The sequence below is a fragment of the Halomonas sp. KX33721 genome, assembly GCF_001596805.1.
Lineage (GTDB): Bacteria > Pseudomonadota > Gammaproteobacteria > Pseudomonadales > Halomonadaceae > Vreelandella > Vreelandella aquamarina.
The window spans coordinates 53,192-110,862 of sequence record NZ_LVIA01000014.1 but is presented as its reverse complement, the minus strand read 5'-3'; the positions used below and the strand labels follow the sequence as shown (position 1 = coordinate 110,862).

Annotated in this window: 46 protein-coding genes and 4 tRNA genes (1 of these 50 cut by a window edge); 35 read left to right on the top strand and 15 right to left on the bottom strand. The window is 56.4% G+C overall.

Features of this window, described 5'->3' with window-relative positions; translation table 11 throughout:
* Window positions 1-265: the beginning of a bile acid:sodium symporter family protein gene (locus A3220_RS05960; protein ID WP_062373757.1), read on the bottom strand. It extends 656 nt beyond the left edge of the window; only the first 265 of its 921 coding nucleotides appear in the window; it begins with the start codon at window positions 263-265; its stop codon lies off the left edge, out of view.
* A 204-nt stretch (window positions 266-469) separates the two neighbouring features.
* Here A3220_RS05960 and A3220_RS05955 point away from each other — a divergent pair, with 204 nt between their 5' ends.
* The 4 genes from A3220_RS05955 to A3220_RS05940 all read left to right on the top strand — a co-directional run bounded on the left by A3220_RS05955 (window position 470) and on the right by A3220_RS05940 (window position 4,059).
* Complete coding sequence (locus tag A3220_RS05955) at window positions 470-1,384, top strand: cation diffusion facilitator family transporter (protein ID WP_035556048.1); 915 nt, start codon at window positions 470-472, stop codon at window positions 1,382-1,384.
* Window positions 1,385-1,497: 113 nt separating this feature from the next.
* Complete coding sequence (locus A3220_RS05950; RefSeq protein WP_022521292.1) at window positions 1,498-2,175, top strand: thioredoxin domain-containing protein; 678 nt, start codon at window positions 1,498-1,500, stop codon at window positions 2,173-2,175.
* On the top strand, window positions 2,175-3,164 hold the full coding sequence (locus A3220_RS05945; RefSeq protein ID WP_022521291.1) for a M23 family metallopeptidase: 990 nt from the start codon (window positions 2,175-2,177) through the stop codon (window positions 3,162-3,164). Before A3220_RS05950 ends, A3220_RS05945 begins: the two co-directional genes overlap by 1 nt.
* A gap of 112 nt (window positions 3,165-3,276) precedes the next feature.
* Entirely contained in the window at window positions 3,277-4,059 is a 783-nt protein-coding gene (locus A3220_RS05940; protein ID WP_016916429.1) for a ZIP family metal transporter, read from the top strand.
* A gap of 28 nt (window positions 4,060-4,087) precedes the next feature.
* Here the strand turns inward: A3220_RS05940 and A3220_RS05935 are convergent, their stop codons facing one another.
* Entirely contained in the window at window positions 4,088-4,546 is a 459-nt protein-coding gene (locus tag A3220_RS05935) for a helix-turn-helix domain-containing protein (protein ID WP_022521290.1), read from the bottom strand.
* 86 nt (window positions 4,547-4,632) lie between these two features.
* On the opposite strand from A3220_RS05935, the gene A3220_RS05930 reads away from it, so the two are divergent.
* The 4 genes from A3220_RS05930 (at window position 4,633) to A3220_RS05915 (ending at window position 9,953) form a co-directional block, all read left to right on the top strand.
* Window positions 4,633-6,819 (top strand): heavy metal translocating P-type ATPase, encoded by a 2,187-nt coding sequence (locus A3220_RS05930; protein ID WP_054644987.1) that lies wholly within the window; start codon window positions 4,633-4,635, stop codon window positions 6,817-6,819.
* Window positions 6,816-7,319: a signal peptidase II gene (gene lspA / locus A3220_RS05925; RefSeq protein WP_022521288.1), complete on the top strand. Its 504-nt coding sequence runs from the start codon at window positions 6,816-6,818 to the stop codon at window positions 7,317-7,319. The genes A3220_RS05930 and lspA overlap by 4 nt, the downstream gene beginning before the upstream one ends.
* Before the next feature lie 4 nt (window positions 7,320-7,323).
* On the top strand, window positions 7,324-8,856 hold the full coding sequence (gene lnt / locus A3220_RS05920; protein WP_022521287.1) for an apolipoprotein N-acyltransferase: 1,533 nt from the start codon (window positions 7,324-7,326) through the stop codon (window positions 8,854-8,856).
* 113 nt (window positions 8,857-8,969) lie between these two features.
* The gene (locus A3220_RS05915; RefSeq protein ID WP_227408090.1) at window positions 8,970-9,953 is read left to right on the top strand and encodes a L,D-transpeptidase family protein; all 984 of its coding nucleotides are present in this window, start codon (window positions 8,970-8,972) and stop codon (window positions 9,951-9,953) included.
* A gap of 126 nt (window positions 9,954-10,079) precedes the next feature.
* Here A3220_RS05915 and A3220_RS05910 read toward each other — a convergent pair whose 3' ends face one another.
* From A3220_RS05910 to uvrA, 6 genes are all read right to left on the bottom strand, one after another.
* Complete coding sequence (locus A3220_RS05910; RefSeq protein ID WP_016916423.1) at window positions 10,080-10,985, bottom strand: hypothetical protein; 906 nt, start codon at window positions 10,983-10,985, stop codon at window positions 10,080-10,082.
* Window positions 10,986-11,503: 518 nt separating this feature from the next.
* A complete protein-coding gene (locus A3220_RS18270) occupies window positions 11,504-12,592 on the bottom strand; it encodes a TniQ family protein (protein ID WP_074211192.1) in 1,089 nt (362 codons plus the stop codon).
* Window positions 12,592-13,476: a TniB family NTP-binding protein gene (locus tag A3220_RS05905; protein WP_044630314.1), complete on the bottom strand. Its 885-nt coding sequence runs from the start codon at window positions 13,474-13,476 to the stop codon at window positions 12,592-12,594. Before A3220_RS05905 ends, A3220_RS18270 begins: the two co-directional genes overlap by 1 nt.
* Window positions 13,473-15,401, bottom strand: a complete 1,929-nt coding sequence (locus A3220_RS05900; protein WP_016916422.1) for a Mu transposase C-terminal domain-containing protein — start codon at window positions 15,399-15,401, stop codon at window positions 13,473-13,475. Before A3220_RS05900 ends, A3220_RS05905 begins: the two co-directional genes overlap by 4 nt.
* Window positions 15,394-16,074, bottom strand: a complete 681-nt coding sequence (locus A3220_RS05895) for a heteromeric transposase endonuclease subunit TnsA (protein WP_044630316.1) — start codon at window positions 16,072-16,074, stop codon at window positions 15,394-15,396. The genes A3220_RS05900 and A3220_RS05895 overlap by 8 nt, the downstream gene beginning before the upstream one ends.
* 242 nt (window positions 16,075-16,316) lie before the next feature.
* Complete coding sequence (gene uvrA / locus A3220_RS05890) at window positions 16,317-19,166, bottom strand: excinuclease ABC subunit UvrA (protein ID WP_062373754.1); 2,850 nt, start codon at window positions 19,164-19,166, stop codon at window positions 16,317-16,319.
* Window positions 19,167-19,337: 171 nt separating this feature from the next.
* Here uvrA and A3220_RS05885 point away from each other — a divergent pair, with 171 nt between their 5' ends.
* From A3220_RS05885 to A3220_RS05870, 4 genes are all read left to right on the top strand, one after another.
* Window positions 19,338-20,717: an MFS transporter gene (locus A3220_RS05885; RefSeq protein WP_062373751.1), complete on the top strand. Its 1,380-nt coding sequence runs from the start codon at window positions 19,338-19,340 to the stop codon at window positions 20,715-20,717.
* 79 nt (window positions 20,718-20,796) lie between these two features.
* Window positions 20,797-21,387, top strand: coding sequence for a single-stranded DNA-binding protein (gene ssb / locus A3220_RS05880; protein WP_062360470.1), 591 nt, complete (start codon window positions 20,797-20,799; stop codon window positions 21,385-21,387).
* 75 nt (window positions 21,388-21,462) lie between these two features.
* Complete coding sequence (locus A3220_RS05875; RefSeq protein ID WP_062360473.1) at window positions 21,463-22,356, top strand: sugar nucleotide-binding protein; 894 nt, start codon at window positions 21,463-21,465, stop codon at window positions 22,354-22,356.
* Entirely contained in the window at window positions 22,353-23,087 is a 735-nt protein-coding gene (locus tag A3220_RS05870; protein WP_062360475.1) for a lysophospholipid acyltransferase family protein, read from the top strand. Before A3220_RS05875 ends, A3220_RS05870 begins: the two co-directional genes overlap by 4 nt.
* 61 nt (window positions 23,088-23,148) lie before the next feature.
* Here the strand turns inward: A3220_RS05870 and fabB are convergent, their stop codons facing one another.
* Together fabB and fabA are read right to left on the bottom strand one after the other, a co-directional pair.
* Window positions 23,149-24,366 (bottom strand): beta-ketoacyl-ACP synthase I, encoded by a 1,218-nt coding sequence (fabB, locus tag A3220_RS05865; protein WP_044630322.1) that lies wholly within the window; start codon window positions 24,364-24,366, stop codon window positions 23,149-23,151.
* Window positions 24,367-24,378: 12 nt separating this feature from the next.
* Window positions 24,379-24,894 (bottom strand): 3-hydroxyacyl-[acyl-carrier-protein] dehydratase FabA, encoded by a 516-nt coding sequence (fabA, locus tag A3220_RS05860; protein WP_062373747.1) that lies wholly within the window; start codon window positions 24,892-24,894, stop codon window positions 24,379-24,381.
* Between the two features lie 270 nt (window positions 24,895-25,164).
* Between fabA and A3220_RS05855 the strand changes: the two genes are divergently transcribed.
* Window positions 25,165-27,003, top strand: a complete 1,839-nt coding sequence (locus A3220_RS05855; protein WP_062373745.1) for a GGDEF domain-containing phosphodiesterase — start codon at window positions 25,165-25,167, stop codon at window positions 27,001-27,003.
* 169 nt (window positions 27,004-27,172) lie between these two features.
* On the opposite strand, the gene phrB is transcribed toward A3220_RS05855, so the two are convergent.
* Window positions 27,173-28,585: a deoxyribodipyrimidine photo-lyase gene (gene phrB / locus A3220_RS05850; RefSeq protein WP_062373742.1), complete on the bottom strand. Its 1,413-nt coding sequence runs from the start codon at window positions 28,583-28,585 to the stop codon at window positions 27,173-27,175.
* Window positions 28,586-28,618: 33 nt separating this feature from the next.
* Window positions 28,619-29,539 carry a MerR family transcriptional regulator gene (locus A3220_RS05845; RefSeq protein ID WP_174524460.1) on the bottom strand — a complete coding sequence of 307 codons (921 nt, stop codon included), beginning with the start codon at window positions 29,537-29,539 and terminating at the stop codon, window positions 28,619-28,621.
* Window positions 29,540-30,229: 690 nt separating this feature from the next.
* On the opposite strand from A3220_RS05845, the gene A3220_RS05840 reads away from it, so the two are divergent.
* The gene (locus tag A3220_RS05840; protein ID WP_062373737.1) at window positions 30,230-31,132 is read left to right on the top strand and encodes a TIGR01777 family oxidoreductase; all 903 of its coding nucleotides are present in this window, start codon (window positions 30,230-30,232) and stop codon (window positions 31,130-31,132) included.
* A gap of 25 nt (window positions 31,133-31,157) precedes the next feature.
* Here A3220_RS05840 and rapA read toward each other — a convergent pair whose 3' ends face one another.
* Together rapA and A3220_RS05830 are read right to left on the bottom strand one after the other, a co-directional pair.
* Window positions 31,158-34,103 (bottom strand): RNA polymerase-associated protein RapA, encoded by a 2,946-nt coding sequence (gene rapA / locus A3220_RS05835; protein ID WP_044630328.1) that lies wholly within the window; start codon window positions 34,101-34,103, stop codon window positions 31,158-31,160.
* Window positions 34,104-34,216: 113 nt separating this feature from the next.
* On the bottom strand, window positions 34,217-35,020 hold the full coding sequence (locus A3220_RS05830; RefSeq protein WP_062373735.1) for a TlpA disulfide reductase family protein: 804 nt from the start codon (window positions 35,018-35,020) through the stop codon (window positions 34,217-34,219).
* Between the two features lie 66 nt (window positions 35,021-35,086).
* On the opposite strand from A3220_RS05830, the gene A3220_RS05825 reads away from it, so the two are divergent.
* A complete protein-coding gene (locus A3220_RS05825) occupies window positions 35,087-35,335 on the top strand; it encodes a hypothetical protein (RefSeq protein WP_044630330.1) in 249 nt (82 codons plus the stop codon).
* 147 nt (window positions 35,336-35,482) lie between these two features.
* Entirely contained in the window at window positions 35,483-35,743 is a 261-nt protein-coding gene (locus A3220_RS05820) for a hypothetical protein (protein WP_062373733.1), read from the top strand.
* A 16-nt stretch (window positions 35,744-35,759) separates the two neighbouring features.
* Here A3220_RS05820 and typA read toward each other — a convergent pair whose 3' ends face one another.
* Window positions 35,760-37,586 (bottom strand): translational GTPase TypA, encoded by a 1,827-nt coding sequence (gene typA / locus A3220_RS05815; protein ID WP_062362766.1) that lies wholly within the window; start codon window positions 37,584-37,586, stop codon window positions 35,760-35,762.
* A gap of 163 nt (window positions 37,587-37,749) precedes the next feature.
* On the opposite strand from typA, the gene A3220_RS05810 reads away from it, so the two are divergent.
* The 19 genes from A3220_RS05810 to rpsJ all read left to right on the top strand — a co-directional run bounded on the left by A3220_RS05810 (window position 37,750) and on the right by rpsJ (window position 57,646).
* Window positions 37,750-38,733: a biotin--[acetyl-CoA-carboxylase] ligase gene (locus A3220_RS05810; RefSeq protein ID WP_044628849.1), complete on the top strand. Its 984-nt coding sequence runs from the start codon at window positions 37,750-37,752 to the stop codon at window positions 38,731-38,733.
* A complete protein-coding gene (locus A3220_RS05805) occupies window positions 38,730-39,569 on the top strand; it encodes a type III pantothenate kinase (RefSeq protein WP_054644986.1) in 840 nt (279 codons plus the stop codon). The genes A3220_RS05810 and A3220_RS05805 overlap by 4 nt, the downstream gene beginning before the upstream one ends.
* Before the next feature lie 126 nt (window positions 39,570-39,695).
* A tRNA-Tyr gene (locus A3220_RS05800) sits at window positions 39,696-39,779 on the top strand.
* Between the two features lie 106 nt (window positions 39,780-39,885).
* Window positions 39,886-39,959 (top strand) — tRNA-Gly (locus A3220_RS05795).
* Between the two features lie 15 nt (window positions 39,960-39,974).
* A tRNA-Thr gene (locus tag A3220_RS05790) sits at window positions 39,975-40,049 on the top strand.
* A gap of 150 nt (window positions 40,050-40,199) precedes the next feature.
* Window positions 40,200-40,275: transfer RNA gene (locus A3220_RS05785), tRNA-Trp, on the top strand.
* A 72-nt stretch (window positions 40,276-40,347) separates the two neighbouring features.
* Complete coding sequence (gene secE, locus A3220_RS05780; protein ID WP_044628847.1) at window positions 40,348-40,731, top strand: preprotein translocase subunit SecE; 384 nt, start codon at window positions 40,348-40,350, stop codon at window positions 40,729-40,731.
* 8 nt (window positions 40,732-40,739) lie between these two features.
* Window positions 40,740-41,273 (top strand): transcription termination/antitermination protein NusG, encoded by a 534-nt coding sequence (gene nusG, locus A3220_RS05775; RefSeq protein WP_054640893.1) that lies wholly within the window; start codon window positions 40,740-40,742, stop codon window positions 41,271-41,273.
* A gap of 122 nt (window positions 41,274-41,395) precedes the next feature.
* Window positions 41,396-41,827 carry a 50S ribosomal protein L11 gene (gene rplK / locus A3220_RS05770; protein WP_044628845.1) on the top strand — a complete coding sequence of 144 codons (432 nt, stop codon included), beginning with the start codon at window positions 41,396-41,398 and terminating at the stop codon, window positions 41,825-41,827.
* A gap of 2 nt (window positions 41,828-41,829) precedes the next feature.
* The gene (rplA, locus tag A3220_RS05765) at window positions 41,830-42,522 is read left to right on the top strand and encodes a 50S ribosomal protein L1 (RefSeq protein WP_062373730.1); all 693 of its coding nucleotides are present in this window, start codon (window positions 41,830-41,832) and stop codon (window positions 42,520-42,522) included.
* Window positions 42,523-42,822: 300 nt separating this feature from the next.
* Window positions 42,823-43,329, top strand: a complete 507-nt coding sequence (gene rplJ / locus A3220_RS05760) for a 50S ribosomal protein L10 (RefSeq protein ID WP_062373728.1) — start codon at window positions 42,823-42,825, stop codon at window positions 43,327-43,329.
* A 112-nt stretch (window positions 43,330-43,441) separates the two neighbouring features.
* Window positions 43,442-43,813, top strand: a complete 372-nt coding sequence (gene rplL / locus A3220_RS05755) for a 50S ribosomal protein L7/L12 (protein WP_054640897.1) — start codon at window positions 43,442-43,444, stop codon at window positions 43,811-43,813.
* 361 nt (window positions 43,814-44,174) lie between these two features.
* Window positions 44,175-48,251, top strand: a complete 4,077-nt coding sequence (rpoB, locus tag A3220_RS05750) for a DNA-directed RNA polymerase subunit beta (RefSeq protein ID WP_062373725.1) — start codon at window positions 44,175-44,177, stop codon at window positions 48,249-48,251.
* Between the two features lie 10 nt (window positions 48,252-48,261).
* Window positions 48,262-52,476, top strand: a complete 4,215-nt coding sequence (gene rpoC, locus A3220_RS05745) for a DNA-directed RNA polymerase subunit beta' (protein ID WP_062373722.1) — start codon at window positions 48,262-48,264, stop codon at window positions 52,474-52,476.
* Window positions 52,477-52,673: 197 nt separating this feature from the next.
* A complete protein-coding gene (gene rpsL / locus A3220_RS05740) occupies window positions 52,674-53,048 on the top strand; it encodes a 30S ribosomal protein S12 (protein WP_009098973.1) in 375 nt (124 codons plus the stop codon).
* Between the two features lie 141 nt (window positions 53,049-53,189).
* Window positions 53,190-53,660 (top strand): 30S ribosomal protein S7, encoded by a 471-nt coding sequence (gene rpsG / locus A3220_RS05735; RefSeq protein WP_016915771.1) that lies wholly within the window; start codon window positions 53,190-53,192, stop codon window positions 53,658-53,660.
* A gap of 167 nt (window positions 53,661-53,827) precedes the next feature.
* Window positions 53,828-55,951, top strand: a complete 2,124-nt coding sequence (gene fusA / locus A3220_RS05730; protein ID WP_062362755.1) for an elongation factor G — start codon at window positions 53,828-53,830, stop codon at window positions 55,949-55,951.
* Window positions 55,952-55,980: 29 nt separating this feature from the next.
* Window positions 55,981-57,174, top strand: coding sequence for an elongation factor Tu (gene tuf / locus A3220_RS05725; protein ID WP_044628837.1), 1,194 nt, complete (start codon window positions 55,981-55,983; stop codon window positions 57,172-57,174).
* 160 nt (window positions 57,175-57,334) lie between these two features.
* Complete coding sequence (gene rpsJ, locus A3220_RS05720; RefSeq protein ID WP_009098983.1) at window positions 57,335-57,646, top strand: 30S ribosomal protein S10; 312 nt, start codon at window positions 57,335-57,337, stop codon at window positions 57,644-57,646.
* Window positions 57,647-57,671: the final 25 nt, after the last annotated feature.

Sequence of the window (57,671 nt, the reverse complement as noted above, 5' to 3'; positions counted from 1 at the left end):
ATAGACGGCCCGTTAGCCACCCGGCAATCGACATAGGCCCATAGACCAGCCCCAATGCCAACAACTGCCGTGACGGCTTACGGAACACGATGCGCACTGCATGCGCATCGAATGTGAGGCTGATAATCAACATCAGTAATGCCAGTAATGGCCCAATCGCGAACTCAAGTATTATTCCGGTGGCCGGAAAGAGTAAGCCTACCCCCGCGACGAACATCACAAACCAGACAAGGTGCGCCTCGACAAAATAAATGAATCTACTCATGGTGGATTGGACGTTACCGGTTGAAGTGGATTGAGCTCCGTACCTAAAACATGATCACTTCGGCCCAGCACGCCATGACTTGCTTGGGAGCAAGGGACGCTCTTCCCAATCCAGGGGTGCAAATAGACAATGCTCAAGGGTTGAAGCTTTAGTTGCTAGAGGTTTTATAGTACCAAGAACAGATAATTCGAGAGAGGGTAACAGATGGGACATCATCATGATCATCCCCACATTGATCCTGCCTCTGGCGACCGGCGCGTCAGCATCTCCATTTGGGCCAATGGGCTCTTAACCATCGCTCAAATCGTCGGTGGCATTATGGCGGGGAGCCTATCGCTGATCGCTGATGCGTTACATAACTTTTCTGACTTGGCAGCATTAGTCATTGCCTTTGCTGCTCGTAAAATCGCCAGACGGCCTGCCGATGTGCATATGACCTTTGGCTATGGCCGCATCGAGATAGTGGCAGCACTCATCAATTACACCACCCTCATTATTGTCGGTGTCTACCTGATTTACGAAGGCGCTATGCGGATGGTCGATCCCCCTGAGATAGAGGGATGGACGATCGTGATTATTGGTGGCGTCGCGCTCGTCGTCGATGCCCTTACCGCCATGCTCACGTGGTCAATGCAAAAAGAGAGTGTCAATATCCGCGCCCTTTTTCTGCATAACTTATCGGATGCGTTTGCCTCCATCGCCGTGATTATCGGTGGTTCGCTTATTTTACTGTACGACATGCGCTGGGTAGACCCCGCGATCACGATAGGGATTGCGCTATATATTCTTTACCTAGCCTTCTCTGAAATTGGCGGCCCTATCCGTACGCTAATGCTGGGATCTCCCCCGGACATTGACGGGCAGGCAGTCGTTGAGACCGTACGAGATATCGAGGGAGTCCAGGATATTCACCATGTGCATCTATGGCAGATGCAGGAAAACATGGCAGCCCTTGACTGCCACGTGGTTCTGACAGAAACCGGCTGGCAGCAGCTTGAATCCGTCAAAGCAGAGATCAAGGAGCAGCTTAAAATGCGCTTCAGTATTGCTCATTCCAGCCTAGAGTTTGAGCATAGTGACCACGCGCATCAAAATGCCAATCTATATGGGCATGAGTGACAGACCGAGGCCGGCTCCCAGCTCAGGTAGATAGCGAGCAGCTTACTCCCATAGCGATTGGCTTATTTTTCAACCCTACTTTTCCACCCCATCGTTGAGACAGAGAGAGAAACATGTTCAAAAAAGCGTCTTTTATATTGGCCGGTACGTTAATGCTGACCGCTGCGATCGTCGCCGTATCGAAGCCTGCCCTCTTAGACATGCAAGCTCAGGCAGCAAAAGAGAGCGGTGTCCAGGCCGAGGACTCCTTGGTGCGTTCACACTCCCCCATCTTGGGACGAGAAGACGCGCCGGTGACGATTGTGGAATTCTTCGATCCGGCTTGCGAAGCCTGCCGTGCTTTCTATCCCCTGACAAAAAGTATTCTGGAAACCTACCCAGAAAAAGTGCGGCTCATCGTGCGCTACACTCCTTTCCACGGCGACGTATCGGACAAGGCCATTCGGGTATTAGAAGTTGCTCGTCGTCAGGGCGTCTTTGAACCGGTACTGGAGAGGCTGCTGGCTCGCCAGGATCAATGGGCTTCACATGGCAGTTTTGATGAATCCGCTATCCTCGATATCGCGAGCCAAGGAGGCCTTGATTTAGCGGCTGCCGAAGAGCAACTGACTTCTGCTGAGGTGCAGGCGGTGATTGACCAAGACATGGCGGATGTCAGAGCCAATCAGATTCGCCAAACACCTACCTTTTTTGTCAATGGCGAGCCTTTAGACCCCTTTGGTATGCAAGAGCTGATTGATGCCGTCGAGAGTGAAGTAGCGGAGATCTCTGGGGAAGAGGATGGCCAGTGATGCAGCGCTGGTGGTTACTAGGCTTGGTGGGCTTTTACCCCTTGCTAGCCGAAGCCAATTGGCAAACGCATCTGTCATTGCCTCCGTCTGAACTTAGCCCTGTCAAGTTACAGGCGGCTAGCGAGCAAGAAGGCACATTACCGCTCGATAGCGTTGATACCCTAACCTTTGGGCGTGATGTCGTCATTGATACCACCCTCTACGAGGCCTTGGCAGCAGAAGGTGTCCCAACGCGTTTCGCCACTAAACTGGAAACACTGCTCAGCGAGTTTATCGCAGCGCCGCTGGAGTTTTCTGGCAGTGAACGTATTCAATTAGTGTGGGAGGAAGATCGACGCCAGGACGGCGCCCGTGTTGGGCCACCACGCCTCAGTTATGCCGCTCTGCCTGATCAGGCAGAGCCCTTGGAGGTCATATGGCCGGTCACCCAAAAGGGGGACGTAGCTCTTTTCAAAAGCGACACCCTGCTAGGCACGTTGCGGTTGCCCGTGCTTAGTGCCCGCTTAACGTCTCGCTTTGGGAATCGGCGACATCCTGTGTATGGAGGGATGCGTCCTCATAATGGAATTGACTTGGCTGCGCCGACAGGAACGCCGGTCATTGCCACCGCACCTGGGCGCGTATTCTTTATGGGTCGCCAAGGGGGATATGGGCAGGTGATCGAGGTGGAGCACGACACAGGGGCCATTAGTCGCTACACACACCTTAGCCGATTCTCCCCACAGCTAGTGGTTGGGGATTTAGTCAATGCGGGAGAGTCGCTCGGAGAGGTAGGTTCCTCCGGGGTCGCCACGGGCCCCAACCTGCATTACGAAGTGAGAGTCAATAACCAGCCTGTTGATCCCCTTGGTCAAGGTCAACGCATCATGTTGGGTGAGCAGCCGACTCAAGGTGAATATCAAGCGTCACTTTACGAGGCAAGAGATCGCTTGGAACAAGCTATCGGCACGGCGTCCATTTATGACTTGATCTCGTTTAACGAGCCGTAACCACCCGTGCTTAGCAACGTTGCATGGATTGTTAGTAACGTGAACGTGTGCTTGCCTCGTTATGGAACCCTAGCGCTGTGATCACTCATCTACCACAAGACAGGTAATCGGTATGGAAGAGGTTTCTCTCGTCACAATGGGGGTATTGGGAAGCCTTGCCGCGGGCTTGATGACGGCTGTCGGGGCGCTTCCTATCTTGTTTACCAAAAGACCGAATCGTGGTGTTCGCGATTTAGCGTTGGGGTTCGCCGCTGGCGTCATGCTAGCGGCCTCTTTCTTCTCACTGATCATACCCTCCTTAGAAGCCTCGGAGCTGCGTTACGGAGGTAGCGTGGTACCTGCTGCCATTGCCTGTGCGGCCATCTTGCTAGGGATTGGAATGGTCGCACTACTGAACGAACTCTTACCTCATGAGCACTTCGAACAGGGGCGAGAAGGGCCAGAGGCTGCCTCACTACGTCGTATCTGGTTGTTTATTATTGCCATTACGATACACAACCTGCCAGAGGGGCTGGCCGTTGGCGTGGCCTTCGGCGCAGGGGGAAGCGAAGGAGGCATTCCACTAGCGATTGGCATTGGACTTCAGAATGCCCCAGAAGGACTGGCCGTAGCAGTATCACTGCTAGGCGTGGGCTATTCACGTTGGCGGTCATGGACGATTGCCGCCCTTACGGGGCTTGTTGAGCCGTTAGGTGGCTTATTAGGCGCTGGAGTCATCAGCATGTCACAAGCGCTACTGCCCTGGGGGTTGGCCTTTGCAGCGGGGGCGATGTTGTATGTGATCAGTCATGAGATTATTCCCGAAACTCATCGAAGCGGGCACCAAAAAAAGGCCACGCTGGGCCTCTCCATCGGATTGGTACTCATGCTGTTTTTGGATGTTTCGCTGGGCTAACCATTGGGCGTGGGGCGTAGCGTTAGTGCTAACCCAAGTCGTGAGCCCCTCCGTGCGATTTTTCAGTGATACAGAGCTGATGATCACTGATGACCTCAATGATTCGGCAGCTTTCCACTTTACCACCGGCACACTGTGTGACCATCCGTTGAAGCTCCTCACGCAGTATGGACAGTCGTTGAAGGCGGGACTCCACTTTCTTTAGGTGATGCGTGGCGATGGCATCGACTTCTTGGCAAGGCATATCAGGTTGATCTGACATGGCCAAAAGCTCTCGCACTGACTCCACCGAAAAGCCAAAGTCACGGGCATGACGAATAAAGGTCAAGCGCCGCACAGCGTCGTCTCCATAGCGGCGCTGCCCCCCACCGGTTCGTGTCGCATCGCGCAACAGCCCAATACGCTCGTAATAGCGAACCGTTTCAGGTTTGCAATCGGCTCGTCGTGCTAACTCACCAATGCTGATACTTTGGCCGATCATCGACATGGTAAAACTCCTTACGCAGGGCTTGAAGCTGTAGTTGCCACAAGGTTTACACTTAAAAACCATAGCCCATTGGCAGGAGAGGCACCATGAAAACATCAACGCCGACAACAGCGCCTACCACCTTGACGCTGCGTGTTGAAGGCATGGACTGCGGCGGTTGTGAGCGCAAGGTTGTGTCGGCGCTAGAGCGACTGGAAGGCATTGAGGAAGTCACGGCAAGCTCGGTCACGGGATCAGTGAAGATTCACCACCACGATCACGGGGCCCCCTCGCGAAAGACCATTGAGGGCATCCTGAACGAACTAGGCTATCAAGTGGCTTCCCATGATGGCCAAACACGCGCATCTGGTGCTTCATCCTCTTGGTGGCAAACCGCTAAAGGGCGCTTGGTCATTATCACAGGAAATCTGCTGATAGTGGCCTTCGCGCTTCGTTTAGCATGGCCTGCGCTGGGTAATATGCCTTTCATTTTGGCCACGCTAGTCGGCTTAATACCCATTGCGCAGAGTGCCTGGGGCGCCCTCAAAATGCGCAATCCCTTTACCATAGAGATGCTGATGTGCATCGCTGCGCTTGGCGCATTGGCCATCAATGCTGCCGCTGAAGCTGCGATGGTCGTGTTCTTGTTCGCCGTAGGTGAGCTACTCGAAGGGGTAGCTGCTTCACGAGCGCGCCGCAGTATCTCAGCCTTGGCAAATTTAACACCCTCAACGGCGAGGCTGATGGACAACGGCCATCTGCGTGACGTCTCGGCGGAGTCACTTAAACCCGGGCAGCGTGTGCTGGTGCGGCCCGGTGATCGCGTACCCTGCGATGGACGCATCCTGGTGGGCACCTCCGACATTGACGAGTCGCCGGTAAACGGCGAGTCCATACCCCGTTCGCGAGCGCCTGGTGATGACATTTTTGCTGGCACAGTGAATCTTGATGCCGCCCTGGAGGTGGAGGTAACACGAGGCGCTGATGACAATACGATCGCACGCGTTATTCGTCTGGTTGAAGAAGCACAGGCCGCCAAGGCACCGATAGCACGCTTTATTGATCGTTTTGCGTATTACTATATGCCCGCCGTCGTCTTACTCGCCCTACTGATGGCGATAGTGCCACCGCTGGTATCGACCATGGCATGGTCGGAGTCGATTTACCGTGCGTTAGCATTGCTGTTAATCGCATGCCCCTGCGCGTTAGTCATTTCCACCCCAGCCGCCATCGCCGCCGGTCTCTCGGCGGGAGCTCGGCGCGGACTACTGATCAAAGGGGGAGCCGTTCTTGAACAGTTAGGTAAGCTTCGCTTGGTGGCATTAGATAAAACGGGCACCCTCACTGCGGGTACCCCAAGAGTCACAGATGTGGAGTCTTGGATTGCTGAGGAAGACGATAACAGCGTATTGCGGCTCGCCGCCGCAATAGAGCGGGATTCCAGTCACCCTATCGCCACGGCTATCGTTGAGCATGCCCGACAGTCGGGCATCAACCTCCCCACCGTCACCGGCGGCCGCGCTCTGGCGGGGCGCGGTGTTTCCGGCCAGGTGGAGGGTCGCGAGCTGAGCTTAATGACGCCTCGTCACCTTCACGAGAAAGTCATCCTTGAGGAAAGTCTCAGTGCTCGGATTGTCGCGTTAGAAGAAGCCGGTAAGAGCCTCGCTCTCCTCGTCGAAGGCGAGCGTTTACTGGGCTTGATCGCGGTTCGCGATGAGCCACGCGAAGATGCCATTGAAGGCCTAGCGGCGCTATCCCGTTTAGGCGTACAGGCGGTCATGCTCAGCGGTGATAATGCCCGCACCGTCGCTGCCACGGGGGGTCGCTTAGGCATTGAAGCGTACGGCGAACTAATGCCTGAAGACAAGGCAGCGTATGTTCGAGACTGGCAAGCGGCTGGCCGTGGCCCCATCGGTAAAGTAGGCGATGGCATCAACGATGCACCGGCACTCGCGGCAGCCGATGTGGGTATCGCGATGGGGGGCGGCACGGATGTGGCGTTGGAAACCGCCGATGCAGCCTTGCTCAAGAACCGCGTTACCGGCATCGCTGAGCTGATAGACCTCTCTCGTGCCACGCTGCGCAATGTGAAAACCAACGTTGTTCTCGCCCTTGGCTTAAAAGCCATTTTCCTAGTTACAACGGCGCTGGGTATTACCGGCATGTGGATTGCGGTGATGGCCGATACCGGTGCTACCGTCCTGGTGACGTTGAACGCCATGCGACTGCTGGGTTACCGCTTTTCGCCCAGTACCGCAATGACAGGCCTGTCACAAGGAAAAGTAACCTCATGAGAACAGTGCAACACGATAGCCCTTCACGTCGCTGGCCATGGTTCACATTAGCTTGCGTGATGGCTCTAGCCGATCAACTGGTCAAGGAAATTGTGCATGCTCAGATGTCGTTTGGCCAAGTCATTCCGCTAACGCCGTTTTTTAACTGGGTTTATACCGGGAACACAGGAGCCGCTTTCAGCTTTCTCGCAGAAGCAGGGGGTTGGCAGCGCTACCTCTTTCTTGGTTTAGCGTTGGTGGTGGTCGTCGTATTGGTTGTGCAGCTATGCAAACCCCTGTCGCGCTTGGAGGCCTGTGCGTACAGCCTGATTCTTGGCGGCGCGCTCGGTAATACTGTTGATCGCTTAGCGCGAGGGTACGTCGTCGACTATCTGGACATTTACTGGGGCGAATGGCATTGGCCCGCCTTTAACATGGCCGATATCGCGCTATTTGCCGGTGTATTGATGTTCGCGGTGGCGTTATGGCGTGAAAGTCCTGCTTTTAAGCGCTCTGAGTAACGCTATGGATGTGGTCGATAAAGATAAAGAATATACGCTTTTTGCTGGGCGCTCCTCACCAATAGTCGATTGCGTTGTAGCGCTCGCCGCTGGGGTGCTGACCACCTTGAGTGCCGCCCCCTTTTCCCTATGGTGGCTTGGCCCAGTGGCCGTGGCACTGGTCTATTGGAAGATACAGTTGCTAACGCCCGCCATGGCCACCCTGCGTGGGTGGTGCTATGGGGTAGGCCTGTTCGGTTCAGGCACGTCGTGGGTCTTCGTTGCTATTCACGATTTCAGTGGCACCGGGGCCTTGGTGGCGATGTTCCTCACCACTCTTTTTGTCAGCGTCCTGGCGCTCTTCTTTGCAGTCCCCTTTGGGCTCTATCGACGCATCACGGGGCCACGGTTCGCCTTTCTTAGCTTTGCCGGTATGTGGGTGGTGAGCGAATGGCTACGCACTTGGATGCTCACCGGCTTTCCCTGGTTATTGCTGGGCACCTCTCAGATTGATTCTCCACTAGCCCCATGGGCGCCCGTTGGTGGTGTGTACTTGCTGTCACTCATGACCGCGCTGACAGGTACGTTAGGGGTAGAGGTACTGCGTCGCCGCTGGAGTTTCCTTGTCCCAATGGCCGCCTTGTGGATCGTTCCATTCCTATTGCCCGCCCAATGGACAACCCCGGCTGGCAAGCCCATCCGGGTGGCATTGCTGCAAGGGAATCTTGACCAGCGCATTAAGTGGACTGCCCAAGGGCAGCGCGAGGCGATCAGTATCTACACGGCGATGACACGGGAGCAAGCAAGGGATATCGATCTCATCGTTTGGCCCGAGGCAGCCCTTCCCATGCTTGAGCAGGAAGCACAGCAAATACTTGAGCAAGTAGCGTCCGACCTGGGGCCTGACACCGCCTTGTTGACCGGCATTTTGCAACGCGACAGTGAAGGGCGCTCTTATAACAGCGTCATAGGGCTAAATGATGTGCAGGGCGAATACCAGAAGGCGCACTTGGTGCCCTTTGGCGAGTATTTGCCATTCCAAAGTCTCCTCGCTGGCACCCTTGCTTTTTTCGACTTGCCAGTACCTCGCCTGACCCCAGGGTCAGGCGAACAGGCTCCGTTACACGTGGCTGGAGCCACCATTGGCAATGCCATTTGTTACGAAATCATTTTTGCCGACCATGTCGCCCAGCAGGCGCGTAATGCCGAGCTGCTATTAACGGTTTCCAACGATACGTGGTTTGGGCGTTCCATTGGCCCACACCAACATCTTCAAATGGCGCGTCTACGTGCCTTAGAAAATGGTCGTCACCTACTTCGAGCTACCAGTAATGGCGTGACGGCCATCATCGATTCACAAGGTCACGTCACAGCCCGTGCCCCACAGTTTGAACAGGCCAGTTTAACGGGCGAGGTGACCCCGATGCAGGGCCTAACTCCTTTCACACGCACCGGTAGTGGCCCCGCTTGGATACTCGCTGCGGTGCTGACACTGCTCGGGTTACAACTGAACTTATCTCGATCAAAAAACGACGCATTAGATGAAAAAGGAACCTAGCGATGCTCTTGGCAAAGAACGCAGCAATACTTAAGAGATTCCTCCCATGGCCAATGCAGATCGGCTTCATCGTGAGTGTGATGGTTTCGTTTCTGGCATGGCTCCCTGTCGCCATGGCGGCACAACCTTCCACTGCCCAGGAGACGGAATGGCCCAAGGGGCATTACCCGCTACCTGAGGAAGGCAATATTATCGGAGAGGCTGACACCTTCATCGTGAAGAATTACGAGGATACTCTGATTGATATTGCCAGACGTCACAACCTTGGCTACCAGGAGATTGTACGTGCTAACCCAGAGGTCAGTATTTGGGTGCCCGGAGTGGGTACTGAAGTAACCATTCCAGGACGCTTCATCCTGCCGAATGTCGAGCGTACTGGGGTCGTCATCAATATCGCCGAGCTGCGGCTTTACTACTACCCAGATGTCAAAACCGGTGAGACACCGCGCGTTGAGACCTATCCTATCGGCATCGGTCGCGAAGGGTTTGATACACCCCTTGGTGTGACCGAGACCACCATGAACATTAAAAACCCCGCATGGTACCCGCCTGAGTCGGTAAAACGTGAAGCGGAAGCACGCGGCGAAACCGCACCAAGCGTTGTACCGCCCGGCCCCGATAACCCGCTAGGAGACCATGCCATCATCCTAGGCTTCGATGGCTATTTGATTCACGGCACCAACCAGCCCGATGGCATTGGCATGCGCGCAAGCCGAGGTTGTATCCGCATGTTACCCAAAGACATCGAATCTATATTTGACCGCATTCCACCCGGCACCCAAGTCAACATCATCAATCAGCCGATCAAGATAGGTTGGGAAGGCGGTCAGCCGCTGATTCAAGCCTTTCCGCCGCTTGGAGAAGAAGAGCACAGTATGACCGCACTCACAGAGACCATGACACGCCTTAACCAATACAATGTCGATAACGTAAACCTCGATTACGAGCAGCTCAGCGATGTCCTGTCACTCTCTAACGGGCTTATAACCCCACTACATCCAAAGCAGGAACAGGAGCCACAGCGCCACAGCCCAGAAGAGAAGGCTATCAAGGGCATTTATGAAGACCTGGTTTTGACGTCATCTCAACGGTCATGACACGCCTTTTGGCACCCCGTTGAGCCCTGGCATATAGGTAGAGAGCCATAGCCCCGTCCAAACGGCGGGGCGACATTCGCCTACAGAGTCGCGGGGCCCTCCAAGTGACTGCGCGCTATCAGTGTCTTAGCACTCAATATCCAGAGGCAGCCAGTAGGTAACGCCACCCACTACCACCTGTATCCCGTCTGTCGTCCGCTCTACGGTCTGTTGTCGAAGCATTTTCTGCGTTAATTTTGTGTCATGGAAATACTCCATGGCAGCAACGATCCATGCCTCCCTCCAGGCCTCTCCTTGATCAGCACACCGGGCCATCGTCATCAGGGTGCGGGCTAGTGTTTCTTTTCGCCGCTTTCTTGCCCGTTTTACATCCACCCGAGGAGCCAACGTGGTGGCATGTTGGCGATTTAAGAAATTAGTAAACCCCGTGACCGAGGCTGCTTGTCCGGGCACCGCATGCAAATAGTTGTCCACATCGCCCTGTTGAGGCAGTCGCTGCCCCTCCCGGTCAGTAGCGAGTAGCAATGCGGCTGCCGCTCTTAGTGCAAGTCGTGCGGAGGTGTGGGACGTTTTGCCCGCCTCTATACGGGTTTCCAATTGCAGCCAATAGGCTTGCAGCACTTGGTCTGATAGCGAAGCGAACGGCATAGAACTGAGACACGCTTGAATACGTCTTTTCTCTGAGTCGATCCGCTTTGCTTGGTGATCCGGCTCTACCCCTTGCTCTTCATGCAACCATCGCATGGGAAGCCTCACACGCCGCAAGCCCTCCGCCCCGAAGTGATGAAGTAGCTCCGAATAGCTCGGTATCCGTGACCATGCCTGGTCGAGCTCAAGGAAGAACGAGAAGAAATGATTGATCTTGAGGGCAGCCTTATGCGGCCCAGTGATACGAATCAGCCATTCACCAAATTCCCCAAAGGCCTCACTTAACGCTTTGGTAGTGATACCGGCTTGGCCAATGGTGATGCGTTTACGGCATGTTCGCGTCCAATAGCAGGGCTCACAGGCATCACCTCGACCCGCTGGCATGGGATTACCACACGATGGGCAGGCAATTTCCCCTTGCTCATTACAGGCTTTGCACAACGCATCCCCGTTGGGTGCCACCACCAATAAACGATGTCGACGACATGCAGAACAGGTACCGTGGTCTGCTGTCGAACAGCGTGGACATAAGCGATGATCATGCCCCATACGCGCCACTCGGGTAAGACGTTGAGATGCTTTCCCACACGCCTCGCAGGGCTCTGGTTCTTTGAAATAGGGAGCGCAGGCGATACAGACAGGGCCGTAGGGAGTGACCTTGCCGATGTTGTAGTCTGAACTGGCTTTTCCACATCGTGCACACGGTTTGTCAACGTTGCACTGACGACAGACGGCGTCTGGGTCATTCTTAGGCAGACGGGCTAACTCACCACATCGTGGGCACATCCGCCGCTTAAACACACGAGCATAGCAAGTTGAACAGTAGCCGTGCCCTTTATGGCGTCGCCACAATTTGGAGACTTCTCGGCCACACTCATCGCAGTCGACCGTTTGGTGTTGATTCAAGAGGTTGGCTCCGCTTTCATTCTGCGTTTTAAACGCGCCCATGAGGCTCTAACAGCGCGTTCCGACATGGGGCGACAAGCCGGGGGAACACGGCGGCGATGCGGCCCATGAGGGTGGTGAGATAACCGTGATAGCAGCGGCAACAACACAACGGGGGGCGACCTTCGGGGATCATGAAGCGCGCTCGTTTTGACATTGCACGCGACCAGAACGCTGAACGTTTCTTCAAGGCCCATACTGAGCAAGCGTTCCAACGCTACCAATAAGGCACAACGCTCGCTGACAGCCAGCAGCTCAAACGCCAGGCCAGACACAGGCATTCGGCAATCCGTAACCGAAATGCCCAATGAAAGAAGCGCATCGGCCAGGGGTGACACAGGCCGCCGACTTGCACGCCGTATAACGCCAATAAAAAAGGCCACCATAGAAAACCAATCGGCGGGTGCGATAGAGGCCTGCCTAAACGTCACCTTATCCTGTTCTAACACACGATCAGCCATCACTTGAACACTGAACGCTTCAGGTAAAGGCGACGTGCATACCGCCTTTCTAAAATCGTTATGACACCGGCTGCATTGAGCTAAATGTTGATCTTCCGCTGTCAGGCGATGGGGCTCTATAGGGGCCTTGCATGCTGGGCACTCATCTACCAGCTGCACCCCATGAAAGCGGCACCCAGTGTGCCAAGCGAATCGCCAGTGCCGGCGCAAGTAGGGGGTTGAGTCCTCTGCCAAGCACAACGTGCATACCTGTTGTCCTCCATGGCGGGTTCGATTTCGGCTGCCGAGTGCCAACAACCAGGGCCAAGTCCGGGTTTCCGGTAACGAGTAACCGACCACTTTCTCACAATCGTCCCGCATCCCCGCTTTCTGAAACTTAGCGGAAGATATCCCCGAGGCATTCACTAATGGGCGCATTCTTGCGAGGGGTATTTCCCTATCAATGTCCCTCGTCCATATACGCCATGTTGGCCAAATAGCCCCGGTGAGCGACAAAGGATCACACCCCTGTCGCAACGCCGCCCGAACGAGCCATGATGAAAGGGACTCCTCAGGCAGCAGGGGCACACTCAGCGCCCAGGTCATTACAGCATCACTTCCCTAATGCCACGGGTGGGCCGCACCCATGATTTACTCTGAATAATTTTCTCATCGATGCACTCAGCTCCAGACAAAATAGCGGCATTTGCACACTCAATCAGCAGCCGGTGCAGGTCACCCAAATTACCGCCAGAAATCGCGTGGAGCTGGGTCGCCAATTGGGGCTCATGCAGTTGGGAAGGATGTTTGAGAGGTAATATCTTCTCAAAGCCAGCGAGCAGCTTCTGAAACTCCTGATTGAGCTCCCACTTTGGTAACGCGACCACATCAAAGCGACTCGCATGCTGTGGGTCTGAATGCAGCACACGCACAGCATCTTGCGTCCCCACACCAACGATGGGAATCATTAGCTCATTGCATAAAAGCTTAATGGCATTCATCGTTTCGCGCTGCTTAACAGCACCACCGGTTAACAGAGAGTGAAACTCATCGATGATCAGTAAGCGCGTATGGCAAGCACGCAGTTGATGAATCACCTGGTAGCGCAGCTTGGGAACAGGATCTGTAGGCTGGTAGGGAGCCCAGAAACTCTCTAGCACTGCGATATACAGACTTTTCTCATCGGCACTCGGGGGAGCCTGAGTGACAACAACAGGCTTCACGGGCTCTACGTCTTCATTCACGTAGCCTTCACCGTACTGCTTACGAAACCGTTGAACGATGGTTGTCTTTCCGTTGTTGGAGTCACCCACGAGCAAGAGGTTAGGCATACGAGGACGACTGGGCTTCTCCATCAACCCACGCATGACCTCAATGACACGATTGGCCAATGGATAGCCCAACCAGCGCGGTTGATCCATAAACTCCATTCGCTCTTTAGCGGACAGCCCCAAGACGTGACGAAGATCAGGATGAAGGTGTGTGCTCATGCTATGTCCCAGTTCACATCGATATCACCCGTTAAAAGACCGTCCCCTTGAGCGGGTGTCTCTTTAGGGGCCGCAGTTGAGGGCGCATGTAAAAGGGGATCTGCAGGCGTCACCTTCTTCTCATGCTCTTTACGTCGTTGTGCCTGACGGCGACTTCGCTTAGTACGTGCTTGCGACTCCTCCACATGGGTTCGCAGCTCACTAATAGCGCGTAGAATTTCAGTCTCATTGACCGAGTTTCTTCCTTCCTGCCGAAGGCGCGCTTTAGCTTGGGCATACTCCCAAACACTCATCGAGGGGAGGGCAAGATTGGCAAAGGGCACGCGAAAATAGTGCCCGAGCTCCGGGTCTTTGAACCAAATGACACTAATGTCGCGAGGGTCGCGCCGGAAAACAAAGGTGCGTTTCTTGTCTGGCATGTCTGGATCTTTGGCATTGATCCAAGGTCTTAGCGCTTCATCGTAATAGTTTATGCCATCGATGGTCACACCAAAGGTCTGGATCGTACGCTGAAAGCTGGGCAAAAAATCGAGCAATACAGAGAGCCTGTCAGCAGGCCTCGGCGCTAATCCCACTCCCTGCACATCCGCATTGCCAAACACACCAATTTCCCACTTTTTCATCGGCGACATACCAATCCCAGAATGAAGGCGCTGGTGGTAAACCTTGCAAATCAACGTCACCAGCCACTCTTCAAACTCGCTTTTCGTCATGGCCGCGTGCTTCTCTGGATCGTATCCCTCTTTCTCTTTAATGGAGGAGAAGGTCGTCCCAGGCAGGTTATGGATTTCCTTTAGAAGAGAGCCCAGTACCCGCTCAATGTGGCCACCATAACGAGGCTGCTTAACAGGCCGAAACTCAAGGTTGACCCCATAGGCTAGGCATGAGCGCCGAAACGTCTCAGAGCGAAAATCTGGGCCGTTATCGACATGAATCGTGGCGGGTGTGCCCCATACCGGCCACTCAGCCTCCACATTATGCAGTAGCAACCACTCATCTTTAGGAAGCATGGAGTGCGCCACACACATGCCGACAGATGTTTCAGAGGGCGGGTCAAACGACAAGTAATACCCCGTGACCATGCGAGTAAACACGTCCATGGCCAACGTAATCCATGGGCGACCAATCGGCTTGCGATACACGTCATCGACCAAAATAATATCGGCAGGCGTGTGGTCAATCTGCATAACGGCTAACGGATAGTCCGCATTGGGAAATTTTCCGGCAGCCGGCTGGAACTTGTTAATGGCTTTGTCTCTAAAACCATGGCCACGCAACCGGTCACGCTCTGGGATATCACGCAGACGAGCACGAACGGTACCAGGGCTCGGCGGGTCGATGCGCCGTTCATGGCAGCGCCGCATGACTTCCTGTACCGCTTTTTGTGCGGACGGACGCTGCAGCGTCAAATACACCTCTTTGATGACTTCCTGAATCACTGCCTCGGCATGCGCGGGAATACGCGACTTTCCCTTCTTCCACCCTGGCTTTTGAGGAATCAATGCGAGCACCGAGCCCGTCGCTTTATACCGCTTCAACCAACGGTAGATCGTAGCCGTATCAACCCCCGTTTGTTTCGCACGCTCCTCCGCTGCATCCCGCCCCACCGTATGGCGATCCACCAAGGGCTTAATGATGGAAAAGCGATGCTCGGCCTCCCGCCAATCGGCATCCCCAATCTCGGACATATCCTGCTCAGGGGATACGGACCCGCTATTGAGAGGCGCTAGTTCTTTGATGCGAAGCGGGCAACTACGCCCGGACTCAACGGCAATGCCAATGACTGTCTCAAAATCGAGCACCTGGGAAATTCGGTAAACGGTGCCATCTTTCTGAACCTGCTCACCCACCATAATCTGCAAGTGTTGGCGTGTTTGGGCGACGCCGTTATTGGGTTCAGTTGCGCTGCCACGATGGTTATTCATAATCGGGTACCCATACCTCCGATAGAGGACTGAAGGATTGGGCCATATCGCAATCTAACTGCCGAGTCGCCAGTAGATGCCATAAATGCGCAATCCCCTCTGCCCGGTAAATATCGCCCATAAAGTGCCGAGAAAGCAGGTAATCCAAGGTCGCCACCCCCATTTCCCTCACCGTGTTGAGGACTGCCTGGCTTTCGACAGAGGGAAACACCATCCGCTTGTAGCGCGCTAGGAAGGTAATGTTGTCCAAGGTCTTATCACGAATGCGGCTTTCATCATGAATGCGAAACGCCCAGCCCTCATTGTTGGCATGCCGTATCGCCGCCTTCCATTTAGGCGACCATTCACGCCAATGTGCTTGCCACTTTTCCCGTGGTTTGACTTCCACCAGGAGAGGTTTCGGGTAGTCCTTGTAATGACGGTTACCGAGACGGTAATAAACTAAATAATCCGGCGTGTAGGTGTAACGCCTACCGGTCACTGGATGATGAAACGAGATCTCGCACGGCTGGGATATCACACCAAGGACGCTCACATCAAAGTCAGCCTTTATGAGGAAATCACGTTCGAGCGTCGACTCGAACGCAATAGACTCCTCCCCGCGAAAGGCATAGTAGCCAGACACACTTCGTCGGGTAGGGCCGATTTTACGAACAGATGTAGGCAGTGGCATGAGCAGTCGCACCAAATGTTGAATAAAACGTGGCCTGTCGCAGCAATTGCTATTAATTCTGTCGCATTCAATCCTGCATAGACTACCATAATAGCCCGATATTACGCCCTGAGGGTCGCACTAATTGCTGAAAATGACAACTGGACTTAAGCCTAGAATGTCCGCCAGCTGCTCCTGGGAGAGCGGCAGGCGGAATTGGCCACTAATATCGTGATTGGCTTCGGGCACCGGGTAGCTAAGCGCTAGGAAGTGGATGATGCGCGTTTGGCCCGCTCCAGTAGTGGCGCCAGGAAGCGCCCGGTATGCGAAACGCTCTGCTTGGCAATCTGCTCGGGCGTGCCCTCAGCAATAATTTGCCCGCCGCCAGAGCCACCTTCCGGTCCAAGATCAATGAGCCAGTCGGCGGTTTTGATCACATCCAAGTTGTGCTCAATCACGACAATCGTATTGCCGTGATCGCGCAGTCGGTGGAGTACGGTCAGCAGCTGGCGAATATCTTCAAAATGTAGGCCTGTGGTAGGTTCATCCAAAATGTAGAGCGTTTTGCCGGTGTCGCGCTTAGCTAGCTCTCGGGCCAGTTTGACACGCTGTGCTTCACCGCCGGATAACGTGGTGGCGCTTTGCCCTAAGCGAATATACGAGAGCCCTACGTCCATTAGCGTTTGCAGGCGGCGGGCAATGGCGGGCACCGGGCTGAAGAATGCCAGCGCGTCTTCCACGGTCATTTCCAGCACTTCGTGGATGGTCTTGCCTTTATAGTGAATATCCAGCGTTTCGCGGTTGTAACGCTTACCTTTACATACATCGCAGGGTACGTAGATATCCGGCAGGAAGTGCATCTCTACCTTGATCATGCCCTCGCCCTGACACGCTTCACAGCGCCCGCCCTTAACGTTAAAGCTGAAGCGGCCCGGCTTATAGCCCCGTGAGCGCGCCTCTTGGGTACCCGCAAATAGCTCGCGAATGGGCGTGAAAATACCGGTGTACGTCGCAGGGTTAGAGCGCGGCGTACGGCCAATGGGGCTCTGGTCGATATCGATCACTTTATCGAGCTGATCAAGCCCTTCAACCTTCTCATAGGGCGCTGGGGTCAAGGTGGTGGCGCGGTTAAGCTCACGGGCGGCAATGGGCATCAGCGTGTCGTTAATCAGCGTTGATTTACCCGAGCCAGAAACCCCCGTCACGGCAATAAACAGCCCCAAAGGCAGGCTCAGCGTGACGTTTTGCAGGTTATTGCCTGTCGCGCCGCGCACGACCAACTGCTTTTCCGGATTGCTGGGAATACGGTAGGGCGGCACGGCGATTTCACGAGTGCCGGAAAGATACTGACCGGTGAGCGAGTTGGGGTTATCCATCACTTGCTGGGGCGTGCCTTGGGCGACGATTTCACCGCCATGAACACCGGCGCCGGGGCCGATATCCAGCACATGGTCCGCCGCGCGAATGGCGTCTTCGTCGTGTTCGACCACAATCACGGTATTGCCCAGGTCGCGCAGTCGCTCCAGGGTTTTCAACAGGCGGTCATTGTCCCGCTGATGCAGGCCGATAGAGGGCTCGTCCAGAATGTACATGACGCCCACCAGCCCCGCGCCGATTTGGCTAGCCAGACGGATACGCTGGGCTTCGCCGCCGGAGAGGGTGTCGGCGCTGCGCTCTAGGTTCAGGTAGTCCAGGCCCACGTTGACCAGGAACTCTAGGCGCGCGTGAATCTCGTTGACGATCTTGTCGGCAATTTCGCCTTTACGCCCCGGCAGGGCCAGCTCGGCAAAGTAGCGCCACGCGTCGCCAATCGGCAGGTGAACGATATCCGCAATGTTGTGGTCATCCACATACACATGGCGCGACTCTTTGCGCAGCCGCGAGCCGCCGCAGGTGGTACACGGCTGCACGGCGATATACTTGGCGAGATCATCACGCACCATGTTGGATTCGGTTTCCCGATAGCGGCGCTGCATGTTGGGCAGCACGCCTTCAAAGGCATGCTCCCGGGTGACTTTGCGGCCGCGATCCCCCACGTACACGAACGGAATTTGCTCATTGCCGCTACCGTTGAGGATGATCTCACGCTCGTGGCGAGCCAGCTCCTGCCAGGGGGTTTCCAGCTCGAAGCGGTAGTGCTTGGCGAGTGCCTGCAACTGGGTGAAATAGTAAATGTTGCGCCGATCCCAGCCTTTAATGACGCCTTCTGCGAGGGAAAGCTCTGGATGGCTAATCAGCTTATCTGGGTCAAAGTACTGCTGAACGCCGAGGCCATCACAGGTAGGGCAGGCGCCCGCAGGGTTGTTAAAAGAGAACATGCGCGGCTCAAGCTCTGAGAGCGAGTAGCCACATACCGGGCAGGCAAAGCGCGAGGAGAAGGCGAGGTCTTCCTGCTCGCCATCCATAAAGTGAATCATCGCCGTGCCGTCGGCCAGGTTTAGCGCGGTCTCAAACGATTCCGCTAAGCGCTGGGCGATATCGTCGCGCACTTTAAAGCGGTCCACTACCACGCTGATATCGTGTTTTTTACGCTTATCCAATGGTGCGATGTCGTCGAGTTCGAGCACTTGACCGTCGATCTGCACCCGCACGAACCCCTGGGCACGCAGCTCGCTGAGCAATTGTAAATGCTCGCCTTTGCGGCCCTTCACCATAGGGGCCAGCAGCATTAGCTTGGTGCCCTCGGCGAGGTTCATCACTTGATCGACCATCTGCGAAATGGTCTGGGCTTCTAAGTCTTCACCGTGCTCTGGGCAACGGGGCGTGCCTGCGCGGGCAAACAGCAGACGCAGGTAGTCGTAGATTTCGGTGATAGTGCCCACGGTTGAGCGCGGGTTGTGGGAGGTGGATTTCTGCTCAATAGAGATCGCAGGAGAGAGACCTTCGATGTGGTCCACATCGGGCTTCTCCATCATCGAGAGGAATTGGCGTGCATAGGTAGAGAGCGACTCCACGTAGCGACGCTGCCCCTCGGCATAGAGCGTGTCAAACGCCAGCGATGACTTACCGGAACCGGAAAGCCCGGTAATGACGATAAGCTTGTCGCGAGGCAGCTCCACATCGATCTGCTTGAGGTTGTGGGTGCGGGCACCCCTGACCAGAATGCTGTCCATCAACACCTCGAATCGCGTGGCAAAAGCGTAATTATACGATTGCTGTCCCCTTCCCGGCAAAACTGTCTCTGCCTGCGTCACCGCGCTTGGCGTTTCCAGCGTGATGACAAAGCGCTAGAATGGGGGGTTACCTCAGGCCGTTCTGGCCCATCCACCATACACAAGGGCACTATGCGCAAGGTTTCCGCACTGCTGCTGGCCGCTGAACGCCGTGCAATCAGCGGCTTGGCCGGCCTTTATGCGTCTCGTATGCTGGGACTGTTCATGGTTCTGCCGGTGCTCGCGCTCTATGCCGATACGCTGGCAGGCGCTACGCCGCTACTGGTTGGCGTGGCGTTAGGCATTTATGGCTTAACCCAGGCGACGCTGCAAATCCCGTTTGGTTTGCTCTCTGACCGCATTGGTCGTAAGCGTGTCATTGCGATGGGGCTGCTGATTTTTGCTTTTGGCAGCGTGGTAGCGGCCATGGCAGATAGCATTGGCGGGGTAATTTTAGGTCGCGCCCTTCAGGGGGGCGGTGCCGTGGCGGCCGCCATAATGGCTCTATTGGCAGATCAAACCCGCGAGCAGGTACGCACGGCGGCCATGGCCACCATTGGCCTTTCGATCGGCGTATCGTTTGCCATTGCCATGGTGCTTGGTCCTTGGTTAGCCTCCTGGGCGGGGCTCTCTGGGGTGTTTTGGTTTACCGCACTCCTAACATTGGTGGGACTGTTAGTCCTTTGGCGCTGGGTGCCGCCTGCGCCGCGCCGGTTACGCCACCGTGACGTAGGGCTGGACCGGAAGCAGTTTAAAAGTGTGATTACCCGGCCGGATTTGTGGCGGCTTGATCTATCGATTTTTGCGCTGCATCTTGTCCTCATGGCAATCTTTGTGGCTATCCCCTTCCGCTTACTCAATGCGGGGGTAGCAGTGGAGTACCATGGATTAGCCTACCTAGGCATTATGGCACTCTCTTTTGTGGCGATGGTGCCGCTGGTGATCATAGCGGAAAAGCGCCAGCGTATGAGGCTGATGTGCCTATTGGCGATTGGAGCCATCGCTGCCAGCCTAGCCAGCCTAGGGTTGTCGCTTTCCCAGGGGCATTGGCTGTTTGTTTGGCTATTTGTTTTCTTTACCGGCTTTAATTTGCTGGAGGCAACGCTGCCTTCCATGCTTAGCAAGTTGGCCCCAGCGGGTGCTAAGGGCACCGCAATGGGGGTGTATTCCACCAGCCAGTTTCTCGGCGCTTTTTTAGGTGGCACGTTGGGCGGCTTGCTGGCGAATACCTGGGGGCTTAACGCGGTATTTATTGGTTGCGCGGTGCTAGCGCTGGCGTGGTGGGTAGCCATGTGGCGGATGCCTTCTCCTCCGCCGCTCTCCAGCGAGGTGGTGGCGTTACACGATACGCAGCCTGATGCGATCAACTTATTGATGGAGCATCTTGCCGACGTGGTTGGTGTGGAAGATGTGATGGTCGTGCCGGAGGAGCGCCTCATGTATTTGAAGGTAAACCGCAAAGAACTCGATCAAGCGGCGCTGGCAAAACTGATTCCACCGCCGCGACCCTAAAGAATGAGCGCTCACCTGCTAAAAACAGCAGGTAGCGACCTACTCAGTTATTTGTCCGATTACGTAAAGGAGCGACCTCATGGCGCGCGGTATTAACAAAGTTATTTTGATTGGCAACCTGGGCCAAGATCCTGAAGTGCGATTCACCCCTTCTGGCACAGCGGTAGCAAACTTAAACCTAGCCACTTCCGATACCTGGATGGATCGCCAAAGTGGCCAGCGCCAGGAGCGCACCGAGTGGCATCGCGTGGTGCTATTCAACAAAACCGCTGAAATCGCCCAGCAGTACCTTAAAAAAGGCTCAAAAGTGTATATTGAGGGCCGCCTGCAAACGCGCAAATGGCAGGACCAGAACGGTCAAGATCGTTACAGCACGGAGATCGTGGCTAACGATATGCAAATGCTGGATAGCCGTGGCGGCGACTTCCAGGGCGGTGGTGCCCCGCAGGGTGGCTACGCTCAGCAGGCCCCGGCTCAGCAAGCGCCTCCTCAACAGAACTATGGCCAAAACCTGCCCCAGCAGGGCGGCTACCCGCCTCAGGGTGGGGCCCCTCAGCGAGGTGGACAGCCAGCGCCGCAGCAGCAGCCGGCACCGAATAACCAAAACAACAGCTATGGCGCCCCCGATCCGGGTAATTTTGATGATTTCGACGACGAAATTCCGTTCTAGAAAGTACCTTACACACGTTCGTCGATGCGTGGCGCAGTTGCCGCCACGGTTTTGGGTTGAGGGGGAGAGGCTGTCTTGAAGCTGCTGATACTAGATGCCGGGCACTGCTTAAGTTTAGCGCTAGCCCGTGAAGCGAGCCGGCGCGCGGATACCGAGCTAGTCATTGAGCAAGGCCTTGCTGTTTCGCCGAGTCAGCTACAGGCGATAGCGCCCGATGCGGTGCTCATTCCCCCGCTGGCGCACCCGCTGAGCATGACGCCCGCCGAGGTGAAAGCCCATGCGGATGCCGTTGATCGCTGTGTGGATGCCTGCCAAGCCCAAGACGTGGCGCTGGTGTGGTGTGTCTCGGATCAGCTCTATGAAGAGGGATTTGATATCCCGATTGATGAGCATGTCGTGCCTGCCCCACGTGATGAGTGTTTGCGTCGATTGGTGCAAACAGGCGATCGTATCCGTGCCGAATACCATCGCCATCTGATTGTGCGCTTAGGGCCGCTGTTTGCGTTGGAAGGTAGCCACGCCTGGCTAAGTGAAATTATCGACAGCTTTATCACGGGGCAGACGGTGCGCGCAGCAGAGGACGTAGTGTTTTGCCCCACCTCTGCCGACGCGGTCGCCATGGCGTTGATTGGCATGCTACAGCAGCAGGCCTGCGGCGCTGACGCCTGGGGAGCCTATCATTTGGCGGGCACTGAGCCGGTCAGTGCGTTCACTTTTACATCAATGGTGCGTACTCAGCTGGCCACTCACCTAGAAGGGCGTGGCGAACATATTGATTTAGGGGAGATACAGGCCCTTAATCATCATCACGACGCCAAGCTGCGTCGGGTATTAAACTGCCGTCGAGTGTTGGATGTTTTTGGTGTGCATCAAAAACCTTGGCGGCTGGAAGTGGGACGCATGCTAGATGCGTGGTGCTTAACCCGTGACCAGCAGCGTGATGACGTTGGGACAGGAGAGTCAGTTTGATCAATGTGGGTCGCAGCCTGCTGTTTTATTTAGGTTATTTCACTGCCATGCTGCTCATTGGGGTGCTTTTTTTACCCATCGCACCGTTTCTGCCACTGGCGGCTCGCTATCGGCTGTTGAATCTCTACAACTACTTCTTGATGGTGTGGTTCCGCATTGCCTGCGGTGTGCGCTATGAGATTCAGGGGCGGGAAAATATCCCGTCAGGGCCCTGCGTCATTCAAGCCAATCACCAGTGTGAGTGGGAGACGCTCTTTCTGCAGGTGATGAAGCCGCCGGTGTGCACCGTGCTCAAGCGCGAGCTGCTGCGCATTCCCGTTTTTGGGTGGGGGCTGCGCTTGCTACGCCCGATCAGTTTGGATCGCTCCAAGCCCGCGCGAGCCATGAAACAGGTGCTGACGCAGGGCGTCGAACGCCTGGGCACTGGCCTGTCTGTCCTGATTTTCCCAGAGGGCACGCGGGTAGATCCTGGCGTGCGCAAGCGCTATAACAAAAGCGGTAGTGTCGTTGCTTGCCGAGCCGGTGTGCCGGTGCTTCCCGTCGCTCACAATGCCGGTGAGCGCTGGCCTGGTCGTCACTGGGTCAAGCGCCCGGGTGTACTGCGGGTGCGCATTGGAGAGCCCATTGAGACCTCCGGGCGTACGCCCGATGAAGTCTTGGAAGATGTAGAGGCTTGGATAGAGGGTCAGCTACAGGAAATTTCAGAGGTGCCACGGCCAGCGTCTCGCTAATCGTTTTATAACGCAAAACGGCGCCTCGAAAGGCGCCGTTTTTATGCTGCTTAAGTGCTGATCAACCGTTATAGCGCTGGAAGACTAAGCAAGCGTTCGTACCGCCAAAGCCAAAGCTATTAGACAGCACGCGGTCGATGGTGACGTTATCGCGACGCTGGGTCACAATATCGAAGCCATCGGCCTGCTCATCCAGCTGATCAACGTTTGCCGAGGCAGCTACAAAATTGTGCTGCATCATCAACAGTGAGTAGATGGCTTCTTGTACGCCTGTTGCTCCCAGGGAGTGGCCCGTTAGCGACTTGGTCGAGCTCATAGCAGGCGTTGAGTTGCCAAACACATTGCGGATGGCCTTCAACTCAGCCATATCACCAACCGGCGTAGAGGTGCCGTGGGTATTGATATAGTCGATATCGCCCTGCACGGTCGCCATCGCTTGGTGCATACAGCGTGTAGCACCTTCGCCAGAGGGAGCCACCATGTCGTAGCCATCAGACGTTGCGCCATAGCCCACCAGCTCGCCGTAAATCTTCGCGCCACGAGCTTTGGCATGCTCCAGCTCTTCAAGCACCAGCATGCCGCCGCCGCCAGCGATCACAAAGCCGTCGCGCGCCTGGTCGTAGGGGCGAGAAGCCTTGTCAGGCGTATCGTTGTAGTGGGTGGAGAGGGCGCCCATTGCATCAAACAGGCACGAGAGCGTCCAGTGCTCCTCTTCGCCACCACCCGCAAATACCACATCTTGCTTGCCTAGCTGGATCTGCTCCATGGCATTGCCGATACAGTGAGCTGAGGTTGCGCAGGCGGAAGAGATTGAGTAATTCACACCTTTGATTTTAAACGGCGTTGCCAAGCACGCAGACACTGTGCTGCCCATGGTGCGGGTAACACGGTAGGGGCCTACGCGGCGCAGGCCTTTCTCGCGCATGGCGTCGGCAGCTTCAACTTGGTTGGCGCTTGATGCACCCCCCGAGCCTGCAATCAGCCCCGTACGCACGTCAGAAACCTGGGCTTCAGTTAGCCCGGCGTCTTCGACTGCTTGAGCCATGGAGACATACGCATAGGCTGCTGCGTCGCCCATAAAGCGGCGCAGTTTGCGGTCGATTAACGCGTCCAAGTCGATATCAACGCTGCCTGCTACATGGCTACGGAAGCCACGCTCAGCGTACTCTTCCTTAAAACGAATACCGCTGCGCCCGTTTTTGAGCGCGTCTAGGACCTGTTGCTGGTCGTTGCCTAAGCACGACACGATGCCAAGGCCGGTGACTACCACTCGTCGCATGGGAGCCTCCTGTTAGAAATTCGCAGTGGAGGTGAATAGGCCAACGCGCAGCTCATTAGCCTGGTAGATGTCGCGTCCGTCAACGGACACGGTGCCGTCAGCAATGCCTAGGATAAGCCGACGAGTAATGACGCGCTTCATATTAATGCGATACGTCACTTTTTGTGCATCGGGCAAAATTTGGCCGCTGAACTTCACTTCGCCACAGCCTAGCGCACGGCCACGGCCAGGATGGCCAAGCCATCCCAGATAGAAGCCCACCAGCTGCCACATCGCATCAAGCCCTAAGCAGCCGGGCATCACTGGATCTCCCGGGAAGTGGCAATCAAAAAACCACAGATCAGGTGTGATATCCAGCTCGGCGATCAGTTCGCCCTTGCCATGCTCACCGCCCTCTTCGTGAATGTGCTTAATGCGATCAAGCATCAGCATGTTAGGAGCTGGCAACTGTGCATTGCCGGGGCCAAATAGTTCGCCGCGCGAGCAGGCCAGCAGTTCTTCGCGATCAAAGGAATGTTGCTTGGTCACTGAGTCGTTCCGAGTATGAAGATGATTGTTGCGCCTAGTCTACTTCCCGAAACCGCTGAATGCACGTCGCGAGCGGCTTATCGTAACGTTCTAACACTTTTTAATGGGTTGCCGATAATCCAGGTTGCCTTATTGTGTTGTTCGGATTAGTGAATTCGCCCAATAAACGGTGTATTGACGTAATATGCTCTATCCAAGATTTTAGTGAGACGGCATGATGTCGTCATCGTTTGTTTTTGTTAGTGACTGATCAGGACAACAAGAATCGCCATGTGGCTGCCTGTCTCTCTTAATCGCCCGTTGGTATGGGTGGCGCTGATGGCGCTACCTGCCTGCGTGTGGATCCCCGGTGCGGCGCTGCGTATGGTCGCGGCTAGCTTCGTTACTTTAGGCTTGTGGGATGCTTGGAACCAAGTGCGTCTGCAGCGTCTGCGCCTGCGTCTTTCACAGGATGCGTTGGGGTTGTCTGGTGATGCGGTGGTCATTAGTGATGTCCAAAACCGTGTGCTAGCGGTGAATCCGGCGTTTACCGAAATTACCGGTTATGAAAGCCAAGAGATGATAGGCCGAAAACTAGACACCCTGGCGGCTCAGCGCCATGACAAAGCGTTTTATGAAAACTTTTGGAGCACCCTAAAAGCCACTGGGCGCTGGGAAGGCGAAATGTGGAACCGTCGCAAACATGGCGATGAGTACCCTGAATGGCTCAAAGTGCGTGCCGTCACCGACAAGCGAGGCAAAATCACCCACTTTATCAGCTGGTTCTCCGATATTTCGGCACAAAAAGCTCGTGAGAACGATTTAAGGCGTATCGGCTATGAAGATCCGCTAACAGGCCTACCTAACCGACGTCGCTTGCATGACTTAATGGCGTCCAGGCTGCGCCACCTGCGTGCAGGTGAAAGCTTGGATATGGCGCTGATTGATATTGACGGACTTAAGTCGGTTAACGATAGCTTAGGCGTTGAGCAGGGCGACCGGCTGCTGGCTCGATTTGCCCAGCGGCTCACCAGCTATATGGCGGGAAGCGTAGTGGGGCGGCTGGGTGGTGATGAGTTTATGGTGATTCGCACCACTACCTTTGATGACCACGACAAGTGGCTAGGGAATCTGCGCGACCATATGTGCCGCCCCTTCGAGATTAATGAACAGTCGCTGCGATTAGGCCTCACCATTGGTAGCTGCCGTGCGCCGGAAGATGGTCAAGATTCCAGCGTGCTGTTTCAGCGTTTAGAGTCAGCGCTTTACAGCGCCAAGCGGCTGGGTCGCAACCACAGCCTGCGGTTTTGCCCCGCGCTGGATAAACAGGATAATCCCCAATTAGCATTAGTCAGCGACCTGCGTGCCGCGCTGATCTCCGGTGACCAGTTAGAGCTTCACTACCAAACCCAACACCATCCCGGTAGCGGTGAGTTGGTAGGTATGGAAGCACTGCTGCGCTGGCGTCACCCCAAAGGTGGCATGATATCGCCGGGAGAGTTTATTCCCCTGGCCGAGCGTCACGGCTTGATGGCAGAGTTAGGCAGTTGGGTGATCGAAAAGGCCTGTGCTCAGCAAGCGCATTGGCAAAATAGCGGCATGCCGAAGACCACTGTTTGGGTCAATATCTCTGCCCTTCAGCTCTTTCAGGGCGATCTAGAAACCCAGCTTGCCACCTGTCTTGAGCGTTACCAGCTAGAGCCGTCACAACTTGGTTTGGAGCTGACCGAATCGGTGTTACTAGACGAACGAGCAGGGGACATGGGGCCACGTCTGCAGGCACTAAGAGAGCTTGGCTACTCAATCGCTATTGACGACTTTGGCACCGGCTACTCGTCGCTGGGATATTTGAAGCGGCTACCAGTAGATAAAATTAAATTAGATCGCGCTTTTATTAGCGAGTTGCCCAACGACCAAGCAGATGCCGCGATTGTTACAGCGGTACTGGCCATGGCAAAAGGCATGGGGCTGGAAGTGATCGCCGAAGGAGTCGAAACCCAGGCCCAGTGTCAGTTCCTGGTAGAAGCAGGCTGCACCCTGGTACAAGGATTTTACTTTGCTAAACCGATGCCCGCCGCCGAGCTTGAGCAGCGCTGGGCACCGCTACCGCAGGCAGAAGGCGCATATTAATTAATCGCTAGCGGCTAAACGCTGAATGTAACGGCTGATGTCCCAGCAGAGCGCTGCCCAGATGACGGCCTGTGCTGGAAGTAGCCACGGTGCCAAGCTAACGTTTGCCAGCGCTGCACCGCCTAAAATAACGGCGGGACGCCGCTATGGAGAGGTGCTGAGGTTAACGTTATTTGGAGAGCACTTTGAAGGCATCCAGCGCCCGCTGGCGAGCCGCGTTGTGGTCAACGATGGGCGCTGGGTAGTCAATCGGGTTGAGCATGTCCTGAGGCGGCGCATGGCGCGCTTTGGCAGGCAACGTCTTGAGCTCGGGTAGCCACTGAGCAATAAATTCGCCGCCTGGGTCGAAGCGCGTGGATTGGGTCGTGGGGTTGAAAATGCGGAAGTAAGGTGCCGCATCGGTACCCGTTGAGGCTGCCCACTGCCAGCCGCCGTTATTGGCGCAAAACTCGCCATCGACCAAGTAGCGCATAAAAAAGGCTTCGCCCCGCCGCCAGTCAATCAGCAGATGCTTGCTGAGAAACATGGCCGTAATCATTCGCAGGCGATTGTGCATCCAGCCGGTCGTCACTAGCTGTCGCATGGCGGCATCCACAATCGGATAACCGGTGCGGCCTTCGCACCAGGCGGCAAACCCTTCGTCGGCATCCCGCCATTGCAACTGCTTGGTGTGCGCTTGAAACGGCTGGTAGCGGCATACCTGAGGAAAGCCGACCGCGACATGCTGATAAAACTCGCGCCAGATGAGTTCGTTTACCCAGGTGGTAAGGCCTGCATCGCCATCGGCAAGGTGCCCGCCATTTTCGCTCATGACCGCTTGCAGGCACTGGCGGTGGGAAATAACGCCCAGCGCTAAGTAGGGCGAAAGCTCGCTCGTGCCGCGCACCTTAGGAAAGTTACGCTGATCTTTATAGTGACGCCCCCGAAAGCGTAAAAAACGCTCAAGGTTATCGCTGGCAGCATTTTCACCCGCAGGCCAGAGACGCCCATCCAGCGGCTCATCCTCTAGCGTTGGCAGTGCGGGTAATGGATCACTGTCAATGGCTAGCGGTGACTGCACGCTGGGCGTGTCGCGCAGGGCTAGCTGCTCGGCGGTAACTTGCTTGTGCCACGCTTTTGAAAACGGGGTGAAGACGCCGTAGTAGTCACCTTTGCCTGTCAGTAAGGTACCGGGGGCAAACGCCACCGCGTCGTGATGGCCTTGGGCGGTAATACCGGCCTGCTGAAAAGTCTCCAGTACCGACTGGTCGCGGCGCTGCTCGTTCAGCGGATACTCATAATTGAAGTGGAGCTGCTTGATGCCATGTTCGCGGGCAACCTCTAAAAGCGCCTTGGGGGCGTCGTCGAAACGCCCAATATCGCGATGCAGCAGCGGAATATTCAAGCCATTGAGCGAGGCCTTAAGCGCGCTAACACCACGCGCCCAGAAATCGAGCTTATTTGCGCCGTGGCCGTGGTCACGCCACTGCTCAATGCTACGCAAAAAAACCGCCACTACCGGCCCTTTGGCGGCAGCGGCGGCGAGTGCGGAATTGTCATGAATACGTAGATCACTGCGAAACCAAACAAGCTGCAGGTTCATGCAAAGCCCTTAGATTGGCGACTTTTCGTGCGCTTAAAGAATGCCTGATTCACGCAGTAGAGGGCGTAGCCGGGCGATCGCCTGGGGTAGGTCGTCGCCCAGCATATGAACAGGACCATCGCGCAGATCGTTCTCACGCAGGCGCGCGACTTCACCGCATACGCCGATAGGCACGCCCAGCGCTTCAGCGGCTTTGGGTAGCGCTACGCGAATATAGTTGTCGCATTCCCGCTGGCCGCTAGAGAGCAGAACCATTGAGGAGTGCAGGCGAGACACCGCTTGTGCAAGGTCTTCGAGTGCCAGCGAATGATCAAACAGCTGGACTCGGTAGCCCTGCTCGCTGGCCATCAGTGCACTCATCAGTACCCACAGCGGGCCAGGATCGTCGGGCATGGCGCTGAGCAGAATCAGCGGGCCGCGGGTTGCCTGGTTGGCGTAGTGCAGGCGAGTACCCACCTGACTACGCAAAAAGGCCTCAAAGGTGCGGCGCACCAAATCATCTGGCTGCGCCGCCCATTTAGCTTCTAGGGTTAGAATGACGGGCTGCCACAGCTCGTTAATCGCCACGCTTAGCGGATAGAGCGCTAGGCTTTGATGGTAGAGCGCTTCCAGCTTGGGAAGGTCGACGGCTTCAATGACCGCCAGAAGCTGCTGGCGCTGGCTAGACCAGTCCCCGGCATCTGGGGTGGGGGTCTCTACCGTTTCGGGCTGGTCAAGCAGGTCGGCGACCTGGCTGACCGGCACGCCTCGGTTGAGCCACTGGAGAATGCGTTCAATACGGCTGATATCGTCCTGGGCATAGAGCCGGTGACCCTTAGGGGTCCGCTGTGGGCGAATTAATCCGTAGCGTCGCTCCCAGGCGCGCAGGGTGACCGAGTTCACACCCGTTAAGCGGGAAACTTCCCGAATCGGATAGAGCGGGGTATCGGGTGGGTGGGTCGCCTTGTTGCTCATGGGCGCCATTGCCTCTTGGTTGCCTGCAACAAGCGCTGCAGGGGTCTGTCAATAATTGCGGTGGCCGTGTTGTCGCGCCAGTTCGGCGCTAGGCCACTTAGTCGTGTAGCGGTTTGCTGAATAGCACCTAATCGGTTAGATAGGGTCACGCTATTATAGGCACCTTTGTACAACTTGTGGCTACTAGGTACAACCTTTGCTGTGTCCCTTTGGGTGTAGCCTCGCGTTAGCTTCCATTAGACCGACCGGCCTAATAATGCCTCTCCCAACTCGTCATCGGAGAGCCATGCATCCTCCACGCGGCTGCCACGAAAGCTGCCGCCGTATAGCCATAAACCGCGCTCGCTGTATAAGAATGACTGACTGCCCGCAGCGCTTTTGCCTGGGGAGGCGGCGCGCTGATCACCACATGATCGAAGTGGCCATACTGTTCAGTCGGCAACTTTGCTCGCAAAGGTGGGCGCGGTGGAGGGAGTGAAGGTTACACTTGCCGGTTCAGCCATAAATCCTCGCGAGTAAGGTAGTGCTCAACTAAATTTATTGTAGCAGTTATGTATAAATATTGTACAATTAAGCGCTATGCAACGTGCGCGACGGTGCGGTGACCACTTTTTGATATCAACCATCTGATGGATCAGTAGTGGCGACTACGCTGGCGCAAGTGACGTCCAACGCCAAAGGAGTGACACCATGCGGGTATTAATTACCGGGGGAAGCGGCTTTGTAGGCCAACGGCTCTGCCAACAGCTCATTGCCCAGGGGCACGATGTACAGGTGGTATCTCGCACGCCCCACGACGTGCGGGGAAAACTACCCAAGGCATGCGATATCCGTGATAGTGCCCAAGCCTTTGTGGATACACCGCCGGATGCGTTGGTAAACCTAGCGGGGGAGTCCATCGCGGCAAAGCGCTGGAGCGCCGAGCAGAAAGAGCGGCTGATTCGTTCACGGGTGGAAAGTACTCAGCAGCTGATTGCGCTCTGTGAGCAGCTGGCGGCCAATGGTCAGCCCTTACCGAAAGTGATGGTGAGCGGTTCGGCCATGGGCTATTACGGTGATCAGGGCAGCAAAGTGGTGGATGAATCCACGTCCCCTCATGATGAGTTCGCCCATCGGCTCTGCGCCCAATGGGAAGCCGCGGCAAAACCGATTGAAGCCATGGGGGTTAGGCTAGCAGTTTTACGGATTGGCTTAGTGCTAGAGGCGGGAGGCGGTACGCTGCAGAAAATGCTGCCACCGTTCAAGCTGGGATTAGGCGGGCGATTTGGCGATGGCACACAGTTCATGCCCTGGATTCACCGGGATGACTTGGTAGCGGCGATTATGTTTCTGATCAACGAGCCGACCTTGTCAGGTGCCTTTAACGGCAGCGCACCGCATCCGGTGACCAACGCCGAATTCACCCAAGCGCTGGCCAAGCAGCTGCATCGTCCGGCCATGTTTCCGGTGCCCGCTTTTGTGCTGAAAGCGGGCTTTGGGGAGATGTCACAACTGCTGCTTACCGGTGCGGATATGCGCCCGGCGCGCTTGAGCGAGGCAGGCTTTCATTTCCAATACCCGACGCTGAAGCAAGCGCTGGCGGCAATTTTATAGCGCCACCAGCGGGTACTTGCCTGGTTTAAGCGTTCGGGTCGACGGTGATAATGACCCGTACGGAGTCAAGCCGCAGGCGGGTATTCTCAATCGCGTTGCTCAGTGCTTGGCGCTCCTGTTTCAGCGCTTCCAGCTCTTCGCTGCGTACTGCCGGATTGTGCTCTGCCAGCGCCGTCAGGCGGGCCAGTTCGGCATCCAGTTGGGCACGCATACGGGTTTCAGCGGCCTCAACAATGCTCGGCAGCTCCCGTTCGGCTTCGCCTTCCCCTTGGGTGAGGAGTTCGCGTAACTGGTCATGGCGGCTTTTGATCAAGTCCCGCGCCAGCGACTTGTTCACCTTCTGCAGATTTTTGCCCAGCCCGGTGAAGGAGATCTTGCTGGTCAGGTTAGCCCCTGATTCATCCAACAGTACCCGCACGGCGGTGGGTGGCAAAAAGCGGTTCAGGTGCAGCGATTTGGGTGCCGGGCAGTGGGTGCGGAACACCAGTTCCGCCATTAAGCGCCCGCTGGGGATCGCCGGGTGGCGCAGCAGCGCCAGCGCCGTGTTGCCCATGGTGCCGTCGAGAATGCGGCCCATCATTTCGCGCAGCAGCGGGTGCTCCCAGGAGAGCCGCTGAACATCATCCCGCGCCAGCGCCTGAGCGCGGCTATAGGTGGCGGAAAAGCCCTCTTCGCCTTTTACCAGCCCCGGCAGGCCATCCAGCATGTGCTGGCTGGGCTGAAGGTAGAGCAGGCCATTGCCGATCTCCTGGCTATCGACGCCGAAGATATCCAGCGCGCGCTCCACGTAGCGGGGCAGTGCTGGGTCCTCGTCCAGCTCGCGTACCGCCTCAATCACCTGCTGTGCTCGTGCTGGGCGACAAGCATTAAGCTCCAGCAGGCGGTTGCGACCCGCATCCCGCTCGGCGAGCTTGGCAGTGAACATCTCGCGCGTCTCTTCGATAATCTCGTCGAGCGCTTCATCGTCGAGCAGCGCATCGGCCAGGGCATCGCCAAAGGCATCGAACAGGTCGCTGCCCACCCCATGGGGCGCGCTGAACGCGTCCATGCCTTCGTGGTACCAGCGCATCAGGCGCTCGCCGGGGCTGCCGGTGAAGTTGGGCACGTGCAGCTCAATAGCGTGGCGCTGGCCGATCCGGTCCAGGCGGCCAATGCGCTGCTCTAGCTGGTCGGGGTGCTGCGGCATGTCGAACATGACCAAGTGGCGGCAGAACTGGAAGTTGCGCCCTTCGGAGCCGATTTCGGAACACACCAACACCTGGCAGCCATCCTCTTCATCGGCAAACGCGGCGGCGGCCCGGTCGCGCTCTATCAGTGACAGGCCTTCGTGGAAGACCGGCGCATGGTAGCCGCCCAAGACCCGCAGGCCCTCCGCGAGCCCTTCGGCGGTTTCGCGATGGTGAGCAATCACCAGCACTTTGTCGTTGGCAAAGCCGGATTCACTGTCGTCGCTGAGTTTTTCCAGCAGCCAGTTGACGCGTGGGTCGATATGCCACCAGGACTCGGTGTTCAGCGGGTCGTTGCTTAACTCGCGGTACATGGCGTCCGGGTAGATCAGTACATCCGGGTGGTCCATGCCGGTTTCGATCAGCAGCTCGTCCAGGTAGTCGTCGTCGCGCTCCAGGCGGCGCAGCACGCGGCGGTAAGCCGACGGCAGTTCCAGTGATGCCTGATGCAGGCGTCGCTCAGGGAAGCCACCCACATGGCGGCGGCTGTTGCGGAACATCACGCGGCCGGTGCCATGGCGGTCGAGCAGTGCATCGCGCAGCTGGGCGCGTGCGGTGTCCTGCTGCTCCGGGCTGGCCTCTGGGTGGCACAGCGTGGCGAGCAGCGCTTGGCTATCTCGGTCGTCGGCTACGGCGGCGACGCGTTCACGGGCGCTCGCGGTCTGGGGCAGTTCCTCGAGAGCATCGATGGCCTCGGCCACCGCCACGTAGTGCTGCTCCTCCTCTTTGAAGCGCTCGATATCGTGGTAGCGCTCGGCATCCAGCAGGCGCAGGCGCGCGAAGTGGCTCTCCAGCCCCATCTGTTCTGGCGTGGCGGTGAGCAGCAGCAAGCCCGGGATCTCAGAGGCGAGCTGTTCCACGCACTGGTAGCCGGGGCCGCTGCTTTCTGGGCTCCAGTCCAGGTGATGCGCTTCATCGACAATCAGCAGGTCGAAGCAGCTGGCCAGGGCTTGGTCCTGGCGATGAATGTTGGCGAACAGCCAGCCTTGGCTGGCCAGCACGAGCTGGGCGCTCTCGAACGGGTTGGTGCTGCCGTGGGCTTGGCTCTGGTGCTCGTCCAGCAGTGTCACGTTTAGTGAGAAACGGCGCAGCAGCTCTACCAGCCACTGGTGGGTCAGGCTGTCGGGCACCAGAATCAGCGCGCGCTCTACCCGGCCTGCCAGCAGCAGGCGGTGGAGAATCAAGCCCGCCTCAATGGTTTTGCCCAGGCCTACCTCGTCGGCCAGCAGTACCCGCGGCGCATGGCGTCCGGCCACTTCGTCGGCGATATAGAGCTGGTGGGGGATTAGATCAATACGCGGCCCAGCAAAGCCCAGCGCGCTGTGCTGCTCAATGCGCTGATAGTGGTGCAACGTACGAAAGCGCAGATCAAACCAGTCGTTACGGTCTACCTGACCGGTCAGCAGGCGGTCACGGGCTTGGTCAAACTGCATGGTGTCGGCCAGCTTCGCCTCAGGCAGTTCGCGCGGGTTGCCTTCGCTATCTTCACCAATGTAGGTGATCAGGCCGCGGGTCTCTTTGCTGTCATCAACGATCATCTGCCAGCCGTCGGCAGAGAGCACGCGGTCGCCGCTGCCGAACATGACGCGGGTGAGCGGTGCTTGGCGGGTGTTGTAGGTACGGGTTTCCTGGCTGGCACTGAACAAGATGGTAACGCTACGGGCGTCGCAGTTAAGCACGGTGCCGAGTCCAAGCTCAGCCTCGCCGTCGCTAATCCAGCGCTGGCCGGGAGAAAAATCGCTCATGATGCCTCGAGGAAGTCGTCAAAATCGGTCGTACGCCGCTGGGCAGGTCACCAGTGGCAAACAGGGCGGGGGATTCTAACGCAAAGCAGCGGGGGTATTAAGGTCTATCGTGGTCAATCGCTTAACCAGCGCTCTAACTGCGCTCGAGTGAGCTCTCCCACATGAACGTCCAGCGTCTTGCCTGTCTGGTCAAATAGCACAGTAGTGGGGAGGCCTGGGGCTTGAAACTGGGCCATTAGGGTTTGCTGTGGGTCGCGCAACGGGTAGCGAAAGCTCAGCGACTGCTCGTCTAGGTAGCGTGCGATAGGTAGTAAGTCCTCGCCCTGATTGGCCACCACGACAGTAACGCCCTCGCGCTGGTCGGCCTCTTCCAGCAGCGGCATTTCACGCAGGCAGGGGGGACACCAGGTGGCCCATAAATTCACGATAATGAGCTCATCTTGGTTCGTCAGCGAGGAGAGACTAACCGCGTTTCCATCGAGGTCTTCCAGGGTGACGTCGGGCAGTGATGCCACGGCAAATTGCTGGCCTAGCGGGGCCAGCGTGACCAGCACCAACCAGAGGCTAACGGCCCCTACCGTCATGGCGAGTCCGCCGATCATCGCCAGCAGACGTGCACGCAGTGTCCAGCCGGTCCACAGTAAACCGGCAAGTAGTCCACCCAGCGCGTGATAGCCCGGCTGCCACACTTTTAGGGCGTCGAGCGGGGTAGCGCTATAACTCTCCCAGTTAAGGGCCACAAACGCCACGCGTGCCCCCAGTAGCCACACCACCAGCAAGCCATTAAACCAACGGCCATGCTGCTTAGCGGGCAGCCCCAGCAGGTAGCGACTACTGACAAGCAGCAGCAGTGCACAGCCAAAGGCATAGAGGCGGGGCGTGGAAATCAGCAGTGGACCGAGAGCAATGGCATTCATAGTCGTTCCGATAAGCAGGTACACTGGGCAACCATACCATGCACGCTTCACATGACGGAGATGTCGATGCCGCAATCCTCTTTTGACACCCTGCGCGCCCTGGCCATAGGTACCCAGGCACTTGGCCTGGCGCTCATCATTACCCTCGAAACCGTCCTCGGCGACGCAGCACGCCCCTGGCAGGGCGGTGTGCTGGCCGCTATGGTGGCGTGTGCACTGGTCATTGCGCTGGTGCGTATGTACCGCAACAAGCGCCGCCAGAAGCGCTTGGCAGAGCGACTAGACGCGTCGGCGTCAGAAAACCACGAGTGTTAGAAACCGTTGCTTGTGTTTTTGGCGTGACGGTTCCAGATTAAGCCCGGCTTATTCATGAGGCCGACCTGATAACGAAGATAGCGAATGGTATTCTCTTGAAAATTCAGTGTGTTCCGCCAAGAACCTGAACCAAGAGAGCCATCCGCTATGGGTGAAAGCCTATCCATCTGGACGCCCTCATGCAACGGCGATGCACGCGGCATGACGCCCCTGGTCCAGGACCGGCCGTCTCAAGCCACGCTGTCGCGGCTGCTTGGACGGCCGCAATTGATTCCAAAGAGCTATAAGAAAGCGGGAAAATTCCAGCGTTTTGGCATTACTCAACAGCCACTCGCGCTGAAGATGCGAATCCTGATAAGCAATGCCAACAGCCAGTACCTTCAGACCGCTCAATCAGCGCCCTCGTGAATGAGGCGGGGTTAGCTTACTTTTTGCTAGCGCGCTTACGCTCGTTTTCGGTCAGGTGCTTCTTGCGCAGGCGGATGTGGCTGGGCGTGACTTCTACCAGCTCATCGGAGTCCAGGAACTCGATGGCTTGCTCAAGGGTAAACTTGATCGGCGGCGTTAGAACGATGTTCTCATCGTTACCGGTAGAGCGCATGTTATCGAGCTTTTTACCCTTGGTCGGGTTCACCACCATGTCGTTGGCACGGTTGTTAATACCGATCAGCATGCCCTCGTACACTTCGGTCGCGTGGTCGATGATGAGCTTGCCGCGCTCCTGAAGGGCGTACAGTGCGTAAGCCAGCGCTTTACCGCCTACCATAGACACCAGCACGCCGTTACGACGCTCGATAGACGCATCGGGCTTCAGCGGGCCGTAGTGGTCAAAACGGCTGGTCAGGATGCCGGTGCCGGAAGTTAGCGTCAGGAACTGGCCACGGAAACCGATCAAGCCACGCGCCGGAATAATGAAGTCCAAACGAACTCGGCCTTTACCATCCGGGTTCATGTTGGTCATCTCACCTTTACGGTAGCCAAGCTCCTCCATGATGGAGCCCTGGTGCTGTTCTTCACAGTCGATGATGACTTCTTCGTAGGGCTCTTGCTTAACACCGTCGATCTCTTTGATGATAACTTCCGGACGGCCAACGGCCAGCTCGAAGCCTTCACGACGCATGGTTTCGATCAACACCGACAGGTGCAGTTCGCCACGGCCAGAGACTTTGAATTTCTCGGGTGTTTCGCCTTGCTCGACGCGCAGGGCGACGTTGTGAATCAGTTCCTGCTCCAGACGATCTTTGATGTTACGGCTGGTGACGAACTTGCCATCTTTACCCGCGAACGGCGAGTCGTTGACCTGGAAGGTCATAGAAACGGTCGGCTCATCAACAGACAGCGGCGGCAGCGCTTCAACGGCGCTCGGGTCACACAGAGTGTCCGAGATGGCCAGGTCTTCGATGCCTGTGATGCATACGATATCGCCAGCGGTGGCTTCGGTGGTTTGAACTCGCTCAAGGCCCATGTGGGTCATGACCTGACCGATTTTGCCTTTCCGAGTCGTACCATCAACACTGATGACTGAAATCTGCTGGTTAGGCTTCACAGAACCGCGCTTAATGCGGCCAAGACCGATAACGCCGACGTAGCTGTTGTAGTCCAGGGCAGAAATCTGCATCTGGAAGGGGCCATCAACTTCAACTTTCGGTGGCTCAACGATGTCCACAATCGCTTGGAACATCGGATCCATGTTGTCGGCCAGCGCTTCCGGATCCATACCAGCAATACCGTTCAGCGCCGAGCAGTAGATAATCGGGAAATCGAGCTGTTCGTCAGTGGCACCCAGGTTGTCGAACAGATCAAAAATCTGGTCGATAACCCAATCAGGGCGTGCACCGGGGCGGTCGATTTTGTTAACCACCACGATCGGCTTCAGGCCCTGGGAGAAGGCTTTCTGGGTAACGAAGCGGGTTTGTGGCATCGGGCCGTCTACGGCGTCAACCAGCAGCAGAACCGAGTCCACCATGGACATAACACGCTCAACTTCGCCACCGAAGTCGGCGTGCCCAGGGGTGTCCACGATGTTGATGTGGTAGCCCGTACCATTACCATCCTGCCACTGAATAGCGGTGTTTTTGGCCAGGATGGTAATACCACGCTCCTTCTCCTGGTCATTAGAGTCCATGATACGCTCTTGGCCTTCGGCCTTACGGTCGAGCGTGCCGGACTGGCTTAACAGTTTGTCTACCAAGGTAGTTTTACCGTGGTCAACGTGGGCGATGATGGCAATGTTGCGAAGATTCTCGATCACGACGCGATCCTGCTGGAAAAATAGGGCGGCATTATAGGGTCTGGGAGTGGTCCACTACCAGCGCTGTCTTAAATAAAGCAGCAAGTCAATAACCTAAACGCGGCAGTTTTCGCTGTTGTGGCGCTTCCGTTAAGATAGGCGTTTTCCCAGTTGGGGCAAGCACATGACCATCGGTAACCTGATGCGTTTGTTAAGCGATGGCGAGGTTCATTCCGGTGAACAATTAGGCGAAGCGCTGGGCGTTTCCCGAGCCGCCGTGTGGAAACAGCTAAAAAAATTAGAGGCGCTGGGCGTAGAGCTGGTCGCTGTGAAAGGGCGTGGCTACCGGTTGGCTCACCCGTTAGAGCCGCTGGATGGCGCCAAAATCGTCGAGCGACTGCCCGCCGATGCCCGCCACCTGCTGGCGCGACTGTTCGTGGAAGATCAGCTTCCTTCAAGCAACGAATACCTGCGCGAGCGCTTCTCTCAAGGGGCAGGGCATGGCGAGGTCTGCTTCGTCGAGCTGCAAACGGCTGGGCGTGGCCGCCGTGGCCGGGTGTGGTCGACGCCCTGGGGGCAGAGCCTCATGGTGTCAATGGGCTGGCGCTTCGAATCAGGTATCAATGCTCTGGAGGGGTTAAGCCTGGCGGTGGGTGTGGTGGTCTCTCAGGTGCTTGAGCAGTATGGCGTATCGCCCAAACTAAAGTGGCCGAACGATGTGCTACTAGCCGAGCAGGGCAGCGAGCTTGGTAAGTTAGCCGGTATTTTGATTGAAGTGACCGGTGATGCGGCAGGCCCTTGTGAAGTAGTGATTGGCATGGGCATGAACCTGTCGCTACCGGATAGCCTGCGGGCCACCATTGACCAGCCGGTGGCGGCGCTGTTTGATGCCAAGGCAGGTATTTCCCGCAACCAGTTGGCTGCCGATATGGTGTCGGGGCTGTTGGGTATGCTGGCGGGCTTTGAAAACAGTGGCTTTGCGCCTTGGCTCGATGCGTGGAATCAGCGCCATGCTTATGCAGGCCTACCCATCCGAGTGATTCAAGGTGAGCGCTCAAGCGATGCTGTGGCGGGAGATGTGGATGAGAGTGGTAACCTGTGGGTTACTGAAAACGGTCACTCGCGACGCCTATCGGGCGGTGAGATCAGCGTACGTAGGCGCCTATGATTTTGGATTTGGATATCGGCAACACGCTGTCGAAATGGCGGCTTAAAGATGCCGAGAGCAGTGAGATCCGCTCGCGAGGTGCCGTGTGGACACGGGAAGAGTGGCGCCCGGGGGCGGATATTCCCGACCTGGATGTCGTCGAAGCCGTGCGGATATCCAGTGTAGCCAGGGCCGCTGTGCTGGATGAGACTGTGACGTTGCTACGCCGTCAGGTGCGTCACGTTTATGTGGCGCGCTCAACGCCAGAAGCGCTCGGCGTGGTCAATGGTTATGAAGAGCCGGGCCGGTTGGGCGTTGACCGCTGGATGGGGGCGCTGGCGGGCTACCAGCTGGCGGGTGGTTGCTGCGCGGTGGATTGCGGTAGCGCCATTACCATTGACTTCGTACTACCTGGCGGTGTGCACCTGGGTGGTTTCATTATTCCCGGCCTGCGGCTCATGAAAGAGAGCCTGAAGCTAGGAACGCGCAACGTCGCCATCGACCCGGAAAGCGAAGCCGATGCATTGCTAGAGCCAGGGCGGCGCACGGTGGATGCGGTGAATCACGGTATCTATATGGCGGCCGTCAGTGCGATTAACCGTATCTATAGCGAAGTGTGTGACCAGCAGGGGGTGGCGCTACCAGTGCTGCTCACCGGTGGTGATGCCAGAGTCGTTTCCCGCGGTGTGCAGGTGCCCCATGCGGTATGGCCCGATATGGTATATGGCGGGCTTGAGGCCAGTTTTCCGCTCACCTTTGCCGAACGGGCGGGCAAGATGTCAGGTGCTCCTCGGGTTCCAGAGCCGGTATCATTAGAAAAAATTCGCGCAGGCCTTGCATTCTCGATGCTGCTTTGACAGAATGCAGCGCGTTCCAGAGCGGAAGCTGCGCTTGAGAAGGCGTTGATCCAGCAGGCTTTGATAAATAAAGAGTTTGCAGGCTTGACACCGTTTTGGAGGCTGGCATAATGTGCCGCCACAGCTGGAGAGGTTCCCGAGTGGCCAAAGGGAGCAGACTGTAAATCTGCCGCGAAAGCTTCGAAGGTTCGAATCCTTCCCTCTCCACCAGATTGAGCAGGCGTTGAGCTAGTCAGCGTCTGGGAATGAAACGCCGGTAAGCGGGCATTAGCTACTGTTACTCGTGCAGCGGATTGTCATTCTATAGGCAAGTTCGGCGGGCGTAGTTCAATGGTAGAACCTCAGCCTTCCAAGCTGATGGTGCGGGTTCGATTCCCGCCGCCCGCTCCAGTTTGATGTGTTTTGGCTCATGTAGCTCAGGGGTAGAGCACACCCTTGGTAAGGGTGAGGTCGACGGTTCAATTCCGTCCATGAGCTCCATATTGCGGAAAAAGCGAGCGAAGCTCGCTTTTTTTGTCTCTGCCCTTCGGTGGTTTGGGAGGGGTGAAAGTAAGGGTTGTCAGGTGGAGGTTTCTCCGCTATTATGGCGCCCGCTGTTGCGTAGGCGTTTGCTTGCGTGCATGACGATACAGGCCAGTAGCTCAATTGGCAGAGCAGCGGTCTCCAAAACCGCAGGTTGGGGGTTCGATTCCCTCCTGGCCTGCCAGCCTTCCCCAGGTTGGTATGTCTTTTCTAGAATTCCTTTGTCGCTCGCTGCACCCTTAGGAGTCTCGTTTTTATGAAGCCTAGTTCCGTAAAACATGGCGCAGAGGTGCAACGGACGCGCCATGACGGGCTCAAGTGGGCGGCGGTTGTGGCGCTGCTTGTCGTTGCAGTCGTTGGTAATACCTATTTCGCCGATATTGGTCTGCTCTACCGCGTCTTGGGTGTGGTGGTGTTGTGTGCGCTTGCTGGTTTGATCGCCTTAACAACCACAAAAGGTCGCGATTTAGTTGAGCTTGCCATAAGCGCCAAGAAAGAGATTCAGCGCGTTGTATGGCCGACCCGTCCTGAAACCATTCAGACAACCGCCATTGTGCTGGTAGCTGTGCTGGTGGTGGGTCTGATGCTGTGGTTGATCGATACTCTTCTTGGCTGGGCGATGTCCGGCGTCATTGGTTAGGAGTTTTCATGTCCAAACGTTGGTACGTCGTCCACGCTTATTCCGGCTTCGAAAAGCATGTCATGCGCTCGCTTATCGAGCGTGTGAAGATGTACGGCATGGAAGATCGCTTTGGCGAGATCCTGGTGCCGACGGAAGAAGTGGTTGAGATGCGTGACGGCAAGCGTCGTAAGAGTGAGCGTAAGTTCTATCCGGGCTACGTGTTAGTCGAGATGGAAATGGATGATGAAACTTGGCACCTGGTGAATGAAACGCCGCGTGTCATGGGGTTCATTGGCGGCACCAAAGAGAAGCCCGCTGCGATTACTACCCGCGAAGCCGAAGCAATTCTGCGTCGTGTGAAAGATGGTACCGACAAGCCGCGGCCCAAAACTATGTTTGAGCCGGGCCAGTCTGTCCGTGTTATTGATGGTCCGTTTGCTGATTTCAACGGTGTCGTTGAAGAAGTGAACTACGACAAGAGCCGCCTGCAGGTCAGCGTACTGATCTTTGGGCGTGCGACGCCTGTTGAGCTTGAATTCTCTCAGGTAGAAAAAGAGTAAGTTCATAATATTGCAGGGTGGTGCGCAGTGCGTGCCACTCTGGATTCATGTAAAGCAGCCCAGCGCTGCTTTACGCGTACCGGGGAGCCGTCAGGCGCTATCACCCAACTGGAGTATTTACCATGGCCAAGAAAGTACAGGCTTATATCAAACTGCAGGTTGCTGCAGGTAAAGCCAACCCGAGTCCGCCCGTAGGCCCCGCGCTGGGTCAGCACGGCGTGAATATTATGGAATTCTGTAAGGCGTTCAACGCTGCCACTCAAGAAATTGAGCCGGGCCTGCCGACGCCTGTCGTGATCACTGTCTACTCTGACCGTAGCTTCACGTTCGTCACCAAAACACCGCCGGCTGCCGTTCTGCTCAAGAAAGCAGCCGGCATCAAGTCTGGTTCTGGTGAGCCGAACAAGAAGAAAGTCGGTACCGTGACTCGCGAGCAGCTCGAAGAGATCGCCAAAACCAAAGAGCCGGATATAACGGCTGCTGATCTCGACGCCGCGGTGCGTACCATCGCTGGTAGCGCTCGTAGCATGGGCTTAAACGTGGAGGGTCTCTGATCATGGCTAAACTGTCTAAGCGCGCGAAAGTCATTCGCGAGAAAGTAGACCCGAATAAAGCGTACTCTCTGGAAGAGGCCGTGTCGCTGCTTTCCGAGCTGTCCACGGTCAAATTCAAAGAGTCTCTGGATGTGGCGATCAACCTGGGTGTTGATCCGCGTAAATCCGATCAGGTCGTACGTGGCGCTACCGTTATGCCTAACGGTACTGGCAAAGACGTACGCGTAGCCGTCTTCACCCAAGGTGCCAATGCTGATGCGGCTAAAGAAGCCGGTGCTGACATCGTGGGCATGGACGATCTGGCTGAGCAAGTCAAAAAAGGCCAGATGGACTTCGACGTGGTCATTGCTTCTCCGGATGCAATGCGCGTTGTCGGTCAGCTGGGTCAGATTCTTGGTCCGCGTGGCCTGATGCCGAACCCGAAAGTTGGCACCGTGACGCCTGACGTGGCGACGGCGGTCAAAAATGCCAAAGCGGGTCAGGTGCGTTTCCGTACCGACAAAAACGGCATCATCCACACTACCCTGGGTAAAGTGGATTTTGACGCAGCTTCCGTTCAGGGCAACCTGGAAGCGCTGGTAGCTGACCTGAAGAAGCTCAAGCCGAGCTCCTCTAAAGGTATCTACTTTAAGAAAATCACCCTGTCCACTACCATGGGCCCGGGTCTGACCATCGATCATTCCGCACTGGTATAAGCGGGTTGTCGTCAGGTTTTTAGTAAGAACCGAGCAAGAACTTTGCGGTCCCTCGTTTGGTGTTATGCCAAGCGAGGCGCCGTCAAAGACCGCAGGTGCCGCCTTGTCTTTTGAAGATTGGGCGGCTTAATCGCCCTAGAGCGCCTGCGCAGATGGTGTGGCCGCCAGTTGGTTAACGCTTTTCGCAAGCCGCTTTCTGGTGAGCACCATCCCCTAAGGCTTCCAAGGCCAGCAGTATGCCTTGGAAGAGATGGTAACCACCGGAGCCTTGATGGGTTCCGGCACGAAGGAGTGATCACTGTGCCACTAGCACTTGAAGGCAAGAAAGCGATTGTTGCCGAGGTCAGTGAAGCGGCCAAGGGCGCACTCTCCGTCGTAGTTGCCGATTCTCGCGGCGTCACGGTTGGTAAAATGACCGATCTGCGTAAGCAGGCGCGTGAGAACGGTGTAGAGCTTCGTGTTGTTCGTAACACGCTGGCTCGCCGCGCACTCGAAGGCACTCAGTGGGAGTGTCTGAACGAGAGCTTTGTTGGTCCTACTCTGTTGGCTTTCTCTACTGAACACCCGGGCGCTGCTGCTCGTCTGTTCAAAGAGTTCGCTAAAGACGAGAAGAACTTCGAAGTTAAGGCGTTGGCCTACGAAGGTGAGCTGATTCCGGCTGCTGACATCGATCGTCTGGCAACCCTGCCGACTTACGACGAGGCAATTGCCAAGTTGATGTCGGTAATGAAAGAAGCCTCCGCTGGCAAGCTGGTTCGTACTCTGGCCGCCCTGCGCGACCAGAAGCAAGAAGCAGAAGCTGCCTAAGCAGTGTTTCTTGCAGGCGGCGTGAACGATGTGATCGGTACGCTGCCTGAACCGAGCAATGAACCCCGAGTCCTCGGCTGACCGAGACTCCCGCAAAGTTAGGAATGAAACAATGGCACTGTCCAAAGACGATATCATCAATGCTGTAGCCGACATGTCCGTCATGGAAGTTGTTGAGCTGATCGAAGCAATGGAAGAGAAATTCGGCGTTTCTGCAGCGGCAGCCGTTATGGCTGGCCCGGCTGGCGGCGGCGAAGCAGCTGCTGAAGAGCAGACTGAATTTGATCTGGTACTGGCTTCTGCTGGTGACAAGAAAGTTAACGTCATCAAAGCTGTTCGTGAAATCACCGGTCTTGGCCTGAAAGAAGCCAAAGGTGCCGTTGACGGCGCGCCGGCGACCATCAAAGAAGCGATGTCTAAAGACGACGCTGAAGCAGCTAAGAAGAAGCTGGAAGAAGCGGGCGCAACCGTCGAGCTCAAGTAATCCTTGTGCTGATGGCTTTACGCGCTGCGTAAGCTTCCACGGCTGGCGGCGGGCTATCCCGCTGCCGGCCTTTTTCTGTTGTAATATGCTGCAAGGCAACAGCAGAAGCGCTGCGGTAAAAAGCAGCAAAACAGTAAGACCGTTGTTGTGAAGCGTACGTTGTTGTAACGCGTCAGTTGTGAAGCGCGAGTGATGTTGGCAAGCGACAGCAAAGCGCGAACAGCACTACTGTAACACTGTTATCTATCAAGATTTTTGACGGCGAGCTACCGATTTAGGAGCTTGCTGTCTGCGTCTGAAACGCCCGCGGGGCAGATGACCACGCATCGGTCACCCATGGTGAACAAGCTGGGGAATACAGATGGCTTACTCATATACTGAGAAAAAACGCATCCGCAAGGATTTCGGCAAACTGCCCCAAGTGATGGATGTGCCTTACTTGCTGGCCATCCAGCTTGATTCCTACTACGACTTTCTCCAGCAGGATCGTTCGCCCGACGAGCGCCACGAGGTTGGCCTGCACGCGGCGTTCAAGTCCGTGTTCCCGATCGAGAGCTTCTCCGGCAATGCGGCCCTGGAGTACGTGAGCTACCGTTTCGGTACGCCAGCGTTCGATGTCAAAGAGTGTCAGCTGCGTGGCGTGACCTATTCCGCTCCGCTGCGTGTCAAGGTTCGCTTGATCATCTACGATCGCGACTCTTCGAACAAGGCCATCAAAGACATCAAAGAGCAGGAAGTCTACATGGGGGAGATCCCCCTGATGACCGAGAACGGTACCTTCGTCATCAACGGTACTGAGCGGGTTATCGTTTCTCAGCTCCACCGTTCGCCCGGTGTGTTCTTCGATCACGACAAAGGCAAGAGCCACTCCTCAGGCAAGTTGCTCTACTCTGCTCGCGTGATTCCTTACCGTGGCTCTTGGCTCGACTTCGAGTTCGACCCGAAAGACAACGTCTTCGTGCGTATCGACCGCCGCCGCAAACTGCCGGCCTCGGTACTGATGCGTGCGCTGGGTATGAGCACCGAAGAGATCCTGGCTGAGTTCTTCGAAACCAGCAAATTCCACATCGAGAAGACCGGCTTCTTTGTGGAGCTGGTGCCATCACGCCTGCGCGGTGAAACGGCCACGTTCGACATCAAAGATGGCGAAGGCAGCGTCATCGTCGAAGAGGGTCGCCGGATCACTCAGAAGCACATTCGTCAGCTTGAAAAAGCCGGCCTTGAGCGTCTGGAAGTGCCGATGGAGTATCTGTTCGGCAAAACGCTGGCCAAAGACCAAATCGATACCAAAACCGGTGAGCTGATCTGCCCGTGTAACACGGAAATCACTCCGGAAGTCCTCGAGCGTATGGCGCAGGGCGGTATCACGCATATCGAAACCCTCTACACCAACGACCTCGACTGCGGTTCGTTCATTTCCGACACTCTGAAGCTGGATACCACCGGCTCTCAGTTGGAAGCGCTGGTCGAGATTTACCGCATGATGCGCCCCGGCGAGCCGCCCACCAAAGAGGCTGCCGAGACGCTGTTCCATAACCTGTTCTTCACCGAAGACCGCTACGACCTGTCGGGCGTTGGTCGGATGAAGTTCAATCGTCGCCTGCGTCGTGAAAGCGACACCGGCTCCGGCGTGCTGGATCGCAAGGACATCCTCGATGTCCTGCGTGAGCTGATCAATATCCGTAACGGCTTCGGCGACGTGGACGATATCGATCACCTGGGTAACCGTCGTATTCGCTGCGTGGGCGAAATGGCCGAGAACCAGTTCCGCGTCGGTCTGGTGCGTGTCGAGCGTGCGGTGAAAGAGCGTCTTTCCATGGCGGAAAGCGAAGGCCTGATGCCGCAAGACCTGATCAACGCCAAGCCAGTTGCGGCAGCGGTGAAAGAGTTCTTCGGCTCCAGCCAGCTGTCTCAGTTTATGGACCAGAACAACCCGCTCTCCGAGGTGACCCACAAGCGTCGTGTGTCGGCACTCGGCCCGGGTGGTCTAACCCGTGAGCGTGCAGGCTTCGAAGTGCGCGACGTACACGCCACGCACTATGGCCGCCTGTGCCCGATCGAAACGCCGGAAGGCCCGAACATCGGTCTGATCAACTCGCTGGCAACGTACAGTCATACCAATAGCTACGGCTTCTTGGAAACACCGTACCGCAAAGTGAATGCCGGTCAGGTCACTGACGATATCGTCCACCTGTCAGCGATTGAGGAAGGTGACTTTGTTATCGCCCAGGCGTCTGCGGCGGTTGACGAGTCCGGCAAGCTGATTGATGACCTGGTACAGGTACGCCACCGCGGTGAGACCACCTTTATGCGTCCTGAGCAGGTGACGCTGATGGACGTGTCTCCGCGTCAGGTTGTATCTGTCGCAGCGGCCCTGATCCCGTTCCTGGAGCACGATGATGCCAACCGCGCCTTGATGGGGGCGAACATGCAGCGTCAGGCCGTTCCGACCCTGCGTGCCGACAAGCCGCTGGTCGGTACCGGCATGGAGCGTTTCGTTGCCCGTGACTCCGGCGTCTGTGCCGTGGCGCGTCGTGGCGGCGTAATCGACTCGGTGGACGCACGTCGTGTGGTGGTACGGGTCAATGAAGATGAAATCATCGGCGGCGAAGCCGGGGTGGATATCTACAACCTGACCAAGTACACCCGTTCCAACCAGAATACCTGTATGAACCAGCGCCCCATCGTGCGTCCTGGTGACAGCGTTGCCCGTGGCGATATTCTGGCCGATGGCCCGTCTGTCGACATGGGCGACCTGGCGCTTGGCCAGAACATGCGCATCGCGTTCATGCCCTGGAACGGCTACAACTTCGAGGACTCCATCCTGCTCTCTGAGCGTGTGGTTCAAGAAGACCGTTTCACCACCATCCACATCCAGGAACTGACCTGCGTGTCTCGCGACACCAAGTTAGGGCCGGAAGAGATTACCTCTGATATTCCCAATGTCGGTGAATCCGCACTGGGTAAACTGGACGAGGCGGGCGTTGTGTACATCGGCGCTGAAGTTGGCCCCGGTGACATTCTGGTCGGTAAGGTAACACCGAAAGGTGAAACCCAGCTGACGCCAGAAGAGAAGCTGCTGCGTGCCATCTTCGGTGAGAAAGCGTCTGACGTTAAAGATACTTCCCTGCGTGCCCCGACCGGCATGAAAGGTACGGTTATCGACGTTCAGGTGTTTACTCGTGACGGCGTTGAGAAAGACTCCCGTGCGCTCTCCATCGAGCAGATGCAGCTGGACGAAGTGCGCAAGGATCTTCAGGAAACCTACCGTATTGCCGAAGACGCAACCTTTGAGCGTCTGAAGCGTACGCTGGATGGCCAAGCGGTTAATGGCGGCCCGAACCTGAAGAAAGGCGACGTGCTGAGCGAGGCGTACCTGGACGAACTGCCGCGTCAGCAGTGGTTCAAACTGCGCATGCAGGATGAAGCCTACAACGAGCTACTGGCCCAGGCCGACGAACAGCTTGAGAACCGCCGTAAAGAGATGGACGAGCGTTTCGAAGATAAGAAGCGCAAGCTGACCCAGGGCGACGACCTCGCACCGGGCGTGCTGAAAATCGTCAAAGTCTATATGGCGGTCAAGCGTCGCATTCAGCCCGGTGACAAGATGGCCGGTCGTCACGGTAACAAAGGTGTTATCTCCGCGATCATGCCCATCGAAGACATGCCGTTCGACGAGAAGGGCGAGCCGGTGGACGTGGTGCTGAACCCGCTGGGCGTACCGTCGCGTATGAACGTTGGTCAGATCCTGGAAACTCACCTGGGTATGGCGGCACGTGGTCTCGGGGTCAAAATTGACGCCATGCTGCGCGACGCCCGCGGTCAGCAGGTTGCTGAAATTCGCGACTTCCTGGCTCAGGTGTATAACACGCCTGGCACCCGCGTCGAGGATATCGACTCGCTGACCGATGACGAAGTCATCGCGCTGGCGAAGAACCTAAAGGGCGGTGTGCCGATGGCCACGCCGGTGTTCGACGGTGCCAAAGAGCACGAAATCAAGCACCTGCTGAAGCTGGCGGACATTCCGGAGTCGGGCCAAATGACGCTGTACGATGGCCGTACCGGCGATGCGTTTGACCGTCCGGTGACCGTTGGCTACATGTACATGCTGAAGCTCAACCACCTGGTAGACGATAAGATGCACGCGCGTTCTACCGGTTCTTACTCGCTTGTTACGCAGCAGCCGCTGGGTGGTAAGGCGCAGTTCGGTGGTCAGCGCTTTGGTGAGATGGAAGTGTGGGCGCTGGAAGCCTATGGCGCCGCGTACACGCTACAAGAGATGCTCACCGTCAAGTCGGACGACGTCGAAGGCCGCACCAAGATGTACAAGAACATCGTGGATGGCGACCACACCATGCAGGCAGGCATGCCGGAATCCTTCAACGTACTCGTGAAGGAAATCCGCTCGCTGGGCATCGATATCGAGTTAGAGAGCTAGGAGCCGTCCCATGAAAGATTTGGTGAAAGTACTCAAATCGCAATCTCAGTCCGATGAGTTTGACGCGATCAAGATTACCCTGGCGTCGCCGGACATGATTCGCTCCTGGTCCTTCGGCGAGGTGAAGAAGCCCGAGACCATCAACTACCGTACCTTTAAACCGGAACGGGATGGTCTGTTCTGTGCCAAGATTTTCGGCCCGGTTAAAGACTACGAGTGCTTGTGCGGCAAATATAAGCGCATGAAGCACCGCGGCATTATCTGTGAGAAGTGTGGTGTCGAAGTGACCAAGGCGGCCGTGCGCCGTGAACGCATGGGTCACATCGAGCTGGCATCGCCGGTGGCTCACATTTGGTTTTTGAAATCCCTGCCGTCGCGTATCGGCATGTTCCTCGATATGACCCTGCGTGATATCGAGCGCGTGCTGTACTTCGAAAGCTTCGTGGTCATCGACCCCGGCATGACCACGCTGGAGCGTGGTCAGCTGTTGAACGACGAGCAGTACTTCGAAGCGCTAGAAGAGTTCGGCGATGATTTCGACGCCCGTATGGGTGCCGAAGCCGTTCAGGAGCTGCTCAAAGACATCGATCTGGAAGAAGAGATCAATACGCTGCGTGAAGAGATTCCGCAGACCAACTCTGAAACCAAGATCAAGAAACTGTCGAAGCGCTTGAAGCTGCTGGAAGCGTTCTACCACTCCGGCAATGCGCCGGCGTGGATGGTCATGGAAGTGCTGCCCGTGCTGCCGCCGGATCTGCGTCCGTTGGTACCGCTGGACGGCGGCCGCTTTGCGACCTCCGATCTTAACGACCTTTACCGTCGTGTGATCAACCGCAACAACCGTCTGAAGCGACTGCTGGATCTTAACGCACCGGATATTATCGTGCGTAACGAGAAGCGGATGCTCCAGGAAGCGGTCGACGCGCTGCTGGATAACGGCCGCCGTGGCCGAGCCATCACCGGTTCCAACAAACGCCCGCTGAAATCCCTTGCCGATATGATCAAAGGTAAGCAGGGTCGTTTCCGTCAGAACCTGCTGGGTAAGCGCGTAGACTACTCAGGCCGTTCGGTCATTACCGTGGGCCCGACCCTGCGTCTGCACCAGTGTGGTCTGCCGAAGAAAATGGCGCTTGAGCTGTTCAAGCCGTTCATCTACTCCAAGCTGCAGTCGCTGGGCCATGCATCCACGATTAAAGCCGCGAAAAAGATGGTTGAGCGCGAGCTGCCGGAAGTGTGGGACATCCTGGCCGACGTTATCCGCGAACACCCGGTACTGCTTAACCGCGCGCCGACGCTGCACCGTTTGGGCATCCAGGCGTTTGAGCCACTGCTGATCGAAGGTAAGGCGATCCAGCTGCACCCGCTGGTGTGTGCGGCTTACAACGCCGACTTTGACGGTGACCAGATGGCGGTCCACGTACCGCTGACCCTGGAAGCACAGCTCGAAGCCCGTGCGCTGATGATGGCGACCAACAACGTGCTGTCGCCGGCCAACGGCGAGCCGATCATCGTACCGTCGCAGGACGTTGTTCTGGGTCTGTACTACATGACCCGTGAAAAGATCAACGCCAAGGGTGAAGGCATGGTGTTCTCCGACCTCAATGAGGTAGAGCGCGCCTTCGGCACACAGTCCGTGTCGCTGCATGCCCGCGTCAAGGTGCGTCTGGACGAAGTGGACGTCGACGAAGAGACTGGCGAGCGCTCCGAGCACCGCCGTCTTTACGACACCACCGTCGGTCGTGCGCTGTTGTTCCGCATTCTGCCGGAAGGCGTACCGTTCGCGCTGATCGATCAGCCGATGAAGAAGAAGGCGATCTCCAGCCTGATCAACGAGGTGTATCGTCGTGCGGGCCTCAAGCCCACGGTTATCTTCGCTGACCAGCTGATGTACACCGGCTTCCGTCTGGCGACCTGGTCCGGTGCCTCGATCGGTGTTAACGACTTCGTTATCCCCGATGCCAAGACCGAGATCGTTGATGCCGCTGAAGCAGAAGTCAAAGAGATCGAAGACCAGTTCTCCTCTGGCCTGGTAACCGCAGGCGAGAAGTACAACAAGGTCATCGATATCTGGTCCAAGGCGAATGATAAAGTCGCCAAGGCGATGATGGTCGGCATCTCGAAAGAGACGGTTGTTGATCGTGACGGCAATGAAGTCGAGCAGGACTCCTTCAACAGTGTCTTCATCATGGCCGACTCCGGTGCCCGTGGTTCTGCGGCACAGATTCGCCAGCTGGCGGGTATGCGTGGCCTGATGGCCAAGCCGGATGGCTCGATCATTGAAACGCCGATCGTGGCGAACTTCCGTGAAGGTCTGAACGTACTTCAGTACTTCATCTCGACCCACGGCGCACGTAAAGGTCTGGCGGATACGGCCCTGAAAACGGCCAACTCCGGTTACCTGACTCGTCGTCTGGTAGACGTTGCTCAGGACTTGGTGATTACCGAGACCGACTGTGGCACCGAAAACGGCCTGACGCTGCACCCGATCATCGAGGGTGGCGACATCATCGTACCGCTGTCTCAGCGCGTACTGGGTCGTGTTGTGGCCATTGATGTTGTCGATCCGAGTACCGAAGAAGTACTGATTCCGCGTAATACGCTGCTCGACGAGAAGTGGTGTGCCTCGCTGGACACCATGGGCGTGGACGAAATCGTCGTACGCTCCACCATCACCTGTGATACGGCTCACGGCGTGTGTTCCGCCTGTTACGGACGTGACCTTGCCCGTGGCCACCAGGTCAACATCGGTGAGTCTGTAGGTGTCATCGCCGCACAGTCGATCGGTGAGCCGGGTACTCAGCTGACCATGCGTACCTTCCACATCGGTGGTGCGGCATCGCGTTCCTCTGCGGTCGACAGCGTTCAGGTGAAGCACGGCGGTAAAGTGCGCCTGCACAACATCAAGCACGTTGAGCGCGCTGACGGCAAGCTGGTCGTGGTGTCTCGTTCGAGCGCCCTGGCGGTGGCCGACGATCATGGTCGTGAGCGTGAGTACTACAAGCTGCCCTACGGTGCTGAACTCTCCGTACGCGACGGCGACGTGGTTGATGCCGGTGCGGTCGTGGCTAAGTGGGACCCGCACACCCATCCGATCATCGCGGAAGTAGAAGGTAAGGCGCAGTTCATCGATCTCGACGAGGGTGTCACCATGCACCGCAGCGTCGATGAAATGACCGGTCTGTCGTCCATCGAAGTGATCGAGTCGGCCGCACGCCCAATGGCGGGTCGTGACAAGCGCCCGATGGTGATGCTGAAAGATGCCGCTGGTGAGTACGTATCCGTGTCCGGTTCCAATACGCCGGTTCAGTACCTGCTGCCGGGTAACTCCATCATCTCGGTGGACGACGGTGCGACCATCGGTGTAGGTGAGGTCGTTGCGCGTATACCGGTCGAGGCGTCGGGTAACAAGGACATCACCGGTGGTCTGCCCCGCGTGGCTGACTTGTTCGAAGCGCGTAAACCCAAAGAGCCTGCCATTTTGGCGGAAATCAGCGGTGTGGTGAGCTTCGGTAAAGAGACCAAAGGTAAGCGTCGTTTGACGATTACGCCTGAGTCTGGCGATCCGTTCGAGGCGCTGATCCCGAAATGGCGTCAAATCGCCGTGTTCGAAGGCGAGACGGTCGAGAAGGGTGAGGTGATCTCCGATGGCCCAAGCAACCCGCACGATATCCTGCGTCTGCTGGGTGTCGCGGAGCTGGCCAAGTACATCACCGCCGAAGTACAGGACGTTTATCGTCTACAGGGCGTAGGCATCAACGACAAGCACATCGAAGTCATCGTGCGTCAGATGCTGCGCAAGGTGGAGATCACCGATTCCGGCGACTCTGACTTCATTACCGGCGACCAGGCGGAACTGGTGCGCGTACTGGAGCAGAACGAGCGCCTGGAGAAAGAAGGCAAGTTCCCGGCCAAGTATCAGCGCTTGCTGCTGGGTATCACCAAGGCCAGCTTGGCCACTGAGTCGTTCATCTCCGCCGCGTCGTTCCAGGAAACGACCCGCGTACTGACCGAAGCAGCGGTAACCGGCAAGCGCGACTACCTGCGCGGCCTGAAAGAAAACGTGGTGGTTGGACGTCTGATTCCGGCAGGTACCGGTCTGACTCACCACGCAGAGCGTCGTCGCAAGCGCGAAGACGTAGAGCGTCTGTTCAACCCCTCGGCTACCGAGGTTGAGCAGGAGCTGGGTGCTCAGTTGACCGCCCTGGATTCAGACGACGATCTGTAACCCAGGACAGGCCACGAGCAGCCAAGAGCGGCTGACCCTGAATGGCAGGAACCTGGCGGTAAACCACCGCCAGGGCTTGACGCCAGGCAGGGGCAGCCTTTAGAATGCGCAGCCTTTAACAGTGGGGTGGGTGCGCCCGCATCCGCTGCTTGTATTTGTTAATAGGCCAAGGCAACCATTGGAGTCAGCTAAACACCATGGCAACGATTAATCAGCTAGTGCGCAAGCCGCGCAAGCGCCCCGTCACCAAGAGTGACGTGCCTGCGCTTCAGGCATGCCCGCAAAAGCGCGGCGTTTGTACGCGCGTTTACACCACCACCCCCAAGAAGCCGAACTCGGCCCTGCGTAAGGTTTGCCGTGTGCGCCTTACCAACGGTTTCGAAGTCTCTTCTTACATCGGTGGTGAAGGTCACAACCTCCAAGAGCACTCTGTTGTTCTGATTCGCGGCGGTCGTGTAAAGGATTTGCCAGGTGTGCGTTATCACACCGTTCGTGGCGCCCTTGACACCTCTGGCGTACAGAACCGTAAGCAGGGTCGTTCTAAGTACGGTACCAAGCGTCCGAAGTCCTAAGGCGTCTTGTTGCAGCGTCTTAAGACGCTGGCGTTGTTACCTTAATACGAATATGACGGTCTGATAAGAGTAAGGTCGGGCGGCGCTATTGGCGCAATGAGTTCCGGGTTTACCTGAAGGATCCTTAATTGAGGGCTTATCATGCCTAGAAGAAGAGTTGTAGCTAAACGCGAAATCCTGCCGGATCCTAAGTTCGGAAGTGAGCGTCTGGCGAAGTTCATGAACCACCTGATGGTCAGCGGCAAGAAGTCCGTAGCTGAGCGCATCGTATACGGTGCGTTGGACAAGGTTGCCGAGCGTAGTAAAGAAGAGCCGCTGGAAATCTTCGACAAAGCGCTGGAAACCATCCAGCCGATGGTCGAAGTGAAGTCGCGCCGCGTGGGTGGTGCTACTTATCAGGTGCCGGTTGAAGTTCGTCCGTCACGTCGCCAAGCGCTGGCTATGCGCTGGCTGGTAGACGCTGCGCGTCGTCGCGGTGAAAAAACGATGGTACAGCGTCTGGCAGGTGAAATGCTGGATGCCGCTGAAGGCAAAGGCTCGGCTGTTAAGAAGCGTGAAGATGTGCACCGTATGGCAGAAGCCAACAAGGCCTTCTCTCACTATCGTTTCTAAACTCGGCGTTTCTGAGTTTGTGTTTGATTTTGTTGGTTGTGCTGCGCTAAAGAGTTTTTTCGCCATGCTGCAACACACTGCCGCTACCTTTGAGGGTGGCGGCGGTGGGATAAGCAAAATGAACACTGCTGAATTAACGGGCATTGCCAACTAACGGGAGCTTCACCGTGGCACGCAAAACACCGCTTAATCGCTATCGCAACTTGGGTATTGTTGCCCACGTTGATGCAGGTAAGACAACCACGACAGAACGTGTTTTGTTTTACACTGGCGTAAACCACAAGCTGGGCGAAACCCATGAAGGTGCTTCGACTACTGACTGGATGGAGCAAGAGCAGGAGCGTGGTATTACTATCACCTCGGCTGCTGTTACTACCTTCTGGAAAGGTATGAATCACCAGTTTGATGAGCACCGCATTAATATCATCGACACCCCTGGGCACGTTGACTTCACTGTCGAAGTTGAGCGTTCTTTGCGTGTTCTTGATGGTGCTGTGGTTGTACTGTGCGGTTCTTCCGGCGTTCAGCCGCAGACCGAAACCGTATGGCGCCAGGCTAATAAATATGAAGTTCCGCGTATGGTCTTCGTCAATAAGATGGACCGTACCGGTGCAGACTTCTTCATGGTTGTTGACCAGTTGAAGGAGCGCTTAGGTGCTAACGCTGTGCCAATCCAGATTAACTGGGGTACAGAGGAAGACTTTAAAGGCGTTATCGACCTGATTGAGATGAAGGCTATCCTCTGGAATGAGGCAGACTTAGGCACTTCGTATGAGCTTGTCGATATTCCTGCTGAGCTACAAGAGACTGCCGAAAAATATCGCGAGCAAATGGTCGAAGCCGCAGCTGAAGGCTCTGATGAATTGATGGATAAGTACCTCGAAGGTGAGGAGCTGACCATTGAAGAAATCAAAGCAGGCCTTCGTGCGCGCACACTGGCTAGCGAAATCGTTCTAGTGACCTGTGGTTCTGCCTTTAAGAATAAGGGTGTTCAAGCAGTCCTGGATGCGGTTGTTGAGTATCTGCCCTCACCGACAGAAGTTAAAGCAATCGAAGGTGAGCTGGACGACAAAGACGGCACCATCGCGACTCGTGAAGCAGACGATAGCGCTCCGTTCGCTGCACTAGCGTTCAAGATCGCCACCGACCCATTCGTTGGTACGCTGACCTTCATTCGCGTCTACTCAGGCGTTCTGAAATCTGGTGATGGTGTTTATAACTCCGTTAAGCAGAAGAAAGAGCGTGTTGGTCGTATCGTTCAGATGCACGCCAACTCTCGCGAAGAGATCAAAGAAGTACTCGCAGGCGACATCGCTGCTTGTATCGGTCTGAAGGACGTCACTACAGGTGATACCCTGTGTGATATCGATCACAAGATCGTGCTTGAGCGCATGGAGTTCCCGGATCCGGTTATCTCTGTTGCCGTAGAGCCTAAGTCGAAAGCTGACCAGGAAAAAATGGGTGTTGCGCTGGGTAAACTGGCCCAGGAAGATCCTTCCTTCCAGGTGAAGACCGACGAAGAGACCGGTCAGACCATCATCTCGGGTATGGGCGAGCTGCACCTGGACATCATCGTTGACCGTATGCGTCGCGAGTTCAAGGTGGAAGCGAACATCGGCAAGCCGCAGGTTGCTTACCGTGAAACGATTCGTGGCAGCGTCGAGCAGGAAGGTAAATTCGTACGTCAGTCCGGTGGTCGTGGTCAGTACGGTCACGTGTGGCTGCGTATCGAGCCGCTGACTGCAGAAGAGAAGGGTGAAGGCGAAGAAGAGATCTTCTTCAAGTTCAACTCTGAGATCGTAGGTGGTGTGGTTCCGAAGGAATACGTACCTGCGGTTGAGAAAGGTGCTTTCGAGCAGCTGCAAAATGGTGTCATCGCGGGTTACCCGATGATCGACGTCAAAGTCACGCTGTTTGATGGTTCCTACCATGACGTGGACTCTAACGAGACTGCGTTCAAGATTGCTTCTTCTATGGCAGTGAAAGAAGGTGCCAGGAAGGCCAAGGCCGTGCTGCTGGAGCCGGTGATGAAGGTCGAAGTCGTGACCCCCGAAGAGTTTATGGGTGACGTCATGGGCGACCTGAACCGTCGTCGCGGCCTGGTGCAGGGCATGGATGACTCTTCCTCTGGTAAAGTCATTCGTGCAACGGTGCCACTGGGTGAGATGTTCGGTTACGCAACCGATCTGCGCTCACAGACCCAGGGCCGTGCGAGCTACTCTATGGAGTTCGCGAAGTACGAGGAGGCGCCCTCCAGCGTCGTTGAAGCCGTCATCAACCAAAACGGTTAACCGTTAGCTAACGTAAAGAGGTTATAGCAGTGGCTAAGGAAAAATTTGAACGTTCCAAACCGCACGTCAACGTCGGCACCATCGGTCACGTCGACCACGGTAAAACGACTCTGACAGCGGCCCTGACCCGCGTGTCTGCTGAGGTTTTCGGCGGCGACTGGCGTGAATTCGATACCATCGATAACGCTCCGGAAGAGCGTGAGCGTGGTATCACCATCGCGACATCTCACGTTGAATACCAGTCTGAAGTGCGTCACTACGCACACGTTGACTGCCCGGGACACGCTGACTACGTCAAGAACATGATCACCGGTGCTGCCCAGATGGACGGCGCTATCCTGGTATGTTCTGCCGCTGACGGCCCCATGCCGCAGACGCGTGAGCACATCCTGCTGTCTCGTCAGGTTGGCGTTCCGTACATCGTTGTGTTCCTGAACAAAGCGGACATGGTCGATGACGAAGAGCTGCTCGAGCTGGTCGAAATGGAAGTTCGTGAACTTCTGTCCGAGTACGACTTCCCGGGTGACGACACGCCGATCATCACTGGTTCTGCGCTGATGGCGCTGAACGGTGAAGACGAGAACGGCATGGGTACTACTGCGGTAGCTAACCTAATCAAAGCTCTGGATGACTACATCCCTGAGCCGGAGCGTGCGATCGACCAGCCGTTCCTGATGCCGATCGAAGACGTATTCTCTATCTCTGGCCGTGGTACCGTTGTTACCGGTCGTGTAGAGCGCGGTATCGTTAAAGCTGGTGAAGAAGTGGAAATCGTGGGTATCCGCGACACCACCAAAACCACCGTTACTGGCGTAGAAATGTTCCGTAAGCTGCTCGACGAAGGTCGTGCAGGTGAGAACGTTGGTGCGCTGCTGCGTGGTACTAAGCGTGATGACGTTGAGCGTGGTCAGGTACTGGCGAAGCCGGGCACCATCAACCCGCACACTGTCTTCGAAGCAGAAGTCTACGTACTGTCCAAAGAAGAAGGTGGTCGTCACACGCCTTTCTTCAAAGGCTACCGTCCCCAGTTCTACTTCCGTACCACTGACGTAACAGGTACTTGTGAACTGCCGGAAGGCGTTGAAATGGTAATGCCGGGCGACAACGTTAAGATGGTTGTTACCCTGATTGCTCCAATCGCTATGGACGAAGGTCTGCGCTTCGCAATCCGCGAAGGTGGTCGTACCGTTGGTGCTGGCGTTGTTGCAAAAATCGTCAAGTAAGCTTGCTTGATGGTTGATCAAGAGGGGCTCTTGCGAGCCCCTTTTTCTGCGCACCAATAGCAAATGTTTGACATGGGCTTTTGGCGTGCCTATAATGCGCATCCTTTGAATGCGTGGGTAGACGGCTCGCGCCGTCGACATCCATTGGAGTTTAGGGCAAATGCAGAACCAAAAGATTCGCATTCGGTTGAAAGCGTTCGACCATCGCCTGATTGATCAGTCCACAGCGGAAATCGTTGAAACCGCTAAGCGTACTGGTGCTCAGGTTCGTGGGCCGATTCCGCTGCCGACCAACCGCGAGCGCTATACCATTCTGATTTCACCGCACGTCAACAAAGATGCGCGTGATCAGTATGAGATTCGTACTCATAAGCGTGTGCTCGACATCGTTGAGCCGACCGAGAAAACTGTTGATGCGCTGATGAAGCTCGATCTCGCCGCTGGCGTAGACGTGCAAATCAAGCTCGACTAATACACTAGACACTTCGCGGCCCAGC

Bases quoted from the DNA above. Each gene is read 5' to 3' on its own strand.
- A3220_RS05955 (WP_035556048.1), top strand. From the start codon at position 470: ATGGGACATCATCATGATCATCCCCACATTGATCCTGCCTCTGGCGAC.
- A3220_RS05950 (WP_022521292.1), top strand. From the start codon at position 1,498: ATGTTCAAAAAAGCGTCTTTTATATTGGCCGGTACGTTAATGCTGACC.
- A3220_RS05945 (WP_022521291.1), top strand. From the start codon at position 2,175: ATGCAGCGCTGGTGGTTACTAGGCTTGGTGGGCTTTTACCCCTTGCTA.
- A3220_RS05940 (WP_016916429.1), top strand. From the start codon at position 3,277: ATGGAAGAGGTTTCTCTCGTCACAATGGGGGTATTGGGAAGCCTTGCC.
- A3220_RS05935 (WP_022521290.1), bottom strand. From the start codon at position 4,546: ATGTCGATGATCGGCCAAAGTATCAGCATTGGTGAGTTAGCACGACGA.
- A3220_RS05930 (WP_054644987.1), top strand. From the start codon at position 4,633: ATGAAAACATCAACGCCGACAACAGCGCCTACCACCTTGACGCTGCGT.
- lspA (WP_022521288.1), top strand. From the start codon at position 6,816: ATGAGAACAGTGCAACACGATAGCCCTTCACGTCGCTGGCCATGGTTC.
- lnt (WP_022521287.1), top strand. From the start codon at position 7,324: ATGGATGTGGTCGATAAAGATAAAGAATATACGCTTTTTGCTGGGCGC.
- A3220_RS05915 (WP_227408090.1), top strand. From the start codon at position 8,970: ATGGCGGCACAACCTTCCACTGCCCAGGAGACGGAATGGCCCAAGGGG.
- A3220_RS05910 (WP_016916423.1), bottom strand. From the start codon at position 10,985: ATGCCAGCGGGTCGAGGTGATGCCTGTGAGCCCTGCTATTGGACGCGA.
- A3220_RS18270 (WP_074211192.1), bottom strand. From the start codon at position 12,592: ATGACCTGGGCGCTGAGTGTGCCCCTGCTGCCTGAGGAGTCCCTTTCA.
- A3220_RS05905 (WP_044630314.1), bottom strand. From the start codon at position 13,476: ATGAGCACACACCTTCATCCTGATCTTCGTCACGTCTTGGGGCTGTCC.
- A3220_RS05900 (WP_016916422.1), bottom strand. From the start codon at position 15,401: ATGAATAACCATCGTGGCAGCGCAACTGAACCCAATAACGGCGTCGCC.
- A3220_RS05895 (WP_044630316.1), bottom strand. From the start codon at position 16,074: ATGCCACTGCCTACATCTGTTCGTAAAATCGGCCCTACCCGACGAAGT.
- uvrA (WP_062373754.1), bottom strand. From the start codon at position 19,166: ATGGACAGCATTCTGGTCAGGGGTGCCCGCACCCACAACCTCAAGCAG.
- A3220_RS05885 (WP_062373751.1), top strand. From the start codon at position 19,338: ATGCGCAAGGTTTCCGCACTGCTGCTGGCCGCTGAACGCCGTGCAATC.
- ssb (WP_062360470.1), top strand. From the start codon at position 20,797: ATGGCGCGCGGTATTAACAAAGTTATTTTGATTGGCAACCTGGGCCAA.
- fabB (WP_044630322.1), bottom strand. From the start codon at position 24,366: ATGCGACGAGTGGTAGTCACCGGCCTTGGCATCGTGTCGTGCTTAGGC.
- A3220_RS05855 (WP_062373745.1), top strand. From the start codon at position 25,165: ATGTGGCTGCCTGTCTCTCTTAATCGCCCGTTGGTATGGGTGGCGCTG.
- phrB (WP_062373742.1), bottom strand. From the start codon at position 28,585: ATGAACCTGCAGCTTGTTTGGTTTCGCAGTGATCTACGTATTCATGAC.
- A3220_RS05845 (WP_174524460.1), bottom strand. From the start codon at position 29,539: ATGAGCAACAAGGCGACCCACCCACCCGATACCCCGCTCTATCCGATT.
- A3220_RS05840 (WP_062373737.1), top strand. From the start codon at position 30,230: ATGCGGGTATTAATTACCGGGGGAAGCGGCTTTGTAGGCCAACGGCTC.
- rapA (WP_044630328.1), bottom strand. From the start codon at position 34,103: ATGAGCGATTTTTCTCCCGGCCAGCGCTGGATTAGCGACGGCGAGGCT.
- A3220_RS05830 (WP_062373735.1), bottom strand. From the start codon at position 35,020: ATGAATGCCATTGCTCTCGGTCCACTGCTGATTTCCACGCCCCGCCTC.
- A3220_RS05825 (WP_044630330.1), top strand. From the start codon at position 35,087: ATGCCGCAATCCTCTTTTGACACCCTGCGCGCCCTGGCCATAGGTACC.
- A3220_RS05820 (WP_062373733.1), top strand. From the start codon at position 35,483: ATGGGTGAAAGCCTATCCATCTGGACGCCCTCATGCAACGGCGATGCA.
- A3220_RS05810 (WP_044628849.1), top strand. From the start codon at position 37,750: ATGACCATCGGTAACCTGATGCGTTTGTTAAGCGATGGCGAGGTTCAT.
- A3220_RS05805 (WP_054644986.1), top strand. From the start codon at position 38,730: ATGATTTTGGATTTGGATATCGGCAACACGCTGTCGAAATGGCGGCTT.
- secE (WP_044628847.1), top strand. From the start codon at position 40,348: ATGAAGCCTAGTTCCGTAAAACATGGCGCAGAGGTGCAACGGACGCGC.
- nusG (WP_054640893.1), top strand. From the start codon at position 40,740: ATGTCCAAACGTTGGTACGTCGTCCACGCTTATTCCGGCTTCGAAAAG.
- rplK (WP_044628845.1), top strand. From the start codon at position 41,396: ATGGCCAAGAAAGTACAGGCTTATATCAAACTGCAGGTTGCTGCAGGT.
- rplA (WP_062373730.1), top strand. From the start codon at position 41,830: ATGGCTAAACTGTCTAAGCGCGCGAAAGTCATTCGCGAGAAAGTAGAC.
- rplL (WP_054640897.1), top strand. From the start codon at position 43,442: ATGGCACTGTCCAAAGACGATATCATCAATGCTGTAGCCGACATGTCC.
- rpoB (WP_062373725.1), top strand. From the start codon at position 44,175: ATGGCTTACTCATATACTGAGAAAAAACGCATCCGCAAGGATTTCGGC.
- rpoC (WP_062373722.1), top strand. From the start codon at position 48,262: ATGAAAGATTTGGTGAAAGTACTCAAATCGCAATCTCAGTCCGATGAG.
- rpsL (WP_009098973.1), top strand. From the start codon at position 52,674: ATGGCAACGATTAATCAGCTAGTGCGCAAGCCGCGCAAGCGCCCCGTC.
- rpsG (WP_016915771.1), top strand. From the start codon at position 53,190: ATGCCTAGAAGAAGAGTTGTAGCTAAACGCGAAATCCTGCCGGATCCT.
- rpsJ (WP_009098983.1), top strand. From the start codon at position 57,335: ATGCAGAACCAAAAGATTCGCATTCGGTTGAAAGCGTTCGACCATCGC.